Annotated in this window: 52 protein-coding genes and 1 pseudogene (1 of these 53 running past the window's edge); 32 read left to right on the top strand and 21 right to left on the bottom strand. The window is 40.7% G+C overall.

The genetic code is table 11. From position 1 onward, the window contains the following. The 5 genes in view from ACHZA2_RS17340 to ACHZA2_RS17320 are tightly spaced (at most 31 nt apart) and all read left to right on the top strand, a layout consistent with a single transcriptional unit that may run on beyond the window. On the top strand, positions 1 to 1,414 hold the 3' portion of the coding sequence (locus tag ACHZA2_RS17340; RefSeq protein WP_319580755.1) for a tetratricopeptide repeat protein. The gene continues 857 nt to the left of window position 1, outside the view; only the last 1,414 of its 2,271 coding nucleotides appear in the window; the start codon falls outside the window, past its left edge; it ends in the stop codon at positions 1,412 to 1,414. Further along, positions 1,411 to 2,496 carry a PDDEXK nuclease domain-containing protein gene (locus ACHZA2_RS17335; protein ID WP_319580754.1) on the top strand — a complete coding sequence of 362 codons (1,086 nt, stop codon included), beginning with the start codon at positions 1,411 to 1,413 and terminating at the stop codon, positions 2,494 to 2,496. Before ACHZA2_RS17340 ends, ACHZA2_RS17335 begins: the two co-directional genes overlap by 4 nt. Before the next feature lie 31 nt (positions 2,497 to 2,527). Next, positions 2,528 to 5,113: a PglZ domain-containing protein gene (locus tag ACHZA2_RS17330; RefSeq protein ID WP_319580753.1), complete on the top strand. Its 2,586-nt coding sequence runs from the start codon at positions 2,528 to 2,530 to the stop codon at positions 5,111 to 5,113. Positions 5,114 to 5,121: 8 nt separating this feature from the next. Continuing rightward, on the top strand, positions 5,122 to 7,164 hold the full coding sequence (gene brxL / locus ACHZA2_RS17325) for a protease Lon-related BREX system protein BrxL (RefSeq protein ID WP_319580752.1): 2,043 nt from the start codon (positions 5,122 to 5,124) through the stop codon (positions 7,162 to 7,164). Positions 7,165 to 7,176: 12 nt separating this feature from the next. Beyond that, positions 7,177 to 7,899, top strand: a complete 723-nt coding sequence (locus tag ACHZA2_RS17320) for a hypothetical protein (protein WP_319580751.1) — start codon at positions 7,177 to 7,179, stop codon at positions 7,897 to 7,899. A gap of 112 nt (positions 7,900 to 8,011) precedes the next feature. Here ACHZA2_RS17320 and ACHZA2_RS17315 read toward each other — a convergent pair whose 3' ends face one another. Continuing rightward, positions 8,012 to 8,710 carry a nucleotidyltransferase domain-containing protein gene (locus ACHZA2_RS17315; protein WP_319580750.1) on the bottom strand — a complete coding sequence of 233 codons (699 nt, stop codon included), beginning with the start codon at positions 8,708 to 8,710 and terminating at the stop codon, positions 8,012 to 8,014. Between the two features lie 475 nt (positions 8,711 to 9,185). On the opposite strand from ACHZA2_RS17315, the gene ACHZA2_RS17310 reads away from it, so the two are divergent. From ACHZA2_RS17310 to ACHZA2_RS17285, 6 genes are all read left to right on the top strand, one after another. Next, positions 9,186 to 9,515 carry a hypothetical protein gene (locus ACHZA2_RS17310; RefSeq protein ID WP_319580749.1) on the top strand — a complete coding sequence of 110 codons (330 nt, stop codon included), beginning with the start codon at positions 9,186 to 9,188 and terminating at the stop codon, positions 9,513 to 9,515. A gap of 94 nt (positions 9,516 to 9,609) precedes the next feature. Next, complete coding sequence (locus ACHZA2_RS17305) at positions 9,610 to 10,881, top strand: ABC transporter substrate-binding protein (RefSeq protein WP_394698621.1); 1,272 nt, start codon at positions 9,610 to 9,612, stop codon at positions 10,879 to 10,881. Between the two features lie 972 nt (positions 10,882 to 11,853). Further along, positions 11,854 to 12,117: a UPF0175 family protein gene (locus ACHZA2_RS17300; RefSeq protein ID WP_319580747.1), complete on the top strand. Its 264-nt coding sequence runs from the start codon at positions 11,854 to 11,856 to the stop codon at positions 12,115 to 12,117. After that, positions 12,098 to 12,598, top strand: a complete 501-nt coding sequence (locus ACHZA2_RS17295) for a DUF3368 domain-containing protein (RefSeq protein WP_319580746.1) — start codon at positions 12,098 to 12,100, stop codon at positions 12,596 to 12,598. The genes ACHZA2_RS17300 and ACHZA2_RS17295 overlap by 20 nt, the downstream gene beginning before the upstream one ends. A gap of 158 nt (positions 12,599 to 12,756) precedes the next feature. Beyond that, positions 12,757 to 13,029, top strand: a complete 273-nt coding sequence (locus ACHZA2_RS17290) for a DUF1016 N-terminal domain-containing protein (RefSeq protein ID WP_319580745.1) — start codon at positions 12,757 to 12,759, stop codon at positions 13,027 to 13,029. A 153-nt stretch (positions 13,030 to 13,182) separates the two neighbouring features. Next, the gene (locus tag ACHZA2_RS17285; protein WP_319580744.1) at positions 13,183 to 14,676 is read left to right on the top strand and encodes a metallophosphoesterase; all 1,494 of its coding nucleotides are present in this window, start codon (positions 13,183 to 13,185) and stop codon (positions 14,674 to 14,676) included. 264 nt (positions 14,677 to 14,940) lie between these two features. On the opposite strand, the gene ACHZA2_RS17280 is transcribed toward ACHZA2_RS17285, so the two are convergent. The 3 genes and pseudogenes from ACHZA2_RS17280 to ACHZA2_RS17270 all read right to left on the bottom strand — a co-directional run bounded on the left by ACHZA2_RS17280 (position 14,941) and on the right by ACHZA2_RS17270 (position 16,453). Further along, a complete protein-coding gene (locus ACHZA2_RS17280) occupies positions 14,941 to 15,360 on the bottom strand; it encodes a sugar O-acetyltransferase (RefSeq protein ID WP_319580743.1) in 420 nt (139 codons plus the stop codon). Beyond that, positions 15,361 to 15,486 (bottom strand): annotated as a pseudogene (locus ACHZA2_RS17275) (maltose acetyltransferase domain-containing protein); the annotation flags it as partial. It abuts the gene before it with no gap. Between the two features lie 175 nt (positions 15,487 to 15,661). After that, the gene (locus ACHZA2_RS17270; RefSeq protein ID WP_319580742.1) at positions 15,662 to 16,453 is read right to left on the bottom strand and encodes an alpha/beta hydrolase; all 792 of its coding nucleotides are present in this window, start codon (positions 16,451 to 16,453) and stop codon (positions 15,662 to 15,664) included. Between the two features lie 608 nt (positions 16,454 to 17,061). On the opposite strand from ACHZA2_RS17270, the gene ACHZA2_RS17265 reads away from it, so the two are divergent. Together ACHZA2_RS17265 and ACHZA2_RS17260 are read left to right on the top strand one after the other, a co-directional pair. Next, entirely contained in the window at positions 17,062 to 17,385 is a 324-nt protein-coding gene (locus ACHZA2_RS17265; RefSeq protein ID WP_319580741.1) for a HEPN domain-containing protein, read from the top strand. After that, positions 17,358 to 17,723, top strand: a complete 366-nt coding sequence (locus ACHZA2_RS17260; RefSeq protein ID WP_319580740.1) for a nucleotidyltransferase domain-containing protein — start codon at positions 17,358 to 17,360, stop codon at positions 17,721 to 17,723. Before ACHZA2_RS17265 ends, ACHZA2_RS17260 begins: the two co-directional genes overlap by 28 nt. A gap of 398 nt (positions 17,724 to 18,121) precedes the next feature. Here the strand turns inward: ACHZA2_RS17260 and ACHZA2_RS17255 are convergent, their stop codons facing one another. Then, a complete protein-coding gene (locus tag ACHZA2_RS17255; protein WP_319580739.1) occupies positions 18,122 to 18,883 on the bottom strand; it encodes a methyltransferase domain-containing protein in 762 nt (253 codons plus the stop codon). Positions 18,884 to 19,058: 175 nt separating this feature from the next. Then, positions 19,059 to 19,589, bottom strand: coding sequence for a hypothetical protein (locus ACHZA2_RS17250; protein ID WP_319580738.1), 531 nt, complete (start codon positions 19,587 to 19,589; stop codon positions 19,059 to 19,061). Between the two features lie 640 nt (positions 19,590 to 20,229). Between ACHZA2_RS17250 and ACHZA2_RS17245 the strand changes: the two genes are divergently transcribed. Further along, positions 20,230 to 20,442, top strand: coding sequence for a hypothetical protein (locus tag ACHZA2_RS17245; RefSeq protein WP_319537671.1), 213 nt, complete (start codon positions 20,230 to 20,232; stop codon positions 20,440 to 20,442). 558 nt (positions 20,443 to 21,000) lie between these two features. Here the strand turns inward: ACHZA2_RS17245 and ACHZA2_RS17240 are convergent. After that, the gene (locus ACHZA2_RS17240) at positions 21,001 to 21,417 is read right to left on the bottom strand and encodes a hypothetical protein (protein WP_319580737.1); all 417 of its coding nucleotides are present in this window, start codon (positions 21,415 to 21,417) and stop codon (positions 21,001 to 21,003) included. Between the two features lie 672 nt (positions 21,418 to 22,089). Here ACHZA2_RS17240 and ACHZA2_RS17235 point away from each other — a divergent pair. Next, entirely contained in the window at positions 22,090 to 23,367 is a 1,278-nt protein-coding gene (locus ACHZA2_RS17235; RefSeq protein WP_319580736.1) for an ABC transporter substrate-binding protein, read from the top strand. 178 nt (positions 23,368 to 23,545) lie between these two features. Here ACHZA2_RS17235 and ACHZA2_RS17230 read toward each other — a convergent pair whose 3' ends face one another. From ACHZA2_RS17230 to ACHZA2_RS17220, 3 genes are all read right to left on the bottom strand, one after another. After that, the gene (locus tag ACHZA2_RS17230) at positions 23,546 to 25,981 is read right to left on the bottom strand and encodes a PKD domain-containing protein (RefSeq protein WP_319580735.1); all 2,436 of its coding nucleotides are present in this window, start codon (positions 25,979 to 25,981) and stop codon (positions 23,546 to 23,548) included. A 416-nt stretch (positions 25,982 to 26,397) separates the two neighbouring features. Next, positions 26,398 to 27,084 carry a S41 family peptidase gene (locus tag ACHZA2_RS17225; protein WP_319580734.1) on the bottom strand — a complete coding sequence of 229 codons (687 nt, stop codon included), beginning with the start codon at positions 27,082 to 27,084 and terminating at the stop codon, positions 26,398 to 26,400. Between the two features lie 109 nt (positions 27,085 to 27,193). Continuing rightward, positions 27,194 to 27,967, bottom strand: coding sequence for a hypothetical protein (locus ACHZA2_RS17220; RefSeq protein ID WP_394698620.1), 774 nt, complete (start codon positions 27,965 to 27,967; stop codon positions 27,194 to 27,196). 365 nt (positions 27,968 to 28,332) lie between these two features. Here ACHZA2_RS17220 and ACHZA2_RS17215 point away from each other — a divergent pair, with 365 nt between their 5' ends. Beyond that, positions 28,333 to 28,875, top strand: a complete 543-nt coding sequence (locus ACHZA2_RS17215; protein ID WP_319580732.1) for a DUF1697 domain-containing protein — start codon at positions 28,333 to 28,335, stop codon at positions 28,873 to 28,875. 246 nt (positions 28,876 to 29,121) lie between these two features. Beyond that, complete coding sequence (locus ACHZA2_RS17210; protein ID WP_319580731.1) at positions 29,122 to 30,363, top strand: ABC transporter substrate-binding protein; 1,242 nt, start codon at positions 29,122 to 29,124, stop codon at positions 30,361 to 30,363. 618 nt (positions 30,364 to 30,981) lie between these two features. On the opposite strand, the gene ACHZA2_RS17205 is transcribed toward ACHZA2_RS17210, so the two are convergent. Further along, positions 30,982 to 31,884, bottom strand: coding sequence for a glycosyl hydrolase family 18 protein (locus ACHZA2_RS17205; RefSeq protein ID WP_319580730.1), 903 nt, complete (start codon positions 31,882 to 31,884; stop codon positions 30,982 to 30,984). Positions 31,885 to 32,279: 395 nt separating this feature from the next. Here ACHZA2_RS17205 and ACHZA2_RS17200 point away from each other — a divergent pair, with 395 nt between their 5' ends. The 5 genes from ACHZA2_RS17200 to ACHZA2_RS17180 all read left to right on the top strand — a co-directional run bounded on the left by ACHZA2_RS17200 (position 32,280) and on the right by ACHZA2_RS17180 (position 36,915). After that, entirely contained in the window at positions 32,280 to 32,630 is a 351-nt protein-coding gene (locus ACHZA2_RS17200; protein WP_394698619.1) for a hypothetical protein, read from the top strand. A gap of 268 nt (positions 32,631 to 32,898) precedes the next feature. Then, entirely contained in the window at positions 32,899 to 33,525 is a 627-nt protein-coding gene (locus tag ACHZA2_RS17195; RefSeq protein WP_319580728.1) for a TetR/AcrR family transcriptional regulator, read from the top strand. Positions 33,526 to 34,326: 801 nt separating this feature from the next. After that, positions 34,327 to 35,031 carry an isoprenylcysteine carboxylmethyltransferase family protein gene (locus ACHZA2_RS17190; protein WP_319580727.1) on the top strand — a complete coding sequence of 235 codons (705 nt, stop codon included), beginning with the start codon at positions 34,327 to 34,329 and terminating at the stop codon, positions 35,029 to 35,031. A 2-nt stretch (positions 35,032 to 35,033) separates the two neighbouring features. Next, a complete protein-coding gene (locus ACHZA2_RS17185) occupies positions 35,034 to 35,951 on the top strand; it encodes a class I SAM-dependent methyltransferase (protein ID WP_319580726.1) in 918 nt (305 codons plus the stop codon). 229 nt (positions 35,952 to 36,180) lie between these two features. Further along, a complete protein-coding gene (locus ACHZA2_RS17180) occupies positions 36,181 to 36,915 on the top strand; it encodes an alpha/beta hydrolase (RefSeq protein ID WP_319580725.1) in 735 nt (244 codons plus the stop codon). A 214-nt stretch (positions 36,916 to 37,129) separates the two neighbouring features. Here the strand turns inward: ACHZA2_RS17180 and ACHZA2_RS17175 are convergent, their stop codons facing one another. After that, positions 37,130 to 37,489, bottom strand: coding sequence for a hypothetical protein (locus tag ACHZA2_RS17175; protein ID WP_319537684.1), 360 nt, complete (start codon positions 37,487 to 37,489; stop codon positions 37,130 to 37,132). A gap of 371 nt (positions 37,490 to 37,860) precedes the next feature. On the opposite strand from ACHZA2_RS17175, the gene ACHZA2_RS17170 reads away from it, so the two are divergent. Further along, complete coding sequence (locus tag ACHZA2_RS17170) at positions 37,861 to 38,784, top strand: PHP domain-containing protein (protein ID WP_319580724.1); 924 nt, start codon at positions 37,861 to 37,863, stop codon at positions 38,782 to 38,784. A gap of 261 nt (positions 38,785 to 39,045) precedes the next feature. Here ACHZA2_RS17170 and ACHZA2_RS17165 read toward each other — a convergent pair whose 3' ends face one another. Then, a complete protein-coding gene (locus tag ACHZA2_RS17165; protein WP_319580723.1) occupies positions 39,046 to 39,882 on the bottom strand; it encodes a nitroreductase family protein in 837 nt (278 codons plus the stop codon). 101 nt (positions 39,883 to 39,983) lie between these two features. Here ACHZA2_RS17165 and ACHZA2_RS17160 point away from each other — a divergent pair, with 101 nt between their 5' ends. Continuing rightward, complete coding sequence (locus ACHZA2_RS17160) at positions 39,984 to 40,334, top strand: helix-turn-helix domain-containing protein (RefSeq protein WP_319580722.1); 351 nt, start codon at positions 39,984 to 39,986, stop codon at positions 40,332 to 40,334. Positions 40,335 to 40,651: 317 nt separating this feature from the next. Here the strand turns inward: ACHZA2_RS17160 and cls are convergent, their stop codons facing one another. After that, entirely contained in the window at positions 40,652 to 42,121 is a 1,470-nt protein-coding gene (cls, locus tag ACHZA2_RS17155; protein ID WP_319580721.1) for a cardiolipin synthase, read from the bottom strand. 354 nt (positions 42,122 to 42,475) lie between these two features. On the opposite strand from cls, the gene ACHZA2_RS17150 reads away from it, so the two are divergent. Continuing rightward, positions 42,476 to 42,901, top strand: coding sequence for a hypothetical protein (locus ACHZA2_RS17150; protein WP_319537689.1), 426 nt, complete (start codon positions 42,476 to 42,478; stop codon positions 42,899 to 42,901). Positions 42,902 to 43,773: 872 nt separating this feature from the next. After that, positions 43,774 to 45,615, top strand: coding sequence for a clostripain-related cysteine peptidase (locus ACHZA2_RS17145; RefSeq protein WP_319580720.1), 1,842 nt, complete (start codon positions 43,774 to 43,776; stop codon positions 45,613 to 45,615). Between the two features lie 514 nt (positions 45,616 to 46,129). Here the strand turns inward: ACHZA2_RS17145 and ACHZA2_RS17140 are convergent. Further along, positions 46,130 to 46,753, bottom strand: coding sequence for a hypothetical protein (locus ACHZA2_RS17140; protein WP_319580719.1), 624 nt, complete (start codon positions 46,751 to 46,753; stop codon positions 46,130 to 46,132). Positions 46,754 to 46,962: 209 nt separating this feature from the next. Beyond that, positions 46,963 to 47,358, bottom strand: a complete 396-nt coding sequence (locus ACHZA2_RS17135; RefSeq protein WP_319580718.1) for a helix-turn-helix domain-containing protein — start codon at positions 47,356 to 47,358, stop codon at positions 46,963 to 46,965. A 321-nt stretch (positions 47,359 to 47,679) separates the two neighbouring features. Between ACHZA2_RS17135 and ACHZA2_RS17130 the strand changes: the two genes are divergently transcribed. Further along, complete coding sequence (locus tag ACHZA2_RS17130) at positions 47,680 to 48,255, top strand: flavodoxin family protein (RefSeq protein ID WP_319580717.1); 576 nt, start codon at positions 47,680 to 47,682, stop codon at positions 48,253 to 48,255. A gap of 329 nt (positions 48,256 to 48,584) precedes the next feature. Next, a complete protein-coding gene (locus ACHZA2_RS17125; RefSeq protein WP_319580716.1) occupies positions 48,585 to 49,127 on the top strand; it encodes a hypothetical protein in 543 nt (180 codons plus the stop codon). Between the two features lie 88 nt (positions 49,128 to 49,215). Here ACHZA2_RS17125 and ACHZA2_RS17120 read toward each other — a convergent pair whose 3' ends face one another. The 4 genes from ACHZA2_RS17120 to ACHZA2_RS17105 form a co-directional block, all read right to left on the bottom strand. Then, entirely contained in the window at positions 49,216 to 50,112 is an 897-nt protein-coding gene (locus tag ACHZA2_RS17120; RefSeq protein ID WP_319580715.1) for a C1 family peptidase, read from the bottom strand. 305 nt (positions 50,113 to 50,417) lie between these two features. Beyond that, a complete protein-coding gene (locus ACHZA2_RS17115) occupies positions 50,418 to 51,695 on the bottom strand; it encodes a serpin family protein (RefSeq protein WP_394698618.1) in 1,278 nt (425 codons plus the stop codon). A 66-nt stretch (positions 51,696 to 51,761) separates the two neighbouring features. Beyond that, positions 51,762 to 52,355 (bottom strand): TMEM175 family protein, encoded by a 594-nt coding sequence (locus ACHZA2_RS17110; protein ID WP_319580713.1) that lies wholly within the window; start codon positions 52,353 to 52,355, stop codon positions 51,762 to 51,764. Positions 52,356 to 52,613: 258 nt separating this feature from the next. After that, on the bottom strand, positions 52,614 to 54,359 hold the full coding sequence (locus ACHZA2_RS17105) for a cache domain-containing protein (protein WP_319580712.1): 1,746 nt from the start codon (positions 54,357 to 54,359) through the stop codon (positions 52,614 to 52,616). Positions 54,360 to 54,390: 31 nt separating this feature from the next. On the opposite strand from ACHZA2_RS17105, the gene ACHZA2_RS17100 reads away from it, so the two are divergent. Both ACHZA2_RS17100 and ACHZA2_RS17095 read left to right on the top strand, forming a co-directional pair. Further along, entirely contained in the window at positions 54,391 to 54,648 is a 258-nt protein-coding gene (locus tag ACHZA2_RS17100; RefSeq protein ID WP_319580711.1) for a hypothetical protein, read from the top strand. Between the two features lie 549 nt (positions 54,649 to 55,197). Continuing rightward, positions 55,198 to 55,362: a hypothetical protein gene (locus tag ACHZA2_RS17095; RefSeq protein ID WP_394698617.1), complete on the top strand. Its 165-nt coding sequence runs from the start codon at positions 55,198 to 55,200 to the stop codon at positions 55,360 to 55,362. Between the two features lie 138 nt (positions 55,363 to 55,500). On the opposite strand, the gene ACHZA2_RS17090 is transcribed toward ACHZA2_RS17095, so the two are convergent. Further along, the gene (locus ACHZA2_RS17090; protein WP_319580709.1) at positions 55,501 to 56,073 is read right to left on the bottom strand and encodes a hypothetical protein; all 573 of its coding nucleotides are present in this window, start codon (positions 56,071 to 56,073) and stop codon (positions 55,501 to 55,503) included. 147 nt (positions 56,074 to 56,220) lie between these two features. Between ACHZA2_RS17090 and ACHZA2_RS17085 the strand changes: the two genes are divergently transcribed. Next, positions 56,221 to 56,679, top strand: a complete 459-nt coding sequence (locus tag ACHZA2_RS17085) for a hypothetical protein (protein ID WP_319580708.1) — start codon at positions 56,221 to 56,223, stop codon at positions 56,677 to 56,679. A gap of 29 nt (positions 56,680 to 56,708) precedes the next feature. Further along, a complete protein-coding gene (locus ACHZA2_RS17080) occupies positions 56,709 to 57,563 on the top strand; it encodes a hypothetical protein (protein WP_319580707.1) in 855 nt (284 codons plus the stop codon). Positions 57,564 to 57,671 lie beyond the last annotated feature (108 nt).

Below are 57,671 nucleotides of genomic sequence, written 5' to 3'. Positions count from 1 at the left end.
GATTGATGCATATTCTGAAGCTATCAATTATTCTACCAGTGATCCAAAATACCAGGATATCATTGAATTAAATAAAAATGCTCTCACATTATCAGAGAAGATAGGGGATTTGTATCGAGAAATTAATGATATTGATGAAGCTATTGATGTATATCAATCAGGAATCCAGGCATACCAAAAAATTCGGAATCGAAAAATTGAAACTCCATTTCTTAAGGAGATCTCTGTCAGAGTCAATTTAAAAATTCATCAATGCAAAACAGAACTGGGAGACAATACTCAAACAAATCTTCTTATTTCCACTCTTGAATCAGAAGATAATGATGTGCTTATTAAATATGCAGAAGCATTTCATAAAATCAACTCATGTGAAAATAGTCGAAAATGTTTTGAATTTTTATTAACCCGAAATAATCTTAAATTAGACGAATATGAAAAAGTAATTTCATTCTTTCATTCTAAAGGATTGAGAAAGGAAACAAATCAAGCAGTTAATAACATGTTCAAATTTGGGACATACTCGCCGGTTCAATTCTATGATATCGGAACTTTTTTAGAGAAAATTGGATTATTTGATGAAGCAATGGGCGCATTCTATAATATATCACCCATCGATGCAAGTTTTCATAATATTAATTTAATAAAGAAATTTATCGGGCTTAACCAAGAAGACATTGCTTTAGAATACATTGCGGAATCTCAAATCGGATATCAGCAGTTTGAGATCCTTATCGACTCTGTCAATTTATTACTAAAAAAGTCTCGGGAAAGAGAAGCATTAAGGTTAGCAAAAAAATTTGTTAATTTAAATCGGGACGATTATGATAGGAATCTAAATTTTGAAAATTATTATGAATTAATTAATCACTTTGATTCCACCGATTCAACAATAATTTCAGATTCACTCCGAATATCTCTATTAAATTCTTTAGATAGGGAAAATCCTCAATATATTACCACTCTTCAGACAATTGCTCAAAATCATAAGAGATTAAAATCGATTTTGAATAACCTGGCATTTACTAGTACTTTTGAAATAGAAAATTTAAACAATGCAATTCTTCTCATCATAAGTGGTGAAATATTCCAAGGAATTCGAAAATTGGAAGATTATATTTGTAATTATCCTCATGAGAACGAACCAATTTTTTTGTTAATATGGATTTATGAAAACTTGAATCTTAATGATTTAGCGAATGAATACGAAAAAGGTTTGAAAAGTAAATATATCGATAAAAATGGAGAGATTTCATTTTTTGATGTCCTTGAATCAGATGATTTAACAATGGATGGAGAAAAAATTGAACCTTATTCAGATTCCTGGGTTTATCCAGTTTTTAAAATAATCTGTAGTATTCTTGAAAAAAACCAGATAGATACAAGTGTATTTTCAAACTCTCCAACAAAAATATGATCACGAATCAATACCCAATTTTTTTAGCGGATTTAAAGACCCGAATCCGCCAGGCCCAACTCAAAGCCGCTGTATCAGTAAACCGTGAGTTAATCCTCCTCTACTGGAATGTCGGGAAAGATATTCTCACAAACCAGGAGAAACTCGGCTGGGGAGCCAAAGTAATCGATCAACTCTCCCAGGATCTCCGCAAAGAATTCCCTGATATGAAAGGGTTCTCGGTCAGGAATCTCAAATACATGCAAGCTTTTGCTGCAACATACCCAGACCCTGAATTTGTGCAGCAGGTTGCTGCACAATTGCCCTGGTTCCATATCTGTCTCCTCATAACAAGAATAAAAGACCCGGATACACGAATATTTTACATAAAAAAAGCAATTGAACATGGATGGAGTAGAAATATCCTCGTCCATCAGATCGAATCAGGTCTTCACCTTCGGGAAGGAGCATCAACGACGAATTTTGCTCTCACTCTTCCTCCTATCCAATCAGACCTTGCTCATCAAACCCTGAAGGATCCCTACATCTTCGATTTCCTCACCCTCTCTGAAGAAGCCCAGGAGAAAGACCTCGAAGACGGTCTCACTTCCCATATACAACAATTCCTGCTCGAACTCGGTATCGGCTTTGCATTTCTCGGAAGACAATATCCCCTTACTGTCGGAGATCAGGACTTCTATCTCGACCTCCTCTTCTATCATACCCGTCTCCACTGCTACGTGGTCATCGAACTGAAGGCCCATGAGTTCAAACCTGAATATGCAGGCAAACTCAACTTCTACCTCTCTGCGGTGGACGATCTCATCAGGCAGGATGGAGACAATCCCACTATTGGCCTTCTCCTCTGTCGGGAGAAGAACCGGGCGATTGCAGAATATGCCCTGCGGGATATACAGAAACCCATTGGGGTTTCGGAGTATCAACTGACCAGGGCATTGTCTGAAGACCTGAAAGAACGACTTCCGAGTGTTGAAGAAATTGAAAAGACACTGGAAGAGATTGAACTGAAGACAGTGTCATCAATGTCAGGAGAAATTGAGATTACCTATAAAGATGGGACAAAATATCATGAAAAATTCTAACAAAGGTGCTCGTAACCTTCGGTGACCCACTATGCCAACCGCAACACAATACCTCAAAAACCAGATAATCTCAAGCCTGAAGACCCATCACCTGGTCGTCCTCTTTGATCCCGAGAAACACTATTCTGATATTATCCAAAACCTGGACCTGAACGGGATTCCCATTCATACATACACCGGTTCATTCATCGAACTCCGGAAAGAGATAGCCGGACTCATGACCGGAGAGAGACCCCCAGATCTTCTTCTCTACATCCCGATGGCTGAAAAAGACACAAACAATGCACTCATCGCCTTCACCAAACCCGGTGTCACCCTCCAGCCCGGTCAGCACCCCTGGGAACGAAACACCCGGCTGTCAGTCATGGCACGACAGGTTCTGAAGAACCACCTGTCAGAACAGGAGATGAGTGATATTGAAGCGAAGATCGAGGCAGGAAAACTGACGCTCTCTGACATCGATATCATGGCCGAATCAGTCCGGCCTTCTCTCCCTGAGGCTCTTACCCTCGTATTTCGCACGAAATCGCCTCAGGAAACCCTCCTCTCTTTCATCACTGATGAGAGCCGGGATACTGATCTCATTACAAAGGGACTCATCCCAGATCTGATATCAGTAATTCAGACCACAACCGGATATACTCCGGGAGAAAATCAACCAGAGACCATCAGACCAAACCTTATCAAATATCTCCTGCTCTCTGCGTTTATCAGTGAGATTGGAGATACTCCTTCAGAACTCGTAAAGGTTCCTCATGCAGAAAGTAAAGAACTTCAGAATCTTTGCCGAGATATCATCTACTCCTGGCAGAACCGACGGGAAACCGCAGCTCTCTATGAGCAATACGCACGAAATATCGAGAATACCCTGCATCTCTCAAACCTGACCATCTCACCTGAGCAACTCACCGTGAGCCGGGTATTCCCCGGAACAGAAAGAAAACTTATCGCTCTTGCAGAAGAGGCCTGTTTGTCAGGAACCACTGCTGATATTGATATCAAAACCCTGGCAAGCGATCGCCTTCACCTGTACTGGTCACAGCAGGATCCGGTCATCAGTTTCAGATGGAAGATTCTGGAAGAGATCAGCCAGTTCACCTCCCTTTCAAAAGAGATCGAGGCAAAGATCAGAGAGAAATCATGGCAGGCACAGGATCTCATCTCTGCCTATATTCACCCACAGCAGGGATGGTATCACCTTGACACCCTCCATCGAACCATTCTCAAACACCAGTACGATGACACCCTGGACTCCGGGTGGCAGGACGACTTCCTGGATCGCATCATCGGAAAAGTGCAGAAACAGTACTCAACCACTGCCGACCTGATGACCAATGCCCTCACGCTTGCAATCGCCCAGGAGGGAACCCGGCAGATAACCAGTCCGATGCAGACCAGAACCTTCTCCTCATATGTAACGCAGGATGAAAACCCAGGAAAGATTGCATATATCCTCGTCGATGCGTTCCGGTATGAGATGGGAGCCGCTCTTCAGGAGGTACTCAGTGGTCCAAATGAACTCTACGCAACCATTGGAACCCTTCCTTCGTACACTCCGGTGGGAATGGCTGCCCTCATGCCAAACGCGGAAAAAGAGTTTGGAATTATCGTTTCATCTCAGGGAGGGCTGACCCCGCTCGTTCACGGAACTCCACTGACTACCCGGGAGGAGCGAATAACCTATCTCAAAGAACAGGTAACCAGTGACCTCGTTGCATTCAAACTCTCTGATCTCTTTCCCAGACCTAATAAAAAGATAGAAGAGCAGATCAGGAATAGTCCATTCATTCTCATCACCTCCCTGGAGATCGATGCAGCAGGGGAACAATTAGAACCGCATCTAGCCAGGCAGAGTATGGATGAGATCATCCGCTTACTCAAACGGGCCATATCCCATCTCACCCGCCTCGGTGTTACCCGAATTGTTATCACTGCCGATCATGGATACCTCTTTGGGGAGGAACTCACCGAGGCAATGAAGATAGATCCCCCAAGCGGTCAGACCATCGCGATACATCGCAGGTTCTGGGCAGGAACCGGAGGAGACGTTCGCGACTCCTATGTTCGGATACGACCTGAAATGGTAGGAGTGAAGAGTGATCTCGAGTTTGCCTACCCTGCAGGTATCGGGGCATTCAAAGCAAAAGGAGGAGGAACCACCTATCATCATGGGGGATTATCTCTTCAAGAACTGATTATTCCTGTTCTTGTTATCGAAAATACCGGCCAGGTCCTTTCATCAGATTCGAGTATCTACTGGTCACTTACCATCAGTGGAACCAAAATCTCAAGCAGGATGGTTTCTGTTAAGATCAACGGAATGATCACCAGCATCACCTGGGATCAGATCCCTAAGGTCAGAGTAGAGATCCGTTCAGGAAACCAGATACTCTCAAAACCACTGACTGCTCATTATGAGTATCGGGAAGCAACCGGCGATATGAACATGCGAGTCAATCCCGATCCTGCCAAAAACCGGAGTCTTGAGGAGAATACTGCAGTACTGCAGATTCATACCATCCCTGAATCAGGACCGGTAACCATCCATCTCCTCGACAGCGAAACTGACGTTGAACTCACTAAGATCGGTCCATTCCCCGTAGACATTACCTTTTAGGTGAACAGATGGAACCACTTGAAAAAGATAATCTGGATAAGATAGCAAATCAGGTATTTGCCGGGAGAGTTGTCAGAAAAGACCTGGTAAGGAATGTTAAAGTTGGCGCTAATGTACCGGTCTTTGTACTGGAATTTCTGCTTGGCACATATTGTACCGGTGATGACCAGGTTGCCATAGAAGCAGGGTTGAAAATAGTAAATTCCACGCTCTCTGAAAACTTCGTCCGACCTGACGAATCAACCAAGGCCCAGTCCCTCGTCCGGGAACGGGGCAAGCACATGATCATCGATAAGATCAAAGTGCGGTATGATTCAGAGGAGGATAAATACTGGGCAGAACTGGTAAACTTCAGTCATCGCTATGTCCATATCCCGGAGAAGTATGTTACTCAGTTTGATCGACTGCTCCTTGGGGGTATCTGGGCCCAGGTGACCATCCGTCATATGTATGACGAGGAAGCGACCGGAAAGAAGAGCCCGTTCTGGATTGAGGATATCCGGCCGATTCAACTTGCCTCATTTAACCTTGATGAGTATAAACAAGGAAGAAAAGAGTTTACCACTGATGAGTGGATTGATTTTCTCATCCGCAGTCTCGGGATGCAACCGTCTGAATTTGACCGCCGTCTCAAGATGCTTTACCTCCTCCGGTTAGTTCCCTTCTGTGAGCATAATTATAATCTTATCGAACTCGGGCCGAGAGGGACCGGAAAATCATACGCATACCAGGAGATCTCCCCATATGGGATTCTCCTCACCGGTCCGACCACGGTTGCCAACCTCTTCTATAACATGGGAACCGGGAAGATGGGACTGATTGGTCTGTGGGATGTGGTAGGATTTGATGAGGTCGCTGACCTTCAGAAGATGCCCAAAGAGATCATCACCATGCTCAAGACCTATTGTGAGTCCGGATCTTTTGCACGAGGCCGGGAACAACTTGCAGCATATGCCTCAATTGCGATGTTCGGCAATACGAACCAGCCGATTGATGTCATGGTGAAATCATCACATCTGTTCATGCCGATGCCTGATATCATCCGGACCGATATGGCATTCATCGACCGGATTCATTGTTATCTTCCCGGATGGGAGATACCAAAGATGCAGATCCGGTTCTTTACCAGTAATTATGGGTTTGTTGTCGATTACTTAGCCGAGGCTATCCGGGATCTTCGTAAATATAACTTCACTGATGTGATCGATCAATACTTCTCATTCGGAACTCATCTGAACGCCCGTGATGTGAAAGCAGTCAGAAGGACCGTTTCAGGAATGATGAAACTCCTCTATCCACATGGGGAATACACCAAGGAAGAACTCGCCGAGGTCTTGGAACTCGCTCTTGAATGCCGGAGAAGAGTGAAAGAACAGCTTAAGAAGATGGGTTCATTTGAGTATTATCAGACCTCGTTCTCCTATATCGACAATGAAACCCGTGAAGAAGTATATGTCGGTGTTCCTGAAGAAGGAGGGCGGGGACTCATCTCACCCGATCCCCTTGCTCCAGGGTCAGTATATTGTGCTTCGGTTGATACTGAAGGAAAAGTTGGGCTCTACCGTATAGAAGTGGGGATGAGTGCCGGAACCGGGAAACTCAAATTCAGGGGCGGTATTGCAGGGAGTATGAAAGAGTCAATTCAGCGGGCTTTTTCATACATCGAGAGTCATAAGGTCACAATGGGAATCGGTCAGGAATTTGATACCTCTGATTTCCACGTCGAAGCGATTGATCTCCTGAGCAACCGCATACCGGCAGATTCAGGAGTGGCGTTTATTACCGCGGTGTATTCGGCTATCAGATCTCATCCAGTCAGGCCCGGAGTTGTTATTCTTGGGGATATTAGTATCCAGGGTAATATCAAACCGTTATCTTCACTCATTGAGGTTCTCCAAAATACCATGGATAACGGAGGAAAGTCAGCAATTATTCCGGTGGAGAATAAGCGGATGTTCCTTGAGGTGTCAGGTGATATTCTCGAGCAGGTGGATCCAATATTTTATGGGGATCCGATAACGGCAGCGATGAAGGCGTTAGGGTTGCATTGAAAGGGGATAAGGATGGGAAAACCAGATACATCGATTGTAATTCAGCAGATAAATGAAATTTTAGAGGAATGTGATAATTTTCATAATACATACTCATGCCCAAATGTTTACTTTGAGGGAGATCCAAGAGAAGACAATCAAGCTGAATCTCATGAAATTTATCGGATAATATCACTCATTGAATCAACGATTAAAAGATTTGATGAAACGAATGGAGTATTCAACAATCGAGCACAAATTATTTTGAATAATATTAATCCGGATAATGATGAGAAATTATATAATTCCTCAAGATCATTGAAAGGAGTATTAACATCACTCAAAGAAGCTTATGAAAAAGGCTATTTAATCTCTATTCAAGATTTAATTCACTCCGATATTTTCTCAGACTATCTTGAAATGGCTAGTGAATTGTTAGAGAAAAACTACAAAGATCCTGCAGCAGTTATAACAGGTTCTACTCTTGAAACTCATCTTAAAAGCCTCGCTATTAAAAATGGCATTAATATTGAAGAGACTAAACCTAATGGAGATATTGTCCCTAAAAGAGCAGATAAGATTAACAACGAATTAGGGGGTATCAAAGTATATTCAAAAGCAGAACAAAAGCAAATAACTGCATGGTTGGATTTACGAAACAAGGCAGCTCATGGAAATTATAACGAATATGCAATTGAGCAAATCGATTTAATGCTCATGGGTGTACGGGATTTTATTATTAGAAACCCTGCTTAATGCGATTATGGAAATATTTGGTAGTGATCTCTCATCGATGAACAGAGAATTCAGGATCCAATGATCTGAGGTCACCATCACTACTTGGGGATCACAAATACCTCAAGGCCCATTACCAGAACCCTTTCTCTCTTACCCGTTCTACAAACTCTGTCTCATCCGGGATGGCTGCTTCAAGATCAGGGACTGATGCAAGCAATCGCTCAGATACTTCCTCAATGAGAGAGATATCCGGCTCATCAAGGATAGTATAATCTGATATGAGATCAAGGAGTTTCCAGGGTACGGACGAAATTCTACTCCTGACTCTGGAATCAACCATCTCTGCAATCCGGGCAATACGAAGAAGACAGAACCATCTCCCGTCATACCGGATTCTCAGGGTCAGGTCATCAGGACTATCATCACTTGACGGCATAGTAACCTGATATCCGGCCAGTTCCTTTATAAAAAGGAGGATATCAAGGAGATATGACTCCTGCCGGTGAGTAGGAAGCAGGTTCTCTATCATCCCTATTCTCCGGAGATAATTAGGGGTTTTGGCTATCTGGTCACGGTCAGCCAGATCTACTTTTCTTCCACATATCTCTTCGAGCTCATGGATCATCTCCAGGTATCCGGAGTATGTGTGGCGGGTATCAGGGTCATACGTAATCATGATATCAATATCACTGTCTGCCCTGAGTGTTCCTCTGACTGCAGACCCGAAAAAGACAAAAGACGTAAGGTGATATTTCTCACAAAATTCGGAGATCTGCTCACGGGTAATCGGGAGATCAGGGGGAACCGGGGAGATATCAGGATTTTTCATGGATAATGAATAACCATACTATTCTATCGATAATGGATGTTCGCGGGGTTAGTCTGGTTACTTTCTCAATACTCACGATTAAGCATATCGTCGATATTTGGCAGCGACACTTCTTTTTTTGATCTCCTTTACGCTTCGGAGTATCGAGAGAGGGTATACCTTCAGGCAAATGGGCAGACAGTGTCAGCCCAAACAGAGGATAGGCTGTATAGAACTGACGATAGAGCTTCAGTGACCGGTAAGAACATCCATCTCCCTGAGGGAGACGGCTCGTAAGATCCTGTACCATATGATCACCACACGATACCGATCTTATCCTTTCTGTTCGAATTCCTGAATATCATATCCGATAAGCCAGGTTCTAACGGTCAGGGAACAGTTAACTGGATACATCACCGGGACAGAGCATCATCATAGAATAGAGAACTCCCATTCCGGTGAACCGTGGTTTATTGAGAGAAGGTTCTATTGTTTCATGAATAGCACAGACCTCCGGTATAAACAAGACAAGCCATCATTCAGCAGACCTGATATACTCCCCGAACCATCCCCGGATTTTGCCCCTCTTATCTCCCCGGACTATGTGGCATACCCTGACTCATCCTCTGAACTATCACCACACCAGTCGGCATTGTCAGAAGAATTCGCTATCACTAGATCGGGAAACCCTTCTGATCGTTCAAACTCACCACATGATATCCCGGATGGACCCCTTTCGTCTCTTCCGGGCTCATTCGGACTCGTCCCTCTCGTCACGGTATGTTCGAACTCATTCACCCGGGCTGGTGATATGAAAGTCAGATGACGAGAGGGACTGGATATCCATCCACGATTCTCGTAATAATTGAATTGGAATATCAGATCGATAGTATTTTGAATATAAACTCTGGATAAGCATTATGCAACGTAAAGTAAAATATTGCCCTTCTTTTCTGGTGATAGTACTATGTATTGGACTCATGTTTCTTGGTTCAATCCCGGTATCTGCTGAAAAAACCTATTCAGACAATAATACGATTGTATTATATGGTATATTTCCAAACAACGGAACACTGGCCTCTGTTGGTGAACAGGCTAAAGAGACCTTTAGTATGGCCATTGATGACATTAATTCATTTTTAGTTCACCAGGGTTCTTCTAAGGACGTCCAGGGGATTATATCATACATGAATTCTGATCCTGAATCTGCTTTAGAAGCCGTTAAAAAATTACATGAACAAGGCATTACGATGGTTATCGGTTATTTCTCGAGTTCACAACTTGAAACCATCAAGGATTACGCAGATTCTGAAGGAATACTTATCTTATCAATCGGTTCATCGTCGCCATCACTTGCAATTGCAGGCGACAATATTTTAAGATTTAATCCGGATGATAAAAAACAGGCCCTGGCAGTAGATCAAATTTGGAGTGAACAGAATATATCCGAAATTATCCCAATCGCAAGAGATGATATCTGGGGCCATGACCTTGTAAAATTCGTATTACATAATCTTTCAAAAGGAATGACCATGGAAGATGGAATATGGTACGATCCCAACACAACTACATTCTCTACGTATCTCACTCAACTGGATGCAAAAGTAGGAGAAGTCCTCAAGAACACGAATGCAGAAAATGTCACCATATATGCAGTTACCTTTGATGAGATAGAATCGATCATGAAGGAAGCAGCCAGGCCAGAATATTCAAATCTTACGAAGGTACATTGGACCGGATGCGATGGGAATGCATTTTCACCAGCCCTCACAGGCTCTTCTGATACGGCAGAATTTGCATTTAATCATAATTTTACAACCCTTTCCCTGGGACCATATACCGATGTATCTCTTGATACCTACAATGCTCTCAAAGAAAAACTGAAGGGAGAACCCAACGGCTATACCTATGGAGAATATGATGCAGTATGGATTGCATTTGAATCGCACCTCATTGACGGGAAGAATGATGCTTCTTCACTTCGGGATGCAATCACTACTATATCAAATTCATATAACGGTCTAGCAGGAGAGAACTTCAAAAATGAAGCAGGTGATATGGTAGAGGGTCATTATAACCAGTGGGGCCTTGTCAAAGAGAATGGGGAGATTACGTATTCCAACCTTGGTCAGGTATCGATTTGGAACAGAGGCGGAGATACGTATTCGGTAAAATATTACCCCAATACGTGAACACCCTCATTTTTGTTACATTGAAGGTATACTGTCTCTTTTTTCCTAACCGGGATCACTATTTCATAATGAAAAAACTTTTGAGCATTACATGGATTGAATGCTCTGTCTCGAAGATATAGTTTAAACTGGGTGATTCGGCAATAATGGATACGAGTAACGCAGGAATCAAGCCCTCTGTTCTTTTTGAGATAGTATATGCATAGAACCACTATGCCATACCCGGTGACATGTGATTCTACATTCTACGAACTGATTATAATACAGAGGATTTTTTCATCCGTTCTATTCTCGTGCCTCTCATCATTTAAAATTAAATGCAATGGCTGTGGGAAATGATTGTTCGTTTGAAGAGACGACAGGATCTAGACCGGGTAAAATCCTTTCACCAATCGATATTGTCAGCAGAGATCGCTATCAATACACCCGGGGAGCCCCTTCTTACACGTCAAATTCACCAACACGAAACCAGGCTCCGGGATTATCTTTCAGCCCAGTCAGCGATAGCCGGGTAGTAAACTCACTCCCGGGATAAATCACCGGGAGGGAGCAGTATCATAGAGGAGAGGATTCACATTCTGGTATACCGTGGTGAATCGAGAGTACGATACCCTTTTTCAGGGATAACACATACAGAGGCATAGATCTCCCGGTTTGAAGTAGACAAGCCATCATCCAGCAGATAGAGTGAACACGTCTGGTTGTCCGGTCACGTAAAGAATCAGGAGATTTTTTACCTACCCTGGAAATTTGAACAGGTGACGTCCTGAATGAACTCGAAGAAGGGAAATTTGAACCGGTAATATACGGCTATGTGAAACTGGCCGGAGCGTGATCGAGCGACTTGCCTGTGGAATAAGAGCTACGCGATTCCATATGGAATGGAAGAGGAGTGCGAGAGATGAACCGGTGCCACAAGGTAACTTATCTATTAAACCGAAACAAATGGAATAGTATCTTGGGAGGACCATTATGACAGAAGATATTGTACTGACCATACCGTCATCGCTTGCCAGGGAGATGAAACTCCCCCCAGATACGATCAGAGAGGAACTCCTGAGCGAACTTGCGGTAAGCCTGTACCAACGGGAAATAATCACATCAGCCCAGGCCTGTCGGTTAACTGGACTGGAACGCTACCAGTTTGAAGAACTTCTCTGGAAACGTCATATCCCGGTTCACTACTCAGAAGAAGATCTTGATCAGGATATCAGGTATGCAGCTGGTAATTTCTGACTCATCTATCATCATACACCTGGCAGCGGTGAACAGGTTTGATCTTATCAGAACATATTACCCCTCAATTATTCTTCCCCGTTCAGTGTATCAGGAAGTCGTGTCATCTGGATCATATAAACCTGGGTCTGAAGAAGTTCTCCTAGGGGTAAAAAACGGGGAAATTTCTCTTCGAGATGTTCACAATACCCGGCTGGTTTCCAGCCTCTGCCACGAGATCCATCGGGGAGAAGCCGAAGTCATCGCTCTTGGAGTTGAATGTGATGACGCATTTCTTCTCCTCGATGATCATGATGCCCGCCATATCGCTGACAGGTTCGGTCTCCGATACACCGGAATCATCGGGATCTTCATCAGGGCCAGAAAAGATGGGAACATATCCTCGCTCAGGAGAGAGATAGAGCGATTGCGAACAGAGGGGAGGTTCTGGATCTCTGATTCTGTTCTGCAGAAAGCACTCATGGTAGTAGGTGAAGAATGATCCATCCCTTATTTTTCTCTCTGATTATCCATCTTACCTCACAGATTTAAAGATCCGAATTCGTCAGGTCAAACTCAAAGCCGCCATCTCGGTAAACCGGGAACTTATTCTCCTCTACTGGTAGATCGGAAATAACATTCTCCGAAGTCAGGAGAAACTTGAATTGGGGAGTTAAAGTCATCGATAAACTGTCCCAGGATCTCCGCAAAGAGTTTCCTGATATGAAAGGATTCTCAGTCAGGAACCTCAAATACATGCAGACATTTGGTGCAGCATACCCTGACCATGAATTAGTGCAAGAGGTACTTACACAATTGACCTGGTTCCATATCTGTCCCCTCATAACGAGAATAAAAAAGCCGGATGAACGGGTATTTTACCTGAAAAAAACTATCGAACATGTGTGGAGTAGAAGTATTCTAACTTATTAGATCGATCTTAATCTTTATGATCATCAGGGGAAAGCCATCACAAATTTCTCTCACACTCTCCCTCCCGTCACATCTGATCTGGCACAAGAGACACTGAAAGATCCCTTATACACCGGATTTACGCTCTGATCCATATCGATACATCAATGTAATATGAGTCCCCATTCTCACTCACGTGAGGGTATGGATCCAGGAGATATTACTGAGAAGATCCCTGATGACAGAAGCATACTTGTCGTATCTGATGTTCATCTTGGCGGAGTAGAAGGGCCTGAAACGATAAACCGGATACTCAATTTCCTGGACAAGATAGAGTCCGGGACAGCGAAGGTTGTCTGTCATCCGGAGGAACAGGAGGACGACAGCACACCGGTAACAAAAACGCTCCTCCCTCCTTCAAAAATTATTTTGCTTGGCGATATCCTGGATCTGTGGAACCCACGACATCAGGATCGCAATTATGCCTTCCTCGATGGTCTCATCTTCTTTTTGAAACTGCAGAAGATAGAGAGTGATATCATCTATGTCACCGGAAACCACGACGAGGATTCAGGTGAACCGGTGTACTCATATGGAGCAGATACACCTGATAAAAGCAACCCGGCGTATAGTATATACACACTCTTCAAAGGACTGCACGGAAAGATCGAGAGCCTGAAGATTAAATGGAATCCGGATCATATCCTTGAGTTAAGCCCGAGACATTACCCGGCAACCTCGACCCAGGGTCATGTACATGGCCTCAACGCAGGAGGAGTCCATTATGTCTTCGTACATGGCCAACAATTTGACAAACAGCAGGTCACATATTCCATCAGCCAGGCAATAGGATTCAGGTTTGATATCATAGACTCAATACAGGAGATCCTTAATTGTTCCATTGTCAGAGAGGTCAGGAAATCTATTCCGATACTTTCCTTTATCGGATTCTATGCAGTATTGAACTTCCTGGCCATTATCCTGCCGGTCTTTTTCAAGAGCGATGGACTGAACTGGCTCTACTGGATCGTAGGGGTGGTCTTTGCCGTCACATTGTTTGCAATCTCAGCAAAAGGTGTTCAGATATTTGGATTTATTATGAAGGATCTGCCCTCATCCTCACTCCTCTTCAAGGCCTGCCTTGGAATCTGCATCGGTGAGATTATCCTTATAGGTATTGGCAGTTACTTCCTCTCATGGGGGATACTCAATAATCTATACATCATTGGAATGGTGGTGTTTCTCTGGCTTCTGTTCATTTTTATCATTCCGGTGCTGTATGGAGCACTCAGTACCTGGATGTACAACACCTTCTTCAGTGCAAAGAATTACGATGTGAAAGGGGTCTATGAGGATGCGTTGAAGAGTGAGAAGTACACCTACAACGCAGAGGTTTTGATATTCGGCCATACCCACATCCCGGGAACCTATCCAAATTCCGAGGATGATGTAAGAACCCAGGGGAGATCTGCAGACGGGAAACCGACCCTTCTTATCAATACCGGTGCCTGGGTGAGAAATGAATTTGGGATAGATGACAGTTTTGCGTACATTGACAACCGGGGTGTTGCACTCATGAAGTGGAACGACACAACCCGGGATATTTCATGCACGAAGTACTTCCCAAAAGAGATCATTAAGAAGCGGTCCGGTAGACAGAATGAATGAACCCGGGTATGGAGTGATACCCAGAGTTTGAACTCAAACTTTTTTTGGCTTTAGACCGGAGTTTGAGGCCGGGATCTCTAATATCGTCCTAATAACACTGATTTTTTTAGCATTCTCGTACCTATTTAGCCTGTCTCAACATCCCTACCCATATGATGAAAAGATAATCACGTGGAAAACCCGTAGAACTGGATGGATAGACGGTTATCCCTCATACCCTTGTATAACCCTAAAACGACTTAAGAGGCACATACGAGGAGTTATTTATGTGTCGAGATTAATCGATCTCATCACCCGGCACGGATTTCCAACAGCGACTACATCATCAGGTATATCTTTTGTAACTACACTCCCTGCCCCGATTACTGAATTATTCCTAATCGTTACCCCGGGAAGGATGATCGATCCACCTCCTATCCAAACGTTATCTCCTATTGTTACTGGATATGCACACTCAACATGAGAACGTCTTGTAGATGGGTTTACCGGATGTGTGGCAGTGTAGATCTGTACACCAGGTCCCAATAATGTGTTTTCTCCGATCTGAACACGAGCACAATCAAGGATCACACAATTGAAGTTTGCGTAAAAGTTCTTCCCAAAGGTGATATTGACTCCATAATCACAATAAAATGGAGTTTCAATAATGATAGTTTTATCAACCGGCTGTTTAACCAGTTTCACTAACAATCGTCTCCTGATCTTTGGATCCTCCTCAGTTCTGTTATATTTCTGGAAAATTTTCCGAGCTTTTTTCCGAACCGATACGAGATAATCATCTGAACTATCATATTCAACCCCCTCTATCATCTTATTCCACTCACTCATATCGCGTTTCATTCTATCAAACTCACAAATTATTCAATAATATTCACCATGAAGCAAACCCCCATGGTCTTGTATGGACCATGTGCGACTGAATAAGTACGAAGCTCCATTTTTGTCTCTATCCGGGTTACGTAGTACATGCCTTAATGTTACCCGATTACGTTAGGAACCGTGAGATCATCTCACCAACCCTGACCGGCTCCTGAAAGATCAGTCCATGAGCTGCATCTTCTACAACGACGCGTTCAGCTCCCGGAATAGCATCTGCAATGATCGTTGCATTTTGTGGTGGGGTCACAATATCCCGATCACCAGTGATCACAAGAACTGGTTTCCTGATTACATGGAGATCCGAGTACACACCTTTCCAGGTCGCCAGGGCATCATATTGCTCCATAATAGATCGTGGATCTGCTACTTCTCCGTGGTCTACGAACCAACTCATGGGATCCTGGTGCTGTTTCCGGAACGAATCAGTCAGGAGGAGACGGCCGGCCCGTTCAAGATATGCATCAAGGTCTGCCGGCTCCATTCCCATCTCTTCAATGACCCGGTCATCCGCTGGGACACACTCTGATCCACCGCAATCGGTACTAATGAGAACGAGGTGATCTACGAGTTCCGGATACCTGATCGTAAATTCAAGCCCGATCATCCCTCCCATCGAATAGCCCACAATATGAACCGGACCATCTGCCAGTTGAGAAATAAGATCATGGAGATCCTGAGCCCCCTGGGGTATGGTGAACTTTACCGACGGATTCATCACACCTGAAATGCCCCGGTGATTGTAGAGGATAACCCGGAACGATGAGGCAAGGACTGATATCATTTGTCCCGGCCATTCGTCCAGTGTCATCCCATATCCGAGGACAAAGACAATAGTAGGTCCACTTCCCTGGATGACATACCTGAGGGGGATGTTGTCTTGTGTGAGGATCTCCGTCATATGATATTTCTTATAAGCATCGTACCGGTTATTAATGGTATTCAACCGGTCCGGTATACCGGGGTTCGGAATGTAGATTCCGGTTGAGCAGAAATTCTGATTTTGGGAGAATTCACCGATAGAGATGACATAGTTTACCCGGATGAACTATCAACTCTATTCGCTATTCCTTCTGTCTATCGCACCGTTCTGAAAATGATTTACCATTCTGGTGAGTCGATGTCGATAGAGAGAACGAATTCCTAGATCTTACATAACACAATCTTAATCAGATCGCAAGATTTGGAATTGATAAGCAATCATTCAACACATCGGAGGAATGAATCAGGGTAGTAGTATATCATCTCCTCATCCAGGATATCTGTTAAAGTGTTCAGGTTCATCAGAAGAAACCAGATACTGGGAATCAATCTACTATAGTCAATTTATGTTCTAATTTTTTGGAATAAATGAAACATGAAGAGAAGATACGAACCCTGGAAAGGATACAATAATATAGATAACTATGAGATTATAGAGAATAAAACCCCGGTAATTGGTGGTATATGACTCCATCATTAGAAGAATGGGTATAACAGGCTGAGTACGACCAGAATGCATCTGAACGAATGCTCGAGAGCAATCTGCCAGCCCATGCGACTTTTACTATTCATCTAGCCTTGGAAAAAATCTTAAAAGCCTATTATATACATAAAACCTCTAAAAATCCTCCAAAAACCCATAGTCTCCTCTTTTTTACCGGTGCATTAGCAATTACCCTACCTTACGAGGGTCAAAACCTCCTGGAAGAACTGGAAGGCATGGGAATAGAAGCCAGATATCCTCCTGACTTGGATCAAACACTACAGGAATTACCAATTGAACGTGTTCAGAACATTCTTACGATAGCGAAGCAGGTATTTGTATGGATCAAAGCAGAGTTACTGCAATAATCAAATATTTGACTGAAGAACTTCAAAAATCAGGAGTGAATACTGATTCAGTTCACTTGTTTGGATCATATGCCAATGGCACTGCTTCAGAAGAGAGTGATATTGACATAGCAGTTATATCACCGGATTTTAGAGGATTTATATTTTCAAAACGGTTCCATCTCCTGGGATCTGCTCTTATTAATACAATCCGCAAATACCAGGTACCAATAGACATAATACCTCTTACACCCGAAGAATTTGAACAAGAACAATCAATTCGAATGGATTTTATTCGTCAAGGAATAGTTATACCTATCCACCCGATTCCGCATCCAAATAGTTCTGTTAAATTATAAATCTCTATTTTTTCATGAATCATAAGATATTGTAGATTATGCCGGGATCGTATGTGGCGGGTATGTATCTACTCCTGGAGGTCCCTGGGTTTCTCTCCGCTCATTCATCATAAGAGAAGAGCACAATGATGATTGATCAGAATTTTCTTATTCTGACACCTGGATTGGCTTATGAAATATCCCATCATCAATCGACATTGTCAGGATATCTCTCTCAATAAATCCCGGAATCCCTTCTGGTTATTCACATTCGCGACTTGAACTCAAGAACCCGTATTTCATTTCATCCCAATCAGTTATGGCCTGACAGGGCACTCCCACCCGTAATGTCACCTTCTTCCGGGATGAGGGATGGGTATTTCATCGCTATCAGACCTGCAGACTCGTGCCTGATCAGCCTATGGTTTTTTTCCGGTAATGATCAGAAGTGTTGCACCCTGATCATAGGGACTCCCGTCAAAATCACCAAATGCCTGAATGTCTGTGAACCCTGCCATTTCACAAAGTCTGATGAGGTCACTGGCCCCATAGAGGCTGTGCTCAAATGTGAATGATCTGATATTTCCGTTTCTGATAAGGGTCCATTCACTCCTGATCCTGTTCCAGTTATCCAGGATCTCGTGATTCTGGATAAACAGTCCGTCTTCAGTCTTTGTAGTAAGAAATTCTTCAAAATCCTTGGCGATAACCTCTTTTCCCATCACCTCGATAACAAACGACCCACCTGACCTGAGGCTTAGGGCGATATTTTTCAGAACCAGGAGATCCTCTGCAGGATCCTTAAAATATCCAAACGAAGTGTAGAGGTTCAGAACCAGATCGTATGACTCCTGCCTGACAAACTCCCGCATATCGGAGAGAACCCATTCGATCTCTCCTGTATCTGCATATTCTCTCTTTGCTATCTTGAGAAGGAACGGCGACTTGTCAACACCGGTCACCTGATATCCCTCTCTGGCTAACAGCCCTGCAAATCTTCCCGGACCGCAGCAGAGATCGAGGACCGAATGGACCGGGTGATCAATAAGATCTATGATCTTCTCCATCTCTTCCTGAGCCTGTTCAAACAGTTCATCAGGAAATAAGACCGGATAGAAATCTTCCCAGAATGATTCGTTCTCAAACCATTCTTCATCTGCTCCGCGGGTTGCAGGTTGCATATATAGATGTTATCCTGTAGCATTATGACGATTTTGGGAAATCTTTTGTACATTAAGGAAAAGGAATACCTGATGTATCAACCTGGGTTTGGATTGATACAGTGATTTCATCAAAACTGGTTTGATCATGTAGATCAGAGAAGGTTAATTGGAGGTTTTGTATTCACGAAACCCGTCAGGATACCCGGGCCTCTGTCATCAGGAAATCAGGCAACCTGATCTGATTGGACCTCATCGGTGAATGTGGTGAACCGGTCCGGTTGTCTACACCGGGCATATCAATCGTGATCGCCTTATGGACATACGTTTCAAACTTGTTCAACCAGGCATCAGCCCGGGTTCCAAGGAGGAATATTGTCTGTGTCCCTGTCACCTTTTTTCTCGCCAACAAGGCTATGGCTCTGATCAGATCTGCATGATTATCATAGAATCCGGGGTCATGCTCTATGATAATCAGTGACTCCTTCGTCCTCTGGAGAGTCTCATATACCTCCTGCCCGGATGAGACCCGTTCTACTTTTAACTTAAATTTTCCTGGTTGAATTCGTGAAAGAACGAATGGTACTTCCCCTGATATGATGAGTACATCCCTGTACTCTTTTTTCAGGTATGTATTGAGGCCCTCCGCCAACAGGTTTGAAGGAGCGATGAGAAGGGAGAACATCCTTCTGTAATAGATGAGACCGGGATTGATCAGGGAGGACATTGTGTATGATGATCGATCAGGCTGGTATCTAAAGATTAGGTAAACAGGGTGAAAGTGTTCGGGATTTTATTATTGGTTTTACCATTTAATCTATTCATCCGCCAATGTGGAAACCGGGCATGATTTGAGGGTGTAGATAGATATTCTCATATGACCCGGTTAGTGGAATACCACATACCTCTGTCCAGTAAACGGTGAATGATCTGGTTGATCTTCATATGAACATATCTCTCTGAAGAAGATGTATCGAATGACCAGAGGATAGAGTTGGATCATCTATGACCAAACCTCATATAGTTCTTCTCCTCAACTGGAATGTCTTCACTTTTCGGGAGATCTTTTCCTATTCCTATATTATCATCTCAACGAAATTAAATCATTATTGAGTCATTTCTTCTATCTGAGCGAACTTTGCCGATTTGCATGTAAGTCACATGCCAGTCGGGGTCGGTAATTCCACCCATGACTTGAACCAGGAGACAACAGGTAATTGGCAGTGTCATCTACAGTGAGATTCCCGGGGGGTTGTTCATTTGAGACCTGATGGTACACAATAAAAAGTTACAAGAATTAAGTGAATATACGCCAGATTCATTTCACAATCCTTATATTTTTACCAAGACCAGTTACACTGATTCATATGGGACTCATTTGGGAGATGCATCAACAGGGACAGGGAAGAAGACGTGATGCCAGACAGATGATGGCATCTGCTTCACTTGAACAGAGAGTAGCTGAACTTGAGAAAGAGGTTGATGAGATGAACAATCTCCTTGAACGGGTCATCACCAAACTGGAAGAGACACTCGGGACCGATCTCGATGGAGATGGGAAAGTCCCTGTGAAAAAGTAACTCCTTTTATTCTATTGTACAAATATAATTCTCTTTCTTCAACATCAGGGTATGGTGAGGACAGGAGTCGTGTACACTTCGGATTACTGGACATACCGATTCATCAGTAAAAACAGATGATCAGAGTAGTCCTTGATAATCTTCTCATTCTGGCTATTTGCTGTAATTGATTTTAGATCCAGGTTATTTGAAATCATTTCTTATTCTTATATTCCGGACTCAAGAGGGTGATTGGATATTCCTTCTTCTGAGTTCAAGATATCCTGTTGTGATAATCGAAGGGATTTGAGATTTTTTCTACCCTGGCTTTCAGCATTCTATCGTGTTGAGCAATGATCTGGATTATTCCATACCTATTTGCATTATATTATTGCCTGATTGAGTTATCTTGAACACCGGGAAATCCTTGATATTCCATTCAATATCAGATACCAGATACCATCGAGCGGCACTCTCATCGTCAGGGAAGAGAGATTCTTGTCTTCTTACCTGATTGAACAATAAAGGCCTTTTGATGTAGTGAAGAAGATAATCAATCCAACAATTATCCTAAAAAAGTTAATCGTGAGGTCTTTTTTTGCCGTTGACCGGAACAGTATCTTTATCCTCAATATATACCCCAATCGTCTGATAAGTACCCTTCAACGATGTTGTATTTCCTTCTTGTACAAAATTACGTAACCGCGTTCCATCATAATACTGAAGCGGGATTACATTCAAAGTGAGCCTGTTGTTGTTATCCGAGAGTGATATATTGGAGATAATCCTGAGTGCTTCAGTATTTCCAGATTGTCCAACGAGAACAATCGAAGAATCCAGAGGATATTGCAATTCATTCATCAGAGAAACCGGGACCAATTTATTTGTATTATCTGATTCAATATTCACATATGGAACGAGTTTCTGAATGGTTATTACCTCGCTTCCACCTGATCCCTCCTCGATTGTAGAATTACCTCCCTGAAGATAGATCAATACATCCGGTGTTTCATCCGCAGAAGCAACCCCGATTACAAGAAAGAACAGGAATATACATACAAGTCCTGGAAGACGAATGTGAAGCATGATTTGGTAGTTGATATAGATTGAATAAATGCTTTCTCAGGATGGGGTAAAAAAAGGAGTACACACATTGTATTGGTGATACCAGACATATCCGGGAGAAGATTGATGATGAATTGTCAGCCTGACCAGGTTAATGGAAATAATGTGTCTCTAGTCCTAACCATGGTTAAAACAGATCAATTCAGCTATCGGCATGGTCAATACCGTCAGAAGATTGTGATGTAGGAAATACTGACTATATTTAGTTTTTAGAAATATCCCTTTACACGTTCGGGTTCGATGGATGACCCAGGTTTGGGAGATACAGACTTAAGGACCCACAAAGCTTGGGATCTATAGAATAAGTAGAGGATTGAAAAATGAATACGATCCCGGAATCTTAACCCTACTGTCTGGAATCGAACTCATCCTAATTATGTCTGGCATGACATTTGTGAATACAGGAACTAAAACAGAATTCATTGTATAAGTACTCTCATAATGTAGTCTCATTCGGCGTTTATGTATAATCTGCGAATTATTCACGGGTTTCCCGTTAAGGTAAAATCGAAAGTCTATTATCACACCCAAATGATGTAACATATGATCATTTCTCGTACAGATAACTCACTTCGAGTTATAACCTGTGTTCTTCTTCTCATTGGGCTGTGTGTATGTCAGATCTCTCTTGCGGAAAGTACGTCTTCCGATACCTCGACTATAACCCTGTATGGTCTCTTTCCAACGAATGGATCATTAACAGCAGGAGGAGAATCATCCAAAACTGCATTTAACCTTGCGATCTCTGATATCAACACATTTCTGAAAGATGGTGGTTCAAAGATCCAGGTGAAGGGAGTTACAACAGAGATCGGATCAGATCCGGAATCTGCACTTGATGCAATTCAAAAGCTCCATGAATCAGGAGTCACGATGGTTATCTGCTATCTTTCAAGTGCACAGATTGAAGCGATAAAGGAGTATGCAGACTCAAACGGCGTTCTCATAGTATCTGTAGGATCTTCAGCAACTGAATTATCTATACCTGATGATAATATCCTTCGGTTTAACACAGATGATTCTGTTCAGGGTCTTTCTGTCGTTAATCTCTTTAAGCAGGATAATATCACAACAGTAATTCCACTTGCCAGAAATGATATCTGGGGAAAGGGTCTTATTAAGACAGTTAAGAGCAATCTATCAGATTCCATCACCGTTGATGAAGGCATCTGGTATGACCCGACTACGACCTCTTTCACAGATTCTCTATCACAACTCGATAAAAAAGTTAGCGATGAATTACAGACAAACGATGCGTCAAAAATCGCTGTGTATGTCATCTCGTTCACTGAACTTGAGCAGATCTTCAAGGATGCAAAAACGAATGGATACTCAAATCTTGAGAAGGTGAGATGGTATGGCTGTGATGGTAATGCACTCACACCGGCATTAACCGGTTCCGGGGACGTTCCCGAATATGCATATGAGCGTAACTTTACCGGCCTTACTGTAGGTCCAAACTTAAATTACAAACAAAATCCGGTATATCAGTCGCTGAAAAAGACCCTTGGAAAGGAACCTGACGGGTCCTCATATGGGTGTTATGATGCAACAAACATTGCATACCGAACCCTTCTCATGAATGGAAACACCGATGCGAAAACCCTTCGTGATGAAGTGATTGCTATTTCTAATTCATATGTTGGTGTTGCAGGATTAGCAATGAAAAATGAAGCTGGAGATGCAAGAGAAGGACATTATATCCTCTGGGGAATTGTAAAGGATAATGGAGAATACAGCCAGAAAGCTCAGGCCGAAGTCGCATCATGGTTTAACTATGGTGTTCGCCAGACTGTCTCCTTTTATCCGGTAAAGGAATAACTCCTCCTCACTTCCTTTTTATCACAGAGATATTCCCAATATACTATATACTTGGGCGATGACACACAAATTCACTGCCTCATCTGGATATATCAAATGCATCTGGTATATACCGGTGAAATCACCCCGTTCACCAGAAAAGTTAAACCTGTATACCTTAAAAAAAGCGGATTATCATTCACGTTGCAACAATTGCATCGTGAATTCGTAAGCTCCCGCCAAAGTCCTTATTTGTGACAGACAACGTCACCGGGTAGGAACCTGGTGAAGTATAGGTATGGGTTGGATTCGGCACTGATGAATAGGATCCATCACCAAAGTCCCAGTTCCATGATACCGGATTTCCTATACTGAGATCCTTGAAGTCCACAATCAGCGGGGCATTTCCGGTTGTCGGGTACGCTGAGAACTGTGTGGTAATCTTTCCTGGTACTGGAGTTGGGGTAGGCTCAACACCTGGCCCATCTGTGACTGTGATGTAGTTATTCCATACTCCATACCCTCCGGTCTGATTATTCAGAGCACGTAAGGTCACGGTATAGGTTCCTGGGATTTCATATACATGAACCGGATTTTGGGTTGAATTGGTTGTTCCATCTCCAAACTGCCAGTACCATGAGGAGGGTGTACCCAGAGATTCTTTTGATGAGAAAGAGACAGTCAGAGGTTTCTCTCCGTATCGGGTCGAACCGTTAAAGAATGCATGAACCTGCCCTGGTGTTGCATTGCCAACCGCCTGAATTGTATGATCTTCTGTGAGCTGGGAGAAAGTCCAGTTTGGTACGCTTCCTTGTGACTTCGAATCCACAATAACATCAGTGATATCTGCTCCTGGCTTTGCCTGGGTGATAAAAGTCTGGTTCGTGTATGACTGATACGAATTGTTCCCCTGTGGAACAACAACACCCCAGGTATTTGCAGTTGAATTGATCTTCACTGACTTCTGCGGAACAAGAGGGGCAGTATCATACATTCCCGTTAGGACTATGAATGGAGTTGTAGTATATCCGGTAACGTTTGGAGTCTGCTCATCAGACCATCCAGTACCATTTTCATTGCTCCAGTAATTTCCGGCAATAAACGGCCCTCCGACAACATTTGTTCCTCGCTGTGGTCCGGATGGGTTGGTCCATACATAGTGGTAATTACTAAAATTCCCCTCCCCTCCGACATTTGTCTGACTTCCTAGATAATTATTGTAAATTACTCCTTCACCGGTTCCATCTGCATTTCTGATCCATATGCCATACCGTTTTATCTGGTTGATCTGATTCCCAGTCACGGTTGTATTGTAACTATCAGCGATTCCGAGTCCGGTTGTCGCATTTGTAATAATATTATTGATGACACTAGAATTTGTTCCTAGACATGCTACCCCATCCGCTGATGTATCCCGGACAGTGTTGGCAATAGTTTTCCCATTGTCACCTATGAGAAATACACCGGATAAGTAACATGAATAAAGACTGTTATGTGTTATACGTCCGTCTGCTCCGATCAAAAGGATTCCATATCCGGCATTGGAGATTGTATTGTCGGAGATGGTCACATTCTTTGCTGTCGAAAATATCCCATACCTGTAAAGAGAAGTATATGATATTGTATTATTGGATATGATAAAATTCGGAACATTCGATCCTATGGCGTTTTCGTTATGTCCGAAGAAATTTTCTGAGCATACGCCGCCATCTCCTGGAGATAGGAGAACTCCATACAAAAGACTACGTAATATGGTATTCTCTCTAATTGTCGGATATTTTCCTGAGTTCGTTACCCCATACCTGTTATCTGTAAAAATGTTCTTTTCAAGGCTCAGGTTATTTGAATAACTCTGCAGCCCATAACCATTTTTACTAAACGTGTTCTCTTTTAATTGTGGATCTTCTCCATAGAGAAGAACTCCGGCAAAAGTCTGGTTTATGAGGGTATTATGGATCATTGCAAAATTCAGGCCAAAACTATTTGCACATCCATACATATTATCAGAGATTGAATTATTTACCAGGTTTACCTGATTACCTGTCGTTTTAACTCCATAATAGAACTGCTTGATTCCGTTAAAGTTTTTGAGAGATATGTTTGATCTTCCAGACTCGATGGCGACTCCCGTATTTTTTAGTGTTCCTGATATCGATTGTGCATTTCCATCAAGAACCACATCAGATGCACCGATTCGAATCGCGGTGTTGTTCGTTGTAGAGAACCCATTCTGGAGTGTGTATGATCCGGATGAAGAGATATAATAACTCTGATCAGTTCCTGTGGTATTGAAATAATAATATCCACTACCCTCCGGAGTCGGGGTGATCGGAACGAGAACTGCACTACCCATCGTTTCCAATCCGGTATCTGCGAATGTACCTGATGATACAACCGGATTTAAATCATTCACTGGTAATTCAGGCTCTTCAATATCAGTCCGGTAATCAGGGAATGCGGGGATGGTGATATTTTCAGTGCCTGTCACAAATATCTGGGATGAAAGCAGAGTGCTCGTATTCATCCCGGGTATACTGATGGCTGTCTCTGCTGCACTTATACCGGTCGCTACTGTAAATAAAACCAGTATAAATAGTAGTAATATGCTGATAAAGGAGGATTTTGAGTACATCATGTACCTATGATCATTGAGTTGATCATTTCTTTGTGATCTTCAGTACGAAGCAGTTTAGTTCCTGTACTGGCATATAAAATCTGGTACAGATCTTGTCCATTGATATTACTCGTTACACCCATTATTTACCCCATTTATTGGAAATTCTACACTCCGAGAGTTGATATAGGGTATATTATGGTGAGAAAAATATAATTGTATCCTTTAGTGCTACAGGAATCAGAACAGATCCTGCAGGTAAGGATATATGGAATACATAAACAGATGCGAACTTGAGAAATAGAACTGCAGAGTATTCTTGATCGGTACACAGGAAAAGGGGGATGATTGGGTATCAACCCAATAGAAATTCACATCTGATAGTTTCTGTCAGATTATTGAGAATCCATCGCTTATTAAGACCTGCATATATGTATTCATTCAGACTGTTTTTGTAAGGCCTGTACTGCATATGTGAGCTGAACATCTTCTCCTGCCATTGCCCTGGCAAGAGTTTCTTCATTCATAGGGACCCGGACATGAGGAGCAACCCCTCCAGTCCGTGATGCATCACTATCCATCTGGATGGTTCGATTCTCATTCAAAGAAGCACCATCCGGATATAATATCTCCATATCTAATGGGAGTATTGCAGCTGCAGTAACCATGCCGAATGCCCCGTCCGTTCCATACCATGAAACAACTTTACCTCTGGCGGTCTTGTTCATGATCATCGGAACTCCTTCACCTGAACTGATCGTATCCGGGCTGACCATGATAACTACCGGGCCTTCATATATTTGAGGTCGTGGTTTTGTACATGCAGCAGAGGTAATTTTCACTTTCTGGACCCCGGGATCATAGGTTGTAACAAACTCGTAGAAAACAGGCTCTTTCGCAAACCAACCCGCGATACAGGAGGCCAGATTGTCATCACCGCCACCATTAAACCGCAGATCTAGTACGATACCAGCAGTGTTATTGGCAATAGCAGAGAGCACGGCCTCTTTAAACGGCTGGTAAACCTCATATGACTCCTCATAGAGCGCTATGTAGGTATATCCACCGTCAAGAATCCTGACGGTCATGAGATCAGGGCTGATCTGTGGCTTGACATCAAGCAACACATTTTCGATGCCATAATCATTTATATTTTTACCAAGGAAGAATGAAGAGCGGTTGACTGTATCATACCGGTCATCGAAGGCAGTCAGAAGAACATTCTTTGACTGATTATCTTTTGAGACCAGTGAAATATATTACTTCAGATCCCACCGCACCTCTTGTCAGAAACCGTTGCTGGTGTAAGAGAATGCCTTCATTTGTCGATGGTTTTTTTGTAGCCCAGATGTACGGCGTTTCATTGATGGCATCATGAATCTCCTTTCCGTTCCATTGAGTAACCTCATCACCAAAACGGACTCCAGCCTTTTCGGCTTCACTTTCGTTTGATACATAACTCACAATACATCGTCCGGAATCCAGGAGGTTTACATTGATACCATATCCACCGCCAATATCTGCATACCGGGCACCAAAGTCCCCGTTCTCTGAGAGAACATTGATATGACCATCAGGGATTGAAAAGAGATACTGACGAATCGTGCGGTAATATGACGCACTATCATTTCTCTTTTCTGCATCTGCTATTGTCGGTGCATATGTATCATACAAGGTATCCCAATCGATATTCTTCCATGTCGTGAATGCATACCGCTCTTTGAGTAGAGAATGGGTTGTTTTGAACGCATCACTCCAGGATTCATTTCTGAGATCCGGAACCGGCGTAATATTGGCCATTACGGATGAGAAGGAAGCATTCAATTGATCATTGTATACAGATACGTTGTTTGATTCAAACGGTTCACAGGTATCGGCCCATATCATCCCACACTCCGGGCAATCCGGTACAGTTGATGCATGAGCTGAAACACATACGACTGAACTTGTGAAAACCAGGCAGGATAGCAGAAAAAGGTATGAAAATGAAGCATAAGGCCGGATCATAGTTGAGTTCTTAGTATCACTACAGATAAAGGTTATGAAATAGTATCTGGATTGAAGAGAAAAACTTTGAATATTTTTCCGGAAATTAGAAAAACGATGAGAGTAGGAGTCTTTTTGAAAAATGATCCATGATCACCAACATAGACCGAGCCCGGTGATAGGGGTTACCTTGTTTCTGATACCTGAGGTCACACTTGCACCCCTGGCAAAATTCCTCACCTACAGGAGGTGTTAATACCGTATCTACAGAAAACGATATTCTATTCTCCGATAAGAACAACTGAAAAGAGATTTCACTCTCATATAAACAATACAAAAGATGGCTCACACATTCACATACCTGGTAGAATAACGAGGATAAAAAAATGGAACACATGAACACCTACATCGTGTTCCTTCGGGGGCTCAATGTCGGAGGAAACACAATGGTTTCGATGAAAGAACTCGTCAGACATATTGAAGAATTGGGATGCCAGGATGTCCGAACATATCTCAATAGCGGAAACATAATTCTCAAAACTCCCTATTCTGAAGAAGAATTGAGAGGAACAATAGAGAACGAACTTGAACGTACATATGGAAAAGTTATTACGACGATAATCCGGTCACCTAAGGAACTTGAAGAGATAACCAGAAATAATCCATTTCCTGATCTTCCGGGATCACAGATCGGTGTCCTTCTCACTTCTGCTTCTGTGAACCCGGATGTTGCTGGTGAGTTTGTTACAAGTGGAACAGAACAGATCCGCCCGGGTACGCGTGAAGTGTATATCTATTATCCTGATGGTATGGGGAGATCAAAGCTAAAGATACCATCATCACTACAAGAGGGCACGGTCCGGAATATGAATACCCTTGTAAAACTGGAAAATATGGTGAACCCGAACTCTTTTTCTCTTGTTCATTAACCCGGATATTTTTTAATATGAACTGTCCTTATTATAGTGGCTTTTAATCGGTTGTTCATCATAGCCGGAAAAATTCTCATATAATAAACCATTAATTAGAATGAAAAATGGAAAGGTAAAGAATTCTGGCTGTATTTACCTCAATGTCAATTTCATAAATAATAAATAAATCCGGGGCATACTCTCACGTTACCCTTAAGACATTATTCCAAAGACAGGGTTGTTCAAAGAGAGTCGGAGTCCAAAATGAATCGATTATTAGGGTTACTATTAGTAGCGATATTACTGATTTCTGTAGTATCAGCCGAGAAACAGATTACTATCGGAGCGATTATTGATAAAAGCGGTGATACTGCTTCATTCGCTCCTGGAATAGAAACAACAATAGACCTAGCAGCATCAGATCTGAACGATTATTATAAAAAACTAAACAAAACCACTACTGTTATAATATGGAAAGAATTTACAGACGGTACTTCAGATAGTGCAGCTACAGCAGCTGAAAACCTTGTCTCTGAAGGTGCCCAGATAATCGTTGGTCCGACTACTTCAGAAGAACTATCTGGTTGCTTACCGGTCCTCTCACGTGAGAAGATACTCTCAATTAATCCAACATCTTCAGTAAAACTCGCAAAACCAGAAGATTCAGTTATCAGATTATGTCCTGGAGATTTATCACTCATCAACGCAATTGCAAATTATAACACGGTAATTACCGGAACAATACCGCAAAAAACTGTGGTTGTATCACGAGGTGATTTATATGGCCTTGATCTATCTGAAAAAGTGAAAAGTATAACCCAGGTTTCTGATACTGTTATTTATTCTCCAGGGACACGGGATTTCACAAATACCCTTGAAAAATTAAATTCCTCGGTATCATCTCTCATTGACACGTATGGTGAAAAGAATGTATGTGTCTTTGCGATATCCATTGATGAGATCAGTGATCTCCTGGCACAGGCATCTGCATATCCGAATTTGAGAAAGGTCCAGTGGTCTGGAATGGACGGAGTTGCCCTCAATCCTATGATCTTACGGAATGAAACTGCAGCACAATTTGCATATGACACTCATTTAGCTACTATCTCCTTTAATATAGCACAACCCGCGGATTCTAATTACTGGCATGTGTATGATAAAATTCAGGCAGCAACAGATGGACATCAGCCTTGTATTTACGAGATCCTTCCATATGATGAAGTTGTAATGGCAACCCGCATTCTTGAGAATAATGCGTCAACACTTGAACAGAACCTCATATTCGCAGAAATCCTTGGCAACAATATGTACGGTGCAACCGGATGGCTGAAAGTTGATAAAAATGGCGACCGGAAGTATGGAGATTATTACTTCTATCTGCCTCAAAAAGGACCGGATGGAACAATAAAATGGGTCCCGTGCTTTGCATATCTGGATGAATTAAACACTACCATTCCTCTCTCCGGAGTTAACAATACATTACTTGAAAAAATAGTAACGAAATAACCCATTTTTGGGATAATGGTAATACGATTTTTTTGAGAATTAGAATATAAAATCTAAACAACTCTTTGTGAATAAAAGAGAGATTGGGATTTTTTTTGGGAATTGGACATTATCAGGGACCCAAACACCTGATAATTGTATCCAGGAGATGTGTAAACCGGTTCCACCATGTAAAATTTTTCCTGAAATAGTTTAAATCTCCAGAAATTGTTCTGCTTCTCTCTTGGGGCAGGAATATTCCTGATGATAATCAGAGTCGGATAAGATGTTATAATCCCTGTAGTCCTTGATCTAGTTCATAGAAACCATGTTTGTCCCTTTAACTGATATCAAATCTTATTCGTACTCCATATTGTCTTACACCTGTTCCACTGGTTTTACGTTAGGGGCCGTAAAAGATTAACTCGTACTCCACGAATTTCAAATTTTGTTGGGTCTCTCATTTTTTCTAATTCAACCGATTAAATCAAAATAAAATTGTTCCGATGTATGAGTAATTGTCGTACATCTCCTTAAAGTCATTTCTTTCAGGAAATTTCACATATCTTCATATCCAAACAAAAAAGAATTGAAATTGAAACAGAAATTCAATATTTTTTGGGTTCTATTGTTTAATTTTTAAGAATCTCCCGATAAAACTCTGTATATCTGGTCAGTTACTTGAAATGACGGTGTTATAGTTCCATCAGAGTTCGTACCAACCATGTCGCTGTCCATCCTCCAGTTCATTAACCCGGCCATACTCTTTTCCTGTACCAACTGCCCTTTTGCTTGTATCGACTCATTTGTGTCAGGCCCAACATTATCAGAGTAATCAATCTCACTTTCTACTCCTCCAATCATCTTTTCATAGGGAACTCCTGCATCATGATACTGCTTGGCAAAGGTTGACAGATCATATGCATCTCCTGTCCCATAGGTCATGAGATTCATCTGATCAACATAGGGGACATATGATACAACAGTTTCAGGATCATGAACTCCGGGCCAGATTGTACATGTCAGAACGTATGGACGATCTTCCTGACCTCGGATCGATGCATCAAATGCATCTTTACATGCATCGAGGAGCCGTATCTGCTCATCTTTGTATGCATCGGCTTTGTGATCTTCCCAATCCATATCATATCCGTCAAGATCGTACCGCTGAAGATAATTCAGAACGCTCTCGGCAAATTCCTCCGGATTGTCAGCAGCGTTGAGATATTCTTCAGTTACATCTAACCCGTAATTGGAACTGATAAATATTTCAACATCCGGATTGGCCTTCTTACACAGATTTACTATTGTTTTTATTCGTTCATCAGCCAGATCCTCTGATCCATCGGTTTGAATATTCGTAAGCGATCCGTCTTTCACCGTTGCAAAGGCTATATAGAGTCTGTTTATCTTATTCCATGGTATATCGCCCTGGATATTCATGGTGTTGTTGTACCCGTCATCAAAAAGATAGAAGTATGCACCTATGACTGGGTTATTCTCAGCTGTAGCGGGTGTATTGGTGAAAAGAATTAACAGCAATGTGATAATGAGGATTCGTGGGATCATAATTTACAGTACTATCTCTACTATGTAATAGACCTTCAGTCGAGGGTGATATCATTCTGTCAGATATCAGATCTCCTGAAACAGCTTTATTCATAGAAATTATTCTGTTTTACCGGTATTATCCTCGTTTATGTAGTTTCCATATTTGAGAATCAGACTTCACAGAGGAACACATCTCCTGATAGTAAAAAAGTGTCATATGAATTGATACTCTTTGTAATCATCCAAAAAGGAATTGCCGGATTGATCTTTCTTACGGCATTAAACCACAAAAATTGAACGAGATGCGATCTCCCGGGTAATATCTCTCGATACTTGCCCGGGTTATAACAACAACTACTAATATCGATCCATACACATTTACGAAGATGAAAAGATTATCTCTTTGGGCATGTCTGTTTGTTCTATTAATAGGAGCCATCACGGTATCTGGTGCTCAATCAATAGATCTAGATACGAATATTAGCAATTTGAGTAATGTCATAAACTCCTCAATGAACCTTCCTAACAATACCCAGGTTAATATCTACATTAATATGCCGATAAATGTCTATGTCGAGAAAGGTGACGGGTTTCATATATTACATCTTGGAGATGAAAACTTGACAACTGCAATCTTTAATAGTACAGACAAAAAAGAGGGGGGAGGATATGAGTTTAAGGATATCGTCCTCTCTAAAGGTCCACTTGCTGAACTGAATATTACCGGGAATGTCTGAAAACTGTGTTTGTATACTATGATGCTCAATCAATGATCTGAGACATTTAACTGTTCTCATCTCATTCTTTCTACAAATACAAAAGATAATTGTGAGAACTCTAAAAACCAGATTTCCTGATTCGCCGTGGTTGCAGATGTGTTACATAATAAAATGTCCAATGTTTGATGTAAACCATCTCAGCACTCATATTGTCTTCAATTCCCGGTTTTTCATTGAAAATGCAACTGCTTCTATTATAAGTTTTTATAGCCATACATTTTAATGAATGCCTAAAGTAATTCCTGGCTATAAGGATGATGCTAAAAGGAAGATTATTCAGGCAGCTATTGATGTTATTGCAGAACGAGGATTTGCCTTAACTACCATTGATGAGATTGCTACCAGGCTTGGAGTAAGTAAAGGAGCCGTCTATTGGTACTTTCCAAACAAAAATGCCCTTGTAAAAGAAGTCTATACGTATATCGAAGAAGATTTTAAGCGAGTTCATTACAAAAAATATTACAATCAATCAATAAACAAGTTTTTACAGGTTCTCTTCAATAAATTTTCTTCAAACGATTATAAATTACGCAGAGTTTTTTTTGAGATGGTTGCGTTAGCCCAACGAAGTACCATAGAGAAAAATTCGCTCTCTAAATTTCTTATGGATTTTATACAAACAATAAAGGAAATTATTGAGATAGAACAAAAAAATCATCAATTGGATGATGACATTGATCCGGAAACATTCGCATTTTTAATAGTAAGTCAGTATCTTGGGATACATCTATTATCTACATTATGGCTGTCTCAAGACAAGATAGATAAGATCTGGGATGGATTTGAATCTCATATGTTTATGAAAAACCAAGAAGACTCAAAGAATTTCGAAACCTCGTCAAAGAAGAAATAGGGTTCTTCTTCTTCCTTTCTTCTTGTCATTAAATTGTTTAATCTAGGATATTTTTTGTGACATTCGTCATAATGAAGACTTCATATATGTTCATTTGAATTCTTCTCCATAGGGAATGGAATCGTTTCAATAGTGTTCCTGTAACAATAGTTTCAATTTTTTCGGTAATCTATTGATCGTATTTTTACTTCATATTTACATTCCTGACCTCTGCTTTGAGTTCTAGAATCCCTCTATATGAAGAACATACACTGATCAATAAATAACCTTTAGACTGGATTCGAATTGTAAGATGAATAGGGCTTTCAGTAATTTCGATTATCATTTCTTAAAATTGAGTTATTCATACCGTATTCGGAATTATTCAATGACATACTGTTGAGTTTTCTTGAACATCTTGTATGAATACATTTATCATATCGGAAAACATACGATCAAGAATGTTTTCTGATATATGCAAACGGTTAAAAAACGCTGAATGGATTCACATATTTGTGAACCATCCAATTTACGGGATAATCAGTTTGAACAGTATACGTGATTTGAAAATAACAACAAGAAAACCTGGATACTTATACCATCACTGTGTTCAACAACCAAAAGACAGAAATTATTCCAAAAATTGGAGCAAAATCGCAATAATTTTTGGAATAAAGAGAAGTAAGGTGTGGAATATTGGCAAAAATCTCATTCCAAATAGATTAAATTCTGATGTTTGTGTTTCGTTACTTTGTCTCAACCGGCAATTTAAGAAGAACAGTCTGATAATGCCCATCCAATTTTCATCTGGAGGTATCAGAAATGACTAATTCTCTTGATGACAAAAGAATTGAAAATATAATCCGGATTTGTTCTATAATTAAGATACTGCTTCTATTTAATCTTCCAACCGGAGTTTTGCTTTTTTTATCCGCTGGAACGATTAATTGGTCGATGGGCTGGTTATACGTACTGATTTTCCTGATCAGTAATTCGTACATCACACTATATATCAATCCAGACCTCTCGAAGGAACGAACAAAAAAACATCCAGACTCTAAAAAATGGGATCAATATCTCCTGATTATTATATTCCTGTTTGGAGTAATCACATGGATTATCGCAGGTCTCGATCATCGATTTGGTTGGTCTGGCGATATCCCGGTAAGTATCCAGGTTTTTTCGGTTCTCATGGTAATATTTGGTAATGTCCTCTTTGCATGGGGAATTCTATCTAATACCTTTTTCTCAACAACAGTAAGAATCCAGTCCGAACGTGGTCATAAGGTAATTTCTCATGGACCATATCGATTTCTTCGTCATCCTGGTTATCTTGGAGTATGTTCCTACACCATTTTTCAATGTTTCATGTTGAGCTCTGTATGGGCCCTCGTTCCGGCAACAGTTGTAGTAACGGCATTTGTCATTCGAACATACCTGGAGGATGAAACTCTACAGAGAGAATTGTTTGGGTATAATGAGTACGTGAAAGAAGTCAGATTTCGTCTCATTCCAGGAGTATGGTAAACATGAGCGATGATTCACGGAATATAGAACAACCAGATATGCAAGAAAGCAGACCAAAAACACCAAGCAGAATGGCTGAAGGTATGGCAATGCATCGTCTTGCAGAAACGATGCTTCCCGAAGATGTGAGAATATTCTCCGATCCATATGCTGTTCATTTCATTAACCCGGAGATCCTGAAGTTTGCAGCAGAACATCCCCGTAAAGCAGAACAGAAAGTTCGGGAGATGAAAAACCTGTTTCCAGGTTTGGGAAACTCAATTCGTGCCAGGGTCAAATATTTTGATTTGGTCCTTAACGAGTGTATTTCACATGATTTTGCTCAACTAATAATTCTCGGAGCTGGTTATGACACTCGTCCGTATCGGACACCTGAAATAGACCACAATTTTAAGGTTTTTGAAGTCGATCACCCTGAAACTCAATCAGTAAAAAAAGAGATAATCAGAAGAATATTTGGAACATTACCTGATAATGTAACCTATATTCCATTAAATCTTGAAACCGGGGATTTGGATGTTGCTTTATCATCTTCCTGCTTTAGTGAATTAAAGAAAACTCTTGTCATAATGGAAGGTCTGATTATGTACCTATCATCAGACTCCATTCACCGGATATTCCAATATTTCTCAAAAGAATGCCCGGTTGGAAGTAAGATCCTTTTTGATTATTATCCAGAATCTGTGGTTAGCGGAGAAAAAAATGAGTATGCCAAGAATATTGTAAAATTCACTCAATTGAATGGTGAACCATTGAAATTTGGAATTCCTGATCATGCTGAGAGAAATTTTATGAGTCAGTGGAATTTTGCTGATATCAGAATTATCAGAAGTGAAGAGTACAAAAATCTCTTGTTTACCGGAAAAAATGCTGATCGAAGTGTCTGTGATTTTCTTTCATTTATGGAAGTGACTATCTGATGAATACTGACTCATATCTTAATCCTGATTATATTGCAAACAGACCAACCGGAACATGTTGTGCAGTCTGCAAAAAACGTGATGGGTGTCCATTTGAAAGTACAGGCAGAAAATGCCTCTTGGATCATAAGAACTGTGATGTGTGTAATCACTGGGATGAGAGAGGATGTATTCTCTTTCAATTTGATAAAAAATATCTGAAATTACAAATGTAGGATGGTTATCCCATATGCCAAATACTGACTGCAATGGTATCTCAATGTATTATGAAGTGCATGGAACTGGGTCTCCTTTGATTGTTATCTGGGGAATCGGTGGTGAAATCCTCTCATTTATAGACTTACTCAAACTGAAGGCCTATGGGCTGTACAAGATTATTCATTATGATACAAGGGGTACAGGGCGTTCTGGTAAACCTGATCATGAATACTCAATAGAAATGATGGCCGATGATACAGCATGTCTCATGGATTCTCTTAAAATTAAGACTGCTCATATCCTGGGAATATCTACCGGTTCACGGATTGCATTGTCACTTGCCAGCAGGTATCCAAAGAGTGTAAAAAGTCTCATTCTTCATGTCGCCGCTGCCCGTTCACCTGGACCTGATGAACCTGAAGCATTGGAAGCATATGATAGATTATATAACACGATGATAATGCCTGGTTTTATGGAAAAAGCATTACTATTTCCTCCAACAATACCCTCGTTTAAAATACAATTTAATGCACTGGTTACATTTAACAGTGTGCAACTATTACCCTTAATTCATGCTCCCACTCTCATTATAAATACAACAACAGACCGATCAACTTCGGTTTCAATGGCTCAAGAATTACATGAGGGGATATCCCATTCTCAGTTAATCCTTCTGGAAGGTGATCATATGATTGCAAGAAAAGATCCAGATCTGATACTTGACCATATCATGGTGTTTTTAAAAAGGCAAGAGGTGATGACATAATTCAAGAATTATTATCGAATTTTTAAAAGTCATTCTTACTAGTAAACAGAAATTCTAGAGTGATTACATGATATGTAATATTAGTACGATGAGATTTCAATTAATAAGTAAGAATATTGAATATGGGGTTTTAGGACCTGAATATTGTAGAAATCTTTCGGGAGTAATCATAATTATAATACCACTCATGAAACATTTCTCACAGAGATTGTCATTATCCATCACTTACACTTTCAGATTTTTTATTTGAGTGTTCAACAAGCATGTTCTTTAGTTTTTCCAGATATTCATCTTTCTTCCAGAACTCCTCGAAATTTTTAAAATAATCTTCCCAGGCCTCTTCAACAAGTGGCTTTCCGCATCGATTACAAAACCGATCAGTGGGTTCATTCATAGATTTACATGATTTACATAAACCAGGCAATTCGTCTTTAAAATATTGTAAAAATGCCTCTTCTACGACAGATGTAACCGAACGGTCTTCAGTTTTAGATTTTTCTTTTATTTTTTGAACCAAAAATGATGATATCCTTGCAGAGAAATGTTCCTTGTTTTCCTCTAACCTGTTAGACATTTTATGTAACATATAGTTGCACGAAATAATATAAATCCTTTATGTACGTATGTTGACAAATCATACCGAAATCCAAATTACATGAAACATACCAGGAGAGAACACTGTTTCTGATTTTTTCAGTTACGGCTACTCGTTCCTTCCCGGTTATATCTGGCATTCTTCTCTACATTTAACCTGACACTTTGATCTCATATCTCGTCCTCATCTTCCTGAAGCACGATATACCCGGATACCAAACCCGGGATGGATGGGTAATCTCATCTTCTTACTGAGCACAATCTTCTAAAGGAATTTCCTCATGTATTGTATCCAGATATCCACTGTATTGTGAATCCAAGAGAATACAAAAAACAGGATTGATCAAACACATGACATCATTCGAACCCGGGAGTATCCAGTACCAAAAACCAGAAGTTGTATCTCTCATAGATGCAGGGTGCCATCCGGTTGATATGCATCTTCATACCCGGTATTCGGATGGAATGACCCGTATTTCTGACCTTCTATCATATGCCCGGAAAAACCAGGTTGGAGTTGCGATCACAGATCACAACGAGATCAAGGGTGCCATTGAAGCAGTCATAACTCAAAAAGATCTACTCGTCATTCCCGGCATTGAACTGGAGACCCGGGAAGGTCCTCATCTCCTCATCTATTTCGAGACATCCAGTGAACTTGAAGACTATTTCCAAGACCTGAACCGAGAAAAGAAGCGAATAGGTTCACAAGTTCCTGAAAATCTCCCTGTCTCCGAGTGTCTCATTCTTGCAGAAGAGTACTCATGCCTCCGGATTGCAGCTCATCCGTATGGATACTTCGGGATAAACCGGGGTGTCCTCAAATGCGTAGAAAAACAGATGCTGCCCGGGGTGCTTGATCACATAGACGGATTCGAGGTAATCTGTGGAGGTATGAGTTGGAACCTGAATCATAAGGCAATTCAGTATGTACAGAAATACTCCACTCCGTTTACCGGTGGTTCAGATGCTCATCTTCTCTCTGATGTCGGTAGTGTCCTGACCGGAGCACCAGCTGATACTGCTGAAGAATTTCTTGCATGTATCAGAAAGAGAGAGAATATTGTAGTCGGAAAAACCGGATCATATCTCCGCAAAGGAGCAACTGCAGGAGTTATTGCCTGGAGTTTTGTTCCCTACACAGGTTCTTTGATCGGATCACATAGTAGAGCATACAAAAACCGGATAACCCATACCCTCTCCCGATATTCGGCAAAATTTACCAATAACCAGGTGTTGCAGAATAAAGAAGAAGATAGTTCAGAGAACCGGTAAGAATACCCGGACATGTAGAATTTTATCCGTATCCTGGATGGTAATACACTACCATTTCTCTACAAGATGATTGTAGATTTCTGGTATTTGAGATAAAATTTCGTCTCTTTATTTTGGTTCATTGCTTTTTTATATCCCTGCTATAAGAGATACTGATAATACTATCAGATATATTCTCCAAACCGGTGGCAGCTTTGGATCGATAAGGCTGCAACATCTATCGAACCATTTTTTTTTCCTGTATTATCCAGGATTCATCCATTATACAAAAGACACTTTCACAGGAGGTCTTTTCGGAATCTGATGAACATCATACAGTGGCTTTCCGATGATCAAAATATGATGTACCACATGACCCGGTGGAATCGGAAGCAATCCATACACTTCAGGTGAACCGGATAACGCCATTTGCAGGAGGCCAGCCCAACAGGTACCAAGATCATACACATGGGCAATAAGGTCCAGGTAACTGAGAGCAATGATGGCATCGTATCCGGCACTATGAACTGTCTTGTCAGCGTGAGTAATGATAAGAGCAGGGGCATGATAACAGATAGGATCTTCTCCCGATTCCCACACTGCTAGAATTGTGGAGATCACTGGTAATAACGAGGCGTATTCATCAGAATTTTCTCCTCCTTGCAGGGACTGTAACCATGTGATAGTTGCAGATGACAAATTATGAATAAGAGCAGGATCCATTACGATCATCCATTCTACCGGGTGCAGATTAAACCCGCTTGGAGCATACCGCACTATATCAAGAATATTCATAAGATTTCCTTTCGGAATAGGGCTGTTTTGATATTTCCTGATAGTCCGTCGTGAAGTTATCAAATATTTCACCAGATCAGGTTGAATCTTCTGAATTGACGACATTTCTGGAAATGGAACCACTTCAGGAGAATCGATCCTGATAGCCCCATGCGGGCAAAACGACTCACAATGACCACATACAGTGCAATATTCTCGTGAATCATCTGCAATTGCAGGAGTTCTGGTGACTGAATCCTGGATAATAATTGAGGAGAGACATACCTGACTGCATATGCCACACTGGGTACATCTATCACTGTCAATAGAAAAATTAACCTTCATAAATCCACCATTATCAGATCTCATAAAAATTACCTGATAGGAGGAAAAACATACCAGTATGCTCAATACAATATAGTACTGTATTGAATACTAATTGAAAAATGACGAATAAATCTAAAATAGTAGATGAAATACTTATTGATGATACGATACATGTCTATCTTTCTATCATCGGTGGGAAATGGAAACCTGAGATCCTTTGGCATCTGCGCAAAAAGTCGCTCCGTTTTCTGGAGTTACAGAGGAGTATACCCCGAATAACCCAGTCGGTTCTTACACAAAATCTAAGAGAACTGGAGGCTGATGGTTTACTCACGAGAACCGCATATCCAGAAATTCCTCCACGGGTGGAGTATGAACTAACCGTTCTTGGAAAAACTGCATTTCCTGTCCTTGATGCAATCAGCGTCTGGGGAAGAGAATACATGAAACAAAAAGAAGGTCAAGATTAACATGAAAAGTAATTCTTTTCAATAATTATGCATAATTATCTTCTTAAATGCCAAATTATCATAAATTAGAAGTAATTTTCACTGAATTGATTCGAATACACATTTACTATCTAATGCATCCTGGATCATACTGAAATTCGAAAAATTCCTCAACATAAATTTTTCTTCAGAATGGTTGTCTGAAAAACGATAGTTTATCGAAAGTCTCTGAAATAACACATTCGTTGACAGATAGAACCATTTTAGAAAGATCTGATACCTGATCTTTTCTCCCATATCCGTATGGTATAGAATCCGGTAATGCCCAAAAAAATAATTTAGAGAAGCGGAGAGAATACCCGGGAGATTGAGAGTTTTAACTTTACCTTTGATGGGAGTGCAGCAAACCGGTCTTTATCCAGTGGAGAACAGACCTCAAGATCTTTGAGGAAGTAATTCTTCAGTTCTTTTGCAATCTCCTGATCATACATGATGGCATTTGTCTCAAAATTTAACCGGAAACTCCTGACATCCCAGTTCGCACTTCCCACAGATGCAGCAGCCTCATCTATAACGATAGTTTTTGCATGAATAAAACCGGTATCATACGTGTATGCTTTGACTCCGGATTCGAGCAGTTGTTCGATATACGAATACCCTGCCCAGTATACAAACCAGTGATCTGGTTTTGCCGGCATCATTATTCTGACGTCAATTCCTGATAATGCGGCCATTCGTAATGCATCAAGGATACTGTCATCAGGAATAAAATAAGGCGTCTGAATGTACACCGATTCAGATGCCAACTGAATCAGTTTCAGGTATGATTCTTTTATCGGATTCCAGTACGTATCCGGACCACCGGAGACGATCTGCATCGGGAGCCATGTGCCAGAAGAATCATGTCGATCCGGGAAATACCTTTGATCATATATCAGTTCATCCTCTTTGGCAGCATAATTCCAGTCAAGGAAGAACCTGATCTGCATAGCTGCGACACTATCTCCATCAACCTGCACTGCAGTATCACGCCATGGAGCCCACTCAGCAATCCTGCTGAGATAGTCATCTCCAATATTAAATCCCCCAATAAACCCGGTTTTCCCATCAATAATTGCAATCTTCCGATGATTACGGTAATTAATCCTGGGATGAGTTATATGAATGAGCGATGGGAAGAAGAACGCCAGTTTGCCACCTGCTTCAAGGTATGGCTTAAAAAATTCCTTACCAGGTCCGGCAGCACCCAGGCCGTCACCTAGAAATCTGACTGATACCCCTGCACATGCTCGTTCTATTAGTGCAGTAAATATTTCATTCCCGATCTCATCATCTTTGAGAATGTAATACTCCATATGGATATGATCTTGTGCACCGCGAATTGCCTCAAGGAGTGCAGAAAATTTGTCGTTACCATCAACAAAAATGCGTACCTTATTATGCACGGTGACAAGAGCACGACTGCTCTCCATTAGCATCAGCATCATCCGGCGATACGACTCTGGAATCGGTTGTCCAATAGGCAGATCTTCCCGGAAGAGTTCCTTCTTCTGAAGTTTGATTATTTCAGATACGTGCTCATCATCCTCCTTTTTGATTTTAAACATCCGATCCCGGTAGAAACTCTGCCCGAAAAAGAGATAGAGAACGAACCCGATGACCGGGATAAACACGAGGACCATGAGCCAGGCAATCGTAGCAGTAGGATTCTTTCGCTCAATAAAAACAACGGTAATCGCAAAACAAATATTCAGGATCAGGATAATCGGAAGAATAAAGTCGTGTATTATAGCCGATAATGTACTCATGGCAATTTATGCTCCTGGAGATTAAGTCATTTTTAGAGGATATAAAAGGTAGGTATATCTGTTTTTCTGCAAAATGTTATTGTAAGTCAGAGAGACTGGAGCCTGAAATTCTCACGATTTGCTCCATACTGTATTTTAAGAATATAGATCTCATCCCATTATAAACGATTCTTCCTATATATTCCGGTAATAAAATCAATCCAGTCTTGTTGGAGACTTTATCTATTCTTGACAGAAATATCAGTCGAATCAAAGATATTCAACATTTTTTTAATAATCTTCTTCCCATCGAGGTACACATTAACGAGATGTCTTTTAAAAAAGTATATCTGACTGAAAGTAAATTCCACATATATGAAAGCGAACCTGCTTCTTGTACTGGTTTTTTTTATCATCCTGGGAATCTATTCGGTTAGTGCCGAATCATCAATGAATCTTACCGGAAAATGGGTTGAAGAAAAAATTGAAGGATTCAGGTATTCTGGAGAACTGTTGAACTCCACAGGTACTGAAGATTACTGGATTCTCAATCAAACGGGAAACGTGGTCTTTGGTACGAACGTCTTTAATGATTCTACAAAGATGGTCGAGGAGCTAATTGCCGGGAGTATCAGATCTGATGGAAAGACAGTATTTATTGTTGATTCAAGCGGAGGGACTTATATTGCAGATATAACCGCTGATGATACTCTCACGATTAATTACATCAATACCGGAACGAAAAAAGCAGAGTCAAACTATGCCTTTGCATTATATCAGGTTCTGAAACGGGAAAAGTAAACTATACACTTTTTTACCACATTTATGGTGATTTGAGGGCGAGTAATGATCCAATCTTTATCTCCTCATCTTCAACATCTGACCGATATACAAAGGAAAATTATAACTGGTATATTGTGAACAAATTTAGCATTATTCCATATATTATAGCGATATACCAGTTCTTTATAATCCTGTGCTCTTCTTTTACGTGAATTACGATTCAGAAAATCAGCCAAATGTCCGGATAGCAAGAAACCGTATGATTATACCGGTCAATATTATGTTGATGCTCATCCCCACGATACTGTCAGGATCAATCTGTATAAAAAAATTGGATGTCACCTGCAATAAAAGCAAATTCATCCCAATATTAATAGCAATACCGATTTATAGCCCTGTATTATAATCCTGTTATATGGTATTTTTCAGATATCTGAATAAAAAATGGTTAATCATCAACCATATGGTGAGAATCGTATACCAGATCGGTGTGAACGAGGAGGAGAACGCAGAAGAGAACATCCTTAATACCTTGCATTATTCGTACCAAAGATAGAATAACCTCCTACTCCTTGAATGTCTTAAGCAGGATACATGATTCTGGTAACTTTCTCAATTACAGAGAATGAGTACATTAAGGAGATATTCTCCTATCTGTAGGACATATCTATCGGTTTTCAATAGTCAGCTTAAAGTTCAGTATGATCATTAAGGACGTTTCAATTAATTTGTCCTCAGTGAATAAGATTAAGTGGTTATTTACTGACTACGTATTACCTGTAATCAGATTTCTGATTAACTGGGAAATTAGGAGTAAGGAGAATATGAGATTTTTCCGCCTGATCTGGATAATAATTACATTTCTGATACTAATCTCCATGATTAATTCTGTGTCTGGAATATCTGAACCGGGAGAACTGAATCAGACAAATACAAAATCACTGGTTATGGTATATATGGTCGGAAGTGACCTGGAATCTGAAGGAGGGGCAGCCACAGATAATATCAAAGAGATGATTAAAGGAGCTGGTGATATTGTTCCAGATGATCTCCAGATTATTGTGGCATATGGAGGAGCAAATAAGTCCGGCTGGAAAGGGATGACAATCGCCACATATGATCAAATAAAGAAGGACCTTGAGAATGGTGTAATCGGAGATGACAACATCAGTAGTTATTCAAACCCTTCTCTGGATATGGGTTCCCAAGCCGGATTAAAAGCATTTATTGAATGGACCAAAGATCGATGGAGTGGAAATACCACCTACATGATCTTCTGGGATCATGGTAGCGGTTATCAGGGATATGGGTCTGATGAAATAACGGGAAATAAAGAGAATGTATCAGATATTCAAACTGCTTTCAAGGAGACCAATTTTAAGTCCGATGTAATAGGCTTTGATGCATGTCTTATGAGTGAACTTGAGGTCACTTCGGCCTTATCTCCCTTTGGAACATATTTCGTTGGCTCAGAAGAGACAGAACCAGGTTCCGGATGGACATACGATACATGGATGAAAGTTCTGGCCCAGAATCCATCGCAAAATCCTCTGACTGTTTGCAGAACAATCGTGGATTCTTATGTAAATGCATCAGGTGACGGGGGACGAACCCTCGCCATTATAGATCTAAAGCAAATTCCAGATGTTGTTTCCAGGTTGGATGAACTCGGTGTATCACTAAATAAGATACTTGAAGAGGAGAACGGACTGAGAGTTCTTGGAAAAGCATATCGGAACACGACGAAATTTGCCCAGGAACCAGGGGATGAAGGGGGAACGAGTCTAGATCTTCCATTATTACTCCAGTATCTGATCTCTCATGTTCAGGATTCAGGTTCCTCAAGTTCTTCTGTGAACGATTCGGTAGCCAAAGCCATTGTCTATGAACGACATGACAAATATATCACGGACGCGAAAGGTCTCTCTATTCTGGATCCACAGGGCACAACACATGATATGTATGTAGAGGATGGAGTAAATGCCAAGGTATCACCCGCCTGGGATTCCTTTACTGAAGATTTCCTGAAAAAACTTGCAAGTGATACAGATAAACCTGCCCTCAATAGTACCGGAGAAAACGAATACATAATTGAGGATACCAGTGACACAGCATCGGTCTGGATTGGATACTATGCCTATGATCCAACAGATGACCAAATCACGGAAATAGGAAATATTCCGGCAATGGAGGATGCATCTGGAAAATTCTCAATTCCTGAGTGGGATGGAACATGGTATTACCTGAAAGATACTGCCGATCCAGACAATCACGCCCTACTCGGTTTATCATATGAAGATATGACCGATGATGGGATTGTTCAGTTCTCTTCAAAAGTAAACCTTATCCAGAATGGAGAAAATAATACCATTTACCTCTCGGCTTACATAGATCCCAGTGTCAGAGAAGCAGATCTCGATTTCAGACCTTATACAATCGAAGATAATGGAGAAATATTGCTATCCCGGACTCTGCTAGAACCCAAAGCAGGAGATACGATAAACACGTATGCACCTCTGATACAACAGGAAGGGACTGACCAGAACTGGATCTCAACAGGGTCGCTTTCTCTCAAGGGACCTGTCGAGATGGTTCATGACATTCTTCCTGATGGAATATACGGAATTGGATTGGTCGCAGATTATGGGAATGGATACCAGAGCAATTCACCAATTGAGAAGATAGAGATATCTGGTGGAAAGATCGTACGGGAAGGAAACCTTACTATCTAACCATTGATTCACCTCTATTGCCTTTTTAGAATTTGCCAATTCCATTTTTTAAAAATCGCCCTCGATATATAAAGACATAGTTTTATAATATCCACGCAATGATATACCCTTAGTATGTCTCTTCTGGATTTGTCTCATGGGAGATGGGGGGAAAGATGAATTCTATGATTGGTATCAAATGACAGATAGTATAGACGATTTTTCGAATGGGTGAGAAAGAAGAACCCCTTACATATGTACACAACTGCAGGTTCTTATTCGATCACGCTCTCTCTCAGAAATGCGAACTTTGGTGGTAGCCTGAGAATTCCAAATGCAATAGTTGTATCGTAATTTTATCTTTGAACTCCTTTTTTATAAGCAACAATCTCTGTATCATTATAAGTTGTAAAAACACGGGGATGGGTATCTTCACTTGTGGGACAGAAAAAAAGTACATCTAGCGTCTGTTGCAATAGTATCGAGAAGAAATATCTACAAGAGGCTGATTATGTGGAAAAAAAGAGTATACTGGTTAAGATAATCGGATAGCATTCCAGGTATCATCCTCTTTTACCGGTTCTGAACCATAACTGTATGTTCCATTAAAGTAGGAACCATCCTTTGCTAATGCAAAAGTGAAATTTCCTGCTTCTACAAATGTACCGGTGACCTTCTTGCCATCCTGTGAGATGGTTCCATTCAGATATCCACCGACATTTGTGATCGGACTAAGGGATCGATATACCCCAGATGCTGCTGACCCATCTACTTGAAGAGATAATGTCAGATTAGGAGAGTTCCAGGTGCCGTAGAGAGTATCAACCCCTTCCGATTTCTTGAATTGTTCACTCTGATCATCATATGCCCAGAGAACATCAAGGGTAGAATTATCATCATTGCGAGTAAGAGTAATTTCCCCGGATTCACTCCATACTCCATTAACTACCGATTCATTATCGGAAATAGTTCCGTTAAGTATTCCGGTGTCGTTTACAGAAGGCATAAAGGGAACATATGTCCCGGTTACTGAACTGCCATTCTGTACCAATGTTTCATTGTATCGCAGGCTCTGCCAAACTCCAGTCCATGAGGGCTGTTTGTCAGAGGTGCTGCTAGATTTATTCTCTGCAACAACACAAAAAACACTAAAAACCATACATATTATCAATAATCCAACAATACAGGTATGTCTCATCCTTTCAACACGTCCAGATCATAGATAAGCGCACAACCGTTTAACAATATTGTTTAGTTTTATAGGGGAATGCCTATAAAATATGAAATCTCAAGAAGCCCAATACAACAGTCTCATAAAAGATTGAAGAATATGAAAAATACTACTTTAATTCGTCAGCATTATCGTAATTACGAACTATTACCCTCTTCTTTACTTTTTAAAGAGGGACAGGATTCAGTATAATCTAGTTCTATCTGGTTTAGAGTCAGGTATGTTTTCCCCCATTCACAGAGATCATTCAGGATTGGAATGATGGTTAACCCAAAGTTGGTAAGTGAGTATTCCACACGGGGAGGAACTTCTGCGAATACCTTCCGGTTAACGACCTTGTCCTCCTCAAGTTCCCGAAGCTGACGAGTCAGCATACCCTGGGTAATACTAGGCAAACTCGAACGGATTTCATTGAATCTCATCGGTTTATCTTTGATATGCCAAAGAATTACAGGTTTCCATTTTCCACCGATAATATCTATAGCAGCCTCCACAGGACAGGCATATTCTCTTTTTTTCTTTTTATTCTCCATTAGTACCATTTTAGAGATTATATCTTAAATTTCATACTGTGCATAATTTAACACTTTAGTTCCTATGAAGACATAGCACTTGAATAGATACTATTGTTCAAGGCAGTGAGCGTCAATCAGATAATGTAAGTATACCTGTGTAATGAATAAGATTATTCATAATTCAATCGGTACTTTGAATGAATATCTTAAATCTGCGTAATTTCTACAGAGATTAAGATCAAGACATTACCTGATCTCAATTTGAGCAGTACTTATACGGATTATCAAGGTTTACATGGATTATGCTACATGAATAGTTGGTAATCAGGGAAAGGTAAAATGAAAGTTATTGCATTTAATGGAAGCCCAAGAAAGGAAGGAAACACCAGCATTCTGCTTAAAACAGTCTGTGATGAACTCAACAAAGAGGGCATAGAAACCGAGATAATTCAAATCGGAGGTAAACTGGTTCATGGATGTACTGCCTGTATGAAATGTTTTGAAAAGAAGAACAACCGGTGTGCAATTGATACCGATTTTGTGAATGAGTGCATTCAGAAGATGATTGAAGCTGATGGTATTCTCATAGGGACTCCGACGTATTTCACAGACGTTACTGTTGAGGTTAAAGCACTGATTGATCGTGCAGGTTTAGTTGCCATGGCAAACGAAGGAACATTGAATAGAAAAGCAGGAGCAGCAGTAGTTGCTGTCCGCCGGGCTGGGGCAACCCATGCATTTGATACAATAAATCATCTCTTTGGTATCAGCGGTATGTTTACTGTGGGATCGACATATTGGAACATAGGTATGGGCTTTGAGCCAGGAGATGTGAAATCAGATACTACTGGCCTTGAATCTATGAAATCTCTCGGACAGAACATGGCCTGGTTTTTAAAGAAAACTTTGGCATAATGCTCTGATAATTTTTTACAATTTTTATATGTTTACATTTAAAAACCCCAACTGTACCCCGTTGGGTTCCCCAGGCAGGACTGATGAAAAGGACTTTTTTCATGCAAAATTGATAAAATATTATATTTATTAAATTTGGATAAATCTATTTTAAAAAAATAATAGTCTAAAAATATTTTTGCATGAAAAAGTCCTTTTCACCGGTCCTACCTGGGGCCCCCAACGGGGCACCGTTGGGGTTTTTATAAAATAAAATGCTTCTTTGTCTTACAGTTACCAAAATTTATCTCCTGAAAGTATGAGTATCTTATGTTTAACTGAGGTGTAACATGAACAAAGAACTAACAATTATGCTCTTAGTTTTCATGATCGGGATAACTGGAGCAATGGCTGATATTGACTTTACCGGATGGAAAAAGATTGAAGTCAACGAGTCTCAGGTAAATGCCTCTTCTACAACTACGTATTCAGTTATGATTCCACCCGGAATAACTGAAGCAACACAGGATTCAGGGGTTGGTCCTGCCACAATTCTTACAAACACGACGGACCCAAGCACCTCATATGCGATCTATGTTATGGACAACCCATTTGGAAAGCAACTTTCCAACGAAACTGCGAAATTATTCCTTAACAGTTTCATGGAAGGAGCAGGTATAACACCCCTGGAACAAGACCCGGTAACTGTATCTGATGGTGTCATGATGTATGGTACTAAAGGAGATACTACAGCGGGTATTTACGTATTCAGCACTGATCAGAAGGTTTCAATCACTTCTGGATTTTACAAGACTATGGATGACGCTTCCGCCGGAGTCCAAAATCTTGCAATGATCGCCGGAACGATAATAATCAACCCGGTTGCTTCATAGTAACTCCCTTTTTTTTGTAACCCACTCAAGTAATTGAGAGGTCAAAAAAAAATTAAAACAGATTTTGTAAGATACTCAAGAGATTCTATCAGGCAGAATCAAGATAGACGGCTCCTTCACCAATTCGATTTGAGTAGACATCTATTCGGAACCATCCGTCTTCGCCCCAATTGGTTCCGGCACTGTTCTTGCCAATGAAGTATTCTTCTCCGTCTTCATTGCCCCACCCGACCAGGACTACTGCATGATTGGTATCGTCATAGGCTACATCACTATAGAATATTCCACCAGAATAATCGTCAAAGTCATCATCATCCTGGACTCCCACCGCAATAGGTCCTTTAAGAAAAATCGCCGCTTTTAACTCATTCACCGGGGGGACTGAATTCTCAATGCCCTCGTCAGACGTGGCATTTACATATGCCCATTTATCAGCATGATACCGCTTCATACCTGATAGATTCTTACAGGTGTCCTGGAGTTCAGTATAGGGATACTCTTCTCTTGACATCACACCAACGACACCATCAGGTCCGGGTGAATCAACAAGAGATGGCATCGCGGTCTCAAAGTCACCGCCATCACACCCGCTGTCTTCTTTATCACATGATATAAGATACTGCTCTGAAAGCCCGACCTTAAGGTTTGAATTATGGCTTTTTATCTTCAGGTATGATTCCAGAACGCTGACAGCGGCATATGCCCAACAACTGCCACATTCTTCACCCTGATCATGAACTGGTGTCGTCCAGTCACCATTGTTATTTCGCCAGTCAAAAGACTCCGGAAGGTTTGCCGGAACCTTGATTGGAGTAGTTGACGAAACAACCGATTGATTTATCGAATGTTTCAGAAGACTGTCTATTTTTTTCTTTTGTTCAGGGGTCAGGTTAGAAAGAGAGGTAACCCCTGGTTTCCATGTGGTCTTTTGGGTTGATAAATTCTGCGATGTTTCATGGATAGTTGTCGCAGATGATTCAACCACTCCAGAATCGATGGTATCATTACTCTCTGAATCTTCAGTATTAACTCCCTGACAAAGACAGGGGATAGTGATCAGCTATCCCATCACCATAATGATGATGAATATGACAATATGGGAACTTGTCATGTACCTCATATGAGAGCATAGAAATTTTGATGTATTTATCTCTACTGCACAGGTAAGGTTGATTTCAATCTTCACAGTAATCCTGATGGGTTTAAAAATTGGGTATTTGGGGTATTATCTGGCGATACCCAACATTTTCTCAAAAAAAGATTAAATTGGTTTATGTATGAAATAAAGATTTAAGAAGCAGGATTCATCATTTTTCCGATAAAGAGAATAACCCCAGTTTCTGAATCTCTGATGACAAAAATGAAAGGATGATCAGCCCTGAAAACCGGATTCTTCTCTATCGATAGTGTTGCCGGGACAACACCACTTCCTGCAGCTGCTTCAGTCCCTTCTTCGTTGACATCCACATAGGACGAATGAACCACATCGCTGATATACAGATTATGAGTTCCATCTATCCCTGAAAAGTCAGCTTTATCAGAAAATGCATCAGACATTCCCAAGTAGGAGAGTACTTGAGAGAGGTCATAGCGTTCATGAATCGTAAATTTTGGAAGAGATATCTGAACCTTTTTCTTTACCATTTCTTTTTGTAATTGACTAAATGTACCAGGATCAAGAACCATCTCCGCTGCAGACATGTTCGAAGTTTTTGGGAGAAGAATAACCATAGATAGATGCCTCTCTTTTCCATTGGCATATGGCAGTTCCAGGACCTGAACATCTTCATTTTCTATATAATTATATTCAACATGGTTTTGACTATTATGCATCATCATTACAGGGACAGATCTCCCATCAGATAAGTTGAACAGATCATTTTCGATCTTATTTTTATCAAACGGGTATGCCCAGGATCCTTTGAAATAGATTACGTTGGTGATTATCAGTTTTGTATCAGGTGAGAGAGTGTCAGGATCAACCAATTTCTGTATCTTATGTGCAGTCTCTCCTTCAGCCCATGTATTGATCTCTCCCGCTGAACCTGAAGGATTGGATTTAAAATCAAGATTCGAGGCATTGACACTGTACCAGGTCCTGGATGTATTCAGGTAATCGTCGAGAATGGGATATGTTCTCTCAACCCAGAGGGCATTACCATTTGTAAGATTGTAGTCTGTGCCCGGACTATTAACTCTGGAGTTTAACTCTAAAAATCCATCTCTTCTGGCTGCATCATTTTGGGGGAGATATAAGACTGATCTCATCTCCTCTGCAGTTGAATTGCGTGCTCCCTCGTATGTTATCGCTAGGGCAGAAAAAACAGAGAATGGAGAAAAGAATAGATTTTTATTTGCACTAAACGGATCGTGACTCAAATTTGAAAACAAATTATATGAAAATTTGTTATTTGAGGCTGCTATATGGTCTTTATCTGTTTGTGATTGTTCACCGGATGATACCAAGCTTTTATCAGAACTCGTTGGATTATCAGCATATGCGATAATTCCACCCAAAAATACTTGCATAATTACGAGTACCAGGACCCATACTGACCAATGAGACATAAGTAAAAGAAAAGATACAAGGTGATAATGGTTGTGAAGGCAGGGTCAACCTACATCAATCACCGATTAATCCTGTTTTATCGGGGGATTCCTGAAAAAAACTCCTAGAATAATGAAAGGTAGGAATGAAATGATCTCGGAATACTCGATACCTATCGTAATCCAGATAATCCCTATTATTGCAACAATCACAGGAACAAAACACTTGTGAAAGAGAAATTGAGCATCTTCTTTAGGTAATTCCGGTGTAAGGAGTTCCGGATTGGATCTGGCATAATTCCATAAATAAACCAGGATTATACCGAGCATCAGAAAATTGATCTGAAAGAAATAATCGGCAAAAGTCAAGGTGTCTGCAAGATTACTAAATTGCGAGGAGAATGGAATCAGTACGACGGCCATCAGAGCCAGCATATGCACGTGGATAAAATGGTAATCATACGTCTTCATTCGGTGAAACATCTGGAAAAAAAGCATCCAGAACATTACAAGTAGAATAAATACCCCTGTAAAGTCGAGAATTGAGAGGATAGTGTTGTTAAAAAACTGATCTACGGTGATGGATGCTGCTTTTGCGTATTGATCAGGGGTGATAATATCCTTGGCAAGCAGTGTCATTGTAAACCCGAATACTCCGTTTGTTATACGTTCGAGGTTCACCTTTGTTATTGGTTCATACACCGCCATAAATGATCAACTAATTTACCTAGGGTGTGCGGGTGGATAAATTCATCCGTATGCATTAACAGGGATGAAATGAGAAAGATAGAATTTAAAAACCTGTTATTGTCGGATTTTTAAAATAAATTCTGATAATGGAAAATTCAGAGTACGTTCATCGATCAGGTACTATAAACTAAAAGTTGAAGAAAGGTGAATGTAGGATAATTCACAGATTAGCATCATTAATCGGTCTGTTCATTGGGTTGTGTACATCCCGGAACAGACAATATACGTCTTTGTATCACTGCCGGTTGCAATCTGGCTCATGGTAGTCTTCCAGAACAGACCCGTTTCAGCAGGGCTACTATAGATATAATCCACCCAACTGGTTCCGTTTTTAAGGGCTGTTTGGACAAGCTGGTCCCTGAAAGGAACCCCGGCAACATCCACCTTGTTGTGATAGTTTATTCCGACCATTCTGGCGTTATCGGCATGGGCGATCATGTTCACATCAGGATCATATACAAAGACATAGAGCTCTGGTTTTTCTGCATCTTTGTATGGATGCTGACCTGAATTTATATTTTTGATAGTTTCCGGGGCATCCCGGGCAAGATCGGCAACGGTCTGGTTCACCAGATCGATTACTTCCTGAACTGTCAGATTTGAATCTGAAAAGGCAGGCTGCGTATACCGATACAGGATCTGGTCATACATACTAACCCCGTTTGTGTCCTTTTCAGACCTGAGAAGATCCATTGAATCCTGTAGTGAACTAACAATTTGTGATGAAGCATTTCGGTTAAATGCAATATAGAAATCATAATTCTTCAAGGTCTGGACTGGAACTATGTCAGATGCATTTGTCGCGTACTGACTTACCAGTTGGCGACCTGGAAGGAGTGCATAAGCCCAGCCGTCTACAGAACCGTTCTCAAGCATCTGAATCTGTTCTTCAGGCTGGCTTGAGTACACAATATCCTTCCCACCGGCCTTCACAAGTGTTGTTGCTGCAATATCATCAGTTATGGTTGCTATCTTCATCTCTGACGGGCTGACATTTCTGAACTTTTCAGCAGAATCGCGAAGCGTGAAGATAACAACCGGTGTATGGTCAACCGCTCCGGCCCATTTGAATAAATCCTCTCGATCCGGTGACCGGCCAAGGATAGCAAGAGCAGTGCCATTCTGGGTCATAGCCTTCTTATATACGTCCTCCCAGGGGCCGAAGTTGAAATGATCATCAGGAATCTCTGCACCATACTGTGAAACAATACTTCGAAGAATATCTATTGATATCCCTTTTGGAGTACCGTTTTCTATGAATGTGTATGGGTAATATCCCTCAGTGAGATATGTAGTATGAGAAAGCCCGTCACCAAGCATCCAGGATGAAACAATCTGATCCAGATCACTCATACCACCATCTATTGGAGTCTTTTTTAACTCTTCAAATGTATTATTGAATTTCTCAACCAGAGTATCAGAAGTATTCTTATTAAACCCGATATAGATTGGAACTGACCCAATACGACCTGATAATTTGTAATATGCTGAATTTCCAGTTACATTTTTGATGTAATAATTTGCTGCAAGGTCTCCATATGCAAAGAGGTCGATTGTTCCATCCTCAAGATCATGAACAAGAACCCGGGGATCGGTATCAGTGATGATATCCTCCTTTTTAATTCCGGCCTGAATCAGATCATCGATCGCCACATCATCAGCGACAGATCCGATCTTGTACTTCGATAGTTGGTCATTATTGGTAATGATGATATTTTTTCCTCTCTGGGAATACAGAAAGATGTTGTAGGAAAGAACCGGTCCGACCCATTTGAAGAGATTCTCGCGGTCCGGTGTTTTGGCTATCGCAAAGATTACAGTACCGGAGTTATTACATGCCTTCTGATATGCTTCATTCCAGGGAAGGAAGATGAATGAATCAGATGGAATCTCATCGCCTGCTTTTCGAGATATGGCTGAAATCAGGTCTACCATAAGACCAGATGGAGTACCATTGTCATGAAAGTTGAATGGAGGATACTCTTCAGTTACCCAGGTTAGACCTTTTAAAGAAGATGCTGGTTCATCAGCAATTACAGGAATTATAAGAGTAAGTATGAGACAAAATGATAATATTAGAAATATGGCGGGTTTCAAAAACATACTCAATATGAGGAAAGAAAATATATATGACTGCCGAAGTATCCTTAACTGTCGATTTGAAGCAAAAATCAAAGGATTCAAACTGAAAGGTATCAAAAATTTATATGCATCCGGAGTATGAATATGATACAATTAGATCTTTGTACAGTTCATTACTCCCTGACAATCAAACCATCAATCTGCTGAAAGTTGTTGTGATACGGAATTGATAGAGAAACGTAATCTCATGAAAATGGGATTCAAAGGAAGATAAGAATCTTATAAGTCGGGATCTAATATCTGAAAAGGGAACACAATATACGTGATAAGTTCAATGGTTTATTTAATCTTTCTCTTCAATACAATATGTATAACTGAGTAACAAGAAGGTCTTCAGTTGGAAAATAGCCTTATTGAGTAACTCCCTCAATCTCTTTTCTGAAAAAGTGTAAACCATATCCCAATGAGCACGCAAAATTAAAAATTTATAATTATTCAATTAAACAGAATTTCAAAAGATAATATGCTATATTTTAATATAATTATCGTATAAATAAAATATTAACATAATCATTTTTTAAAATATGCCCAACCTATCGATTGTTCATAACAACCTTTATCATAGTACATTGTTTAATATCAGATTATGGAGAGGAAAAATGTTTTATTTGTAGTTATAGTTCTGCTTGCTATGGGTGGATTATCAGTTGGAATTCCATCAGTAGCAGCAGATAATGGGTACTGCTACTACTGTTATGACAACTATTATTGGTGGAATTATTACTGGGACTATTTCAACTACTACTGGAACAATTATTGGTACAATTACTGGTACTATTACTGGTACGGCTGGTAATTAGATTCCAGGAAATTTCAACCTTTTTTGATATGTACAGCAACCATCTGAAAAATATTTAATCTGGTTATATCATCGGACCGGACTTATAAGTTGAAGACGTATTGCTTCTCCACAGATCCAGTAAAATATTTGAATTTATTCGAAATCCTTCTCAATCAGCATAAATTTACCCAGACAAAGTAATGCTATAGATATTACTAATATTCCGGTTATTTGCACAAGTCCTGCTTCAATTGCATTAGCAGAATCCAGAGGTATACTGCCTTTTCCAATCTGGTATAATTCGATGATCGAACTTAACAGAATAATGACGACTGTGGAACTGACTGATAATAAAAACGGCCCGCTTAGATACTTTTTAAATTTCGCCAGATTGATCTCTTTATAGTTTTTATCTACCCAAAAGCGATAAGTAAACCTGTCCTTAATAAAAATCTCATATATTCCCATCATTAAGAAATAGATGATAATACTTGCCATTATCAGTTCGATGACTGAAAAATTATTTTTGATAATGGTTAAAGGGAGGTCCTCGGCATTCATCTCATTGAATAATATATGGAAATAGTTCAACAGTTCTCTGCATAGGACAACTAGGTTTATCACAAGGATAAATGATAAAACGAGTTCAAATGCGATGAAGAAGTAATTTGTACCACTTAAGAAGTATTCAACATAGTGTTTCTCATCTAGCTCTTCTGATGTCATTTTTGTACTCTACTATTAGCAGAAAGGTTAAAAATATAATAGTTTGTATAATATATCCCCGTAGATCTGATTATCAAATCGTCCTGAGATCCAATAAATAAAGGGAGAACTGAGTAATGACTTTAAATAATTCATAATTTGAACGAAATGCACAATACATCTCATCAGCCTGATTCAAAAGAACGATACCAGGTAAATGCATTTGATCTTACAACAGACCTCTTCTGTACATTCTCAAATCAGGTTATCCACCAGGTAATAGACCTGGATAGTAAAATACGATATGAGATTCTGAATAAAGCAGTGGATAGGGCAACTCTTGCTCATCCAATAGTGAGATGCAGGATAATCAGGGATCAGGATACGCTCTTCTGGCAGGAGTGTTCTGATTTTTGTATCAACGATCATATCCATCGATTATCCTCCTCAAATCCTGCCAATCTGCTCCATCACGCTCTTTCGTATCCTTTGGATCCAGACCGTGGAAACCTGTTTACTATCGTAATAATTGAAAATTCTGATAAAACCCGAGGCATACTTGTCATTACTGTCCATCATATCGTTATGATGCCCGGGGTCTCAAAGATTTTTCCGGACTTATCATGAGGTTATATGAAGAATATCAGTCAGGACCCATGAGTGAGATCTCCGTGTCTGCGATCAGCTCAAGGGAATTGCCCCGGTTTTCTTCCATCACTCAACCAGTGAAGAGAGATTCTCATAACGGGGATATTGGATGGTGTTCCCCGATAACCATACCGCTTCAGTCTCTTCATACAGATAATTTTCAATATTCCATTCTGACCTTTGACCAAAGCCGGGCATCAATAATCCATGATACCCGGAAGCGTTGGGGGATTACGGTGAATGATCTCATAATTGCAGTTCTGTCCCGGGCGATATTTTCCGTTACCTGTGCGAGATCTGAAATATCGGTGCCGATGTATACGACCATCGATCTTCGCAGATATCTTCCTGTTATCCCAGAACGTTCATTACTGAATGTATCTACAGCTTTTGAAGTACAGATACCAGTACAACACGGTGAATCGCTTGAAGAAACCGGGAAACGGGTCAATATCATTATGAACAGGATAAAATCTCAAAACCCGGGTATTAAGGAGGCAGTTGAAGCGGAAACCTTGGCAGATACAGGATACGATGCGGCCAGAAAAATAATTGATGCAGCATGGAAGAACATCAGTAATGCAGGAAGGAAAACAACCATATTCTCAAATACTGGAATATTCACCCATGGCCAGATCGGTCCCGGCAGCCTGTCCGTCCGGAACGCCTACTTTCTTCCGGGATTCTTTCAGCCACCAGGATTCTTCTTTCTCCTTTCAACTTTTGATGATATCATGACACTATCAGCATCCTATGCAATCCCTGCATATGACCAGGATCTGGTGGACAGGATTTTTCTTTGGATTGAACATGATATACCCGGATTTAATGATTGTAAGGGAGATTACAAAATAATTACATAGTCCAACCATAATGGATCCAATCAATCTTGATATTTTTATGAGTACAATTTTCTAGCAGAACCCGCAATATAACTCTGGTAATTGATGTTTGAAGAATAATTATGGGGG

It is taken from the genome of uncultured Methanospirillum sp. (genome assembly GCF_963668415.2).
GTDB lineage: Archaea > Halobacteriota > Methanomicrobia > Methanomicrobiales > Methanospirillaceae > Methanospirillum.
Note: the sequence above shows the minus strand (reverse complement) of the source record. Positions and strands in the feature narration are given on the sequence as shown.

What these genes read in the sequence shown, in the direction of transcription:
- ACHZA2_RS17285 (WP_319580744.1), top strand. Translation starts at nt 13,183, where the DNA reads ATGAGTCCCCATTCTCACTCACGTGAGGGTATGGATCCAGGAGATATT.
- ACHZA2_RS17135 (WP_319580718.1), bottom strand. Translation starts at nt 47,358, where the DNA reads ATGGAGAATAAAAAGAAAAAAAGAGAATATGCCTGTCCTGTGGAGGCT.
- ACHZA2_RS17165 (WP_319580723.1), bottom strand. Translation starts at nt 39,882, where the DNA reads ATGAAGGTTAATTTTTCTATTGACAGTGATAGATGTACCCAGTGTGGC.
- ACHZA2_RS17255 (WP_319580739.1), bottom strand. Translation starts at nt 18,883, where the DNA reads ATGCAACCTGCAACCCGCGGAGCAGATGAAGAATGGTTTGAGAACGAA.
- ACHZA2_RS17300 (WP_319580747.1), top strand. Translation starts at nt 11,854, where the DNA reads ATGACAGAAGATATTGTACTGACCATACCGTCATCGCTTGCCAGGGAG.
- ACHZA2_RS17085 (WP_319580708.1), top strand. Translation starts at nt 56,221, where the DNA reads ATGCACAATACATCTCATCAGCCTGATTCAAAAGAACGATACCAGGTA.
- cls (WP_319580721.1), bottom strand. Translation starts at nt 42,121, where the DNA reads ATGAGTACATTATCGGCTATAATACACGACTTTATTCTTCCGATTATC.
- brxL (WP_319580752.1), top strand. Translation starts at nt 5,122, where the DNA reads ATGGAACCACTTGAAAAAGATAATCTGGATAAGATAGCAAATCAGGTA.
- ACHZA2_RS17250 (WP_319580738.1), bottom strand. Translation starts at nt 19,589, where the DNA reads ATGTCCTCCCTGATCAATCCCGGTCTCATCTATTACAGAAGGATGTTC.
- ACHZA2_RS17140 (WP_319580719.1), bottom strand. Translation starts at nt 46,753, where the DNA reads ATGGTTTTTAGTGTTTTTTGTGTTGTTGCAGAGAATAAATCTAGCAGC.
- ACHZA2_RS17150 (WP_319537689.1), top strand. Translation starts at nt 42,476, where the DNA reads ATGAAAGCGAACCTGCTTCTTGTACTGGTTTTTTTTATCATCCTGGGA.
- ACHZA2_RS17330 (WP_319580753.1), top strand. Translation starts at nt 2,528, where the DNA reads ATGCCAACCGCAACACAATACCTCAAAAACCAGATAATCTCAAGCCTG.
- ACHZA2_RS17090 (WP_319580709.1), bottom strand. Translation starts at nt 56,073, where the DNA reads ATGACATCAGAAGAGCTAGATGAGAAACACTATGTTGAATACTTCTTA.
- ACHZA2_RS17095 (WP_394698617.1), top strand. Translation starts at nt 55,198, where the DNA reads ATGGGTGGATTATCAGTTGGAATTCCATCAGTAGCAGCAGATAATGGG.
- ACHZA2_RS17235 (WP_319580736.1), top strand. Translation starts at nt 22,090, where the DNA reads ATGATCATTTCTCGTACAGATAACTCACTTCGAGTTATAACCTGTGTT.
- ACHZA2_RS17210 (WP_319580731.1), top strand. Translation starts at nt 29,122, where the DNA reads ATGAATCGATTATTAGGGTTACTATTAGTAGCGATATTACTGATTTCT.
- ACHZA2_RS17115 (WP_394698618.1), bottom strand. Translation starts at nt 51,695, where the DNA reads ATGTCTCATTGGTCAGTATGGGTCCTGGTACTCGTAATTATGCAAGTA.
- ACHZA2_RS17305 (WP_394698621.1), top strand. Translation starts at nt 9,610, where the DNA reads ATGCAACGTAAAGTAAAATATTGCCCTTCTTTTCTGGTGATAGTACTA.
- ACHZA2_RS17130 (WP_319580717.1), top strand. Translation starts at nt 47,680, where the DNA reads ATGAAAGTTATTGCATTTAATGGAAGCCCAAGAAAGGAAGGAAACACC.
- ACHZA2_RS17295 (WP_319580746.1), top strand. Translation starts at nt 12,098, where the DNA reads ATGCAGCTGGTAATTTCTGACTCATCTATCATCATACACCTGGCAGCG.
- ACHZA2_RS17200 (WP_394698619.1), top strand. Translation starts at nt 32,280, where the DNA reads ATGAAAAGATTATCTCTTTGGGCATGTCTGTTTGTTCTATTAATAGGA.
- ACHZA2_RS17195 (WP_319580728.1), top strand. Translation starts at nt 32,899, where the DNA reads ATGCCTAAAGTAATTCCTGGCTATAAGGATGATGCTAAAAGGAAGATT.
- ACHZA2_RS17105 (WP_319580712.1), bottom strand. Translation starts at nt 54,359, where the DNA reads ATGGTAGACCTGATTTCAGCCATATCTCGAAAAGCAGGCGATGAGATT.
- ACHZA2_RS17160 (WP_319580722.1), top strand. Translation starts at nt 39,984, where the DNA reads ATGACGAATAAATCTAAAATAGTAGATGAAATACTTATTGATGATACG.
- ACHZA2_RS17270 (WP_319580742.1), bottom strand. Translation starts at nt 16,453, where the DNA reads ATGACGGAGATCCTCACACAAGACAACATCCCCCTCAGGTATGTCATC.
- ACHZA2_RS17180 (WP_319580725.1), top strand. Translation starts at nt 36,181, where the DNA reads ATGCCAAATACTGACTGCAATGGTATCTCAATGTATTATGAAGTGCAT.
- ACHZA2_RS17215 (WP_319580732.1), top strand. Translation starts at nt 28,333, where the DNA reads ATGGAACACATGAACACCTACATCGTGTTCCTTCGGGGGCTCAATGTC.
- ACHZA2_RS17175 (WP_319537684.1), bottom strand. Translation starts at nt 37,489, where the DNA reads ATGTCTAACAGGTTAGAGGAAAACAAGGAACATTTCTCTGCAAGGATA.
- ACHZA2_RS17185 (WP_319580726.1), top strand. Translation starts at nt 35,034, where the DNA reads ATGAGCGATGATTCACGGAATATAGAACAACCAGATATGCAAGAAAGC.
- ACHZA2_RS17315 (WP_319580750.1), bottom strand. Translation starts at nt 8,710, where the DNA reads ATGAAAAATCCTGATATCTCCCCGGTTCCCCCTGATCTCCCGATTACC.
- ACHZA2_RS17320 (WP_319580751.1), top strand. Translation starts at nt 7,177, where the DNA reads ATGGGAAAACCAGATACATCGATTGTAATTCAGCAGATAAATGAAATT.
- ACHZA2_RS17220 (WP_394698620.1), bottom strand. Translation starts at nt 27,967, where the DNA reads ATGATCCGGCCTTATGCTTCATTTTCATACCTTTTTCTGCTATCCTGC.
- ACHZA2_RS17125 (WP_319580716.1), top strand. Translation starts at nt 48,585, where the DNA reads ATGAACAAAGAACTAACAATTATGCTCTTAGTTTTCATGATCGGGATA.
- ACHZA2_RS17245 (WP_319537671.1), top strand. Translation starts at nt 20,230, where the DNA reads ATGGGACTCATTTGGGAGATGCATCAACAGGGACAGGGAAGAAGACGT.
- ACHZA2_RS17265 (WP_319580741.1), top strand. Translation starts at nt 17,062, where the DNA reads ATGCTCGAGAGCAATCTGCCAGCCCATGCGACTTTTACTATTCATCTA.
- ACHZA2_RS17230 (WP_319580735.1), bottom strand. Translation starts at nt 25,981, where the DNA reads ATGATGTACTCAAAATCCTCCTTTATCAGCATATTACTACTATTTATA.
- ACHZA2_RS17170 (WP_319580724.1), top strand. Translation starts at nt 37,861, where the DNA reads ATGACATCATTCGAACCCGGGAGTATCCAGTACCAAAAACCAGAAGTT.
- ACHZA2_RS17080 (WP_319580707.1), top strand. Translation starts at nt 56,709, where the DNA reads ATGAGTGAGATCTCCGTGTCTGCGATCAGCTCAAGGGAATTGCCCCGG.
- ACHZA2_RS17190 (WP_319580727.1), top strand. Translation starts at nt 34,327, where the DNA reads ATGACTAATTCTCTTGATGACAAAAGAATTGAAAATATAATCCGGATT.
- ACHZA2_RS17335 (WP_319580754.1), top strand. Translation starts at nt 1,411, where the DNA reads ATGATCACGAATCAATACCCAATTTTTTTAGCGGATTTAAAGACCCGA.
- ACHZA2_RS17310 (WP_319580749.1), top strand. Translation starts at nt 9,186, where the DNA reads ATGAATAGCACAGACCTCCGGTATAAACAAGACAAGCCATCATTCAGC.
- ACHZA2_RS17260 (WP_319580740.1), top strand. Translation starts at nt 17,358, where the DNA reads ATGGATCAAAGCAGAGTTACTGCAATAATCAAATATTTGACTGAAGAA.